General features: G+C 73.4%; 51 protein-coding genes (1 of these 51 running past the window's edge). 31 read left to right on the top strand and 20 right to left on the bottom strand.

The window, feature by feature from the left end:
* From qcrA to ctaE, 3 genes are all read right to left on the bottom strand, one after another.
* A protein-coding gene (qcrA, locus tag ACWD6N_RS12590) for a cytochrome bc1 complex Rieske iron-sulfur subunit (protein ID WP_354965068.1) crosses the window boundary here: on the bottom strand, positions 1 to 45 show its 5' end (the start). It extends 1,050 nt beyond the left edge of the window; 45 of the gene's 1,095 nt are visible here — the first part of the coding sequence; the start codon lies at positions 43 to 45; its stop codon lies off the left edge, out of view.
* A 64-nt stretch (positions 46 to 109) separates the two neighbouring features.
* The gene (qcrC, locus tag ACWD6N_RS12585) at positions 110 to 946 is read right to left on the bottom strand and encodes a cytochrome bc1 complex diheme cytochrome c subunit (protein ID WP_354965069.1); all 837 of its coding nucleotides are present in this window, start codon (positions 944 to 946) and stop codon (positions 110 to 112) included.
* Positions 947 to 1,016: 70 nt separating this feature from the next.
* Complete coding sequence (gene ctaE / locus ACWD6N_RS12580) at positions 1,017 to 1,616, bottom strand: aa3-type cytochrome oxidase subunit III (protein WP_354965070.1); 600 nt, start codon at positions 1,614 to 1,616, stop codon at positions 1,017 to 1,019.
* 108 nt (positions 1,617 to 1,724) lie between these two features.
* Between ctaE and ACWD6N_RS12575 the strand changes: the two genes are divergently transcribed.
* The 4 genes from ACWD6N_RS12575 to ACWD6N_RS12560 all read left to right on the top strand — a co-directional run bounded on the left by ACWD6N_RS12575 (position 1,725) and on the right by ACWD6N_RS12560 (position 4,688).
* Positions 1,725 to 2,699: a cytochrome c oxidase assembly protein gene (locus ACWD6N_RS12575; protein ID WP_354965071.1), complete on the top strand. Its 975-nt coding sequence runs from the start codon at positions 1,725 to 1,727 to the stop codon at positions 2,697 to 2,699.
* Positions 2,700 to 2,805: 106 nt separating this feature from the next.
* Entirely contained in the window at positions 2,806 to 3,201 is a 396-nt protein-coding gene (locus ACWD6N_RS12570; protein ID WP_210911527.1) for a response regulator, read from the top strand.
* An 88-nt stretch (positions 3,202 to 3,289) separates the two neighbouring features.
* The gene (trpD, locus tag ACWD6N_RS12565; RefSeq protein ID WP_354965072.1) at positions 3,290 to 4,336 is read left to right on the top strand and encodes an anthranilate phosphoribosyltransferase; all 1,047 of its coding nucleotides are present in this window, start codon (positions 3,290 to 3,292) and stop codon (positions 4,334 to 4,336) included.
* A 148-nt stretch (positions 4,337 to 4,484) separates the two neighbouring features.
* Positions 4,485 to 4,688, top strand: a complete 204-nt coding sequence (locus ACWD6N_RS12560; protein ID WP_354965073.1) for a hypothetical protein — start codon at positions 4,485 to 4,487, stop codon at positions 4,686 to 4,688.
* A gap of 231 nt (positions 4,689 to 4,919) precedes the next feature.
* Here ACWD6N_RS12560 and ACWD6N_RS12555 read toward each other — a convergent pair whose 3' ends face one another.
* Both ACWD6N_RS12555 and ctaC read right to left on the bottom strand, forming a co-directional pair.
* Positions 4,920 to 5,345: a cytochrome c oxidase subunit 4 gene (locus tag ACWD6N_RS12555; protein ID WP_354965074.1), complete on the bottom strand. Its 426-nt coding sequence runs from the start codon at positions 5,343 to 5,345 to the stop codon at positions 4,920 to 4,922.
* Positions 5,346 to 5,354: 9 nt separating this feature from the next.
* Positions 5,355 to 6,326, bottom strand: a complete 972-nt coding sequence (ctaC, locus tag ACWD6N_RS12550; RefSeq protein WP_354965075.1) for an aa3-type cytochrome oxidase subunit II — start codon at positions 6,324 to 6,326, stop codon at positions 5,355 to 5,357.
* 170 nt (positions 6,327 to 6,496) lie between these two features.
* Between ctaC and ACWD6N_RS12545 the strand changes: the two genes are divergently transcribed.
* Complete coding sequence (locus tag ACWD6N_RS12545) at positions 6,497 to 7,648, top strand: cysteine desulfurase family protein (RefSeq protein ID WP_354965076.1); 1,152 nt, start codon at positions 6,497 to 6,499, stop codon at positions 7,646 to 7,648.
* Complete coding sequence (locus ACWD6N_RS12540) at positions 7,645 to 7,878, top strand: sulfurtransferase TusA family protein (RefSeq protein WP_354965077.1); 234 nt, start codon at positions 7,645 to 7,647, stop codon at positions 7,876 to 7,878. The genes ACWD6N_RS12545 and ACWD6N_RS12540 overlap by 4 nt, the downstream gene beginning before the upstream one ends.
* A gap of 87 nt (positions 7,879 to 7,965) precedes the next feature.
* Here ACWD6N_RS12540 and ACWD6N_RS12535 read toward each other — a convergent pair whose 3' ends face one another.
* The 3 genes from ACWD6N_RS12535 to ACWD6N_RS12525 form a co-directional block, all read right to left on the bottom strand.
* The gene (locus ACWD6N_RS12535; RefSeq protein ID WP_354965078.1) at positions 7,966 to 8,943 is read right to left on the bottom strand and encodes a carbohydrate kinase family protein; all 978 of its coding nucleotides are present in this window, start codon (positions 8,941 to 8,943) and stop codon (positions 7,966 to 7,968) included.
* Between the two features lie 189 nt (positions 8,944 to 9,132).
* Positions 9,133 to 9,501 (bottom strand): iron-sulfur cluster insertion protein ErpA, encoded by a 369-nt coding sequence (gene erpA, locus ACWD6N_RS12530; protein WP_074313193.1) that lies wholly within the window; start codon positions 9,499 to 9,501, stop codon positions 9,133 to 9,135.
* A gap of 180 nt (positions 9,502 to 9,681) precedes the next feature.
* Complete coding sequence (locus ACWD6N_RS12525) at positions 9,682 to 10,821, bottom strand: glycerate kinase family protein (protein ID WP_354965079.1); 1,140 nt, start codon at positions 10,819 to 10,821, stop codon at positions 9,682 to 9,684.
* 68 nt (positions 10,822 to 10,889) lie between these two features.
* On the opposite strand from ACWD6N_RS12525, the gene nadA reads away from it, so the two are divergent.
* From nadA to ACWD6N_RS12495, 6 genes are all read left to right on the top strand, one after another.
* Entirely contained in the window at positions 10,890 to 12,089 is a 1,200-nt protein-coding gene (nadA, locus tag ACWD6N_RS12520; RefSeq protein ID WP_354965080.1) for a quinolinate synthase NadA, read from the top strand.
* Between the two features lie 212 nt (positions 12,090 to 12,301).
* Entirely contained in the window at positions 12,302 to 13,657 is a 1,356-nt protein-coding gene (gene murA / locus ACWD6N_RS12515; protein ID WP_354965081.1) for a UDP-N-acetylglucosamine 1-carboxyvinyltransferase, read from the top strand.
* A 128-nt stretch (positions 13,658 to 13,785) separates the two neighbouring features.
* The gene (locus ACWD6N_RS12510; protein WP_354965082.1) at positions 13,786 to 14,379 is read left to right on the top strand and encodes a DUF3043 domain-containing protein; all 594 of its coding nucleotides are present in this window, start codon (positions 13,786 to 13,788) and stop codon (positions 14,377 to 14,379) included.
* Positions 14,380 to 14,556: 177 nt separating this feature from the next.
* The gene (locus ACWD6N_RS12505) at positions 14,557 to 15,117 is read left to right on the top strand and encodes a helix-turn-helix domain-containing protein (protein WP_354965083.1); all 561 of its coding nucleotides are present in this window, start codon (positions 14,557 to 14,559) and stop codon (positions 15,115 to 15,117) included.
* A 382-nt stretch (positions 15,118 to 15,499) separates the two neighbouring features.
* Complete coding sequence (locus ACWD6N_RS12500; RefSeq protein ID WP_450004754.1) at positions 15,500 to 20,122, top strand: WG repeat-containing protein; 4,623 nt, start codon at positions 15,500 to 15,502, stop codon at positions 20,120 to 20,122.
* A 44-nt stretch (positions 20,123 to 20,166) separates the two neighbouring features.
* Complete coding sequence (locus ACWD6N_RS12495) at positions 20,167 to 21,165, top strand: aldo/keto reductase family protein (protein WP_354965085.1); 999 nt, start codon at positions 20,167 to 20,169, stop codon at positions 21,163 to 21,165.
* A 74-nt stretch (positions 21,166 to 21,239) separates the two neighbouring features.
* On the opposite strand, the gene ACWD6N_RS12490 is transcribed toward ACWD6N_RS12495, so the two are convergent.
* Together ACWD6N_RS12490 and ACWD6N_RS12485 are read right to left on the bottom strand one after the other, a co-directional pair.
* On the bottom strand, positions 21,240 to 22,037 hold the full coding sequence (locus tag ACWD6N_RS12490) for a site-2 protease family protein (RefSeq protein ID WP_354965086.1): 798 nt from the start codon (positions 22,035 to 22,037) through the stop codon (positions 21,240 to 21,242).
* The gene (locus ACWD6N_RS12485) at positions 22,037 to 22,237 is read right to left on the bottom strand and encodes a hypothetical protein (RefSeq protein ID WP_354965087.1); all 201 of its coding nucleotides are present in this window, start codon (positions 22,235 to 22,237) and stop codon (positions 22,037 to 22,039) included. The genes ACWD6N_RS12490 and ACWD6N_RS12485 overlap by 1 nt, the downstream gene beginning before the upstream one ends.
* A gap of 143 nt (positions 22,238 to 22,380) precedes the next feature.
* Here ACWD6N_RS12485 and ACWD6N_RS12480 point away from each other — a divergent pair, with 143 nt between their 5' ends.
* The 4 genes from ACWD6N_RS12480 (at position 22,381) to ACWD6N_RS12465 (ending at position 28,338) form a co-directional block, all read left to right on the top strand.
* Positions 22,381 to 24,225: a serine/threonine-protein kinase gene (locus ACWD6N_RS12480; RefSeq protein WP_354965088.1), complete on the top strand. Its 1,845-nt coding sequence runs from the start codon at positions 22,381 to 22,383 to the stop codon at positions 24,223 to 24,225.
* Between the two features lie 60 nt (positions 24,226 to 24,285).
* A complete protein-coding gene (locus tag ACWD6N_RS12475) occupies positions 24,286 to 26,211 on the top strand; it encodes a bifunctional adenosylcobinamide kinase/adenosylcobinamide-phosphate guanylyltransferase (RefSeq protein WP_450004753.1) in 1,926 nt (641 codons plus the stop codon).
* The gene (locus ACWD6N_RS12470; RefSeq protein WP_354965090.1) at positions 26,201 to 26,974 is read left to right on the top strand and encodes an adenosylcobinamide-GDP ribazoletransferase; all 774 of its coding nucleotides are present in this window, start codon (positions 26,201 to 26,203) and stop codon (positions 26,972 to 26,974) included. Before ACWD6N_RS12475 ends, ACWD6N_RS12470 begins: the two co-directional genes overlap by 11 nt.
* Before the next feature lie 65 nt (positions 26,975 to 27,039).
* A complete protein-coding gene (locus ACWD6N_RS12465; protein WP_354965091.1) occupies positions 27,040 to 28,338 on the top strand; it encodes a DUF2314 domain-containing protein in 1,299 nt (432 codons plus the stop codon).
* A gap of 14 nt (positions 28,339 to 28,352) precedes the next feature.
* On the opposite strand, the gene gcvT is transcribed toward ACWD6N_RS12465, so the two are convergent.
* Positions 28,353 to 29,483, bottom strand: coding sequence for a glycine cleavage system aminomethyltransferase GcvT (gene gcvT / locus ACWD6N_RS12460; RefSeq protein ID WP_354965092.1), 1,131 nt, complete (start codon positions 29,481 to 29,483; stop codon positions 28,353 to 28,355).
* A 161-nt stretch (positions 29,484 to 29,644) separates the two neighbouring features.
* Between gcvT and ACWD6N_RS12455 the strand changes: the two genes are divergently transcribed.
* A complete protein-coding gene (locus tag ACWD6N_RS12455; protein WP_450004752.1) occupies positions 29,645 to 31,219 on the top strand; it encodes a leucyl aminopeptidase in 1,575 nt (524 codons plus the stop codon).
* A 61-nt stretch (positions 31,220 to 31,280) separates the two neighbouring features.
* On the opposite strand, the gene ACWD6N_RS12450 is transcribed toward ACWD6N_RS12455, so the two are convergent.
* Positions 31,281 to 31,610, bottom strand: coding sequence for a hypothetical protein (locus tag ACWD6N_RS12450; protein ID WP_109819350.1), 330 nt, complete (start codon positions 31,608 to 31,610; stop codon positions 31,281 to 31,283).
* 179 nt (positions 31,611 to 31,789) lie between these two features.
* Between ACWD6N_RS12450 and lpdA the strand changes: the two genes are divergently transcribed.
* Positions 31,790 to 33,181, top strand: coding sequence for a dihydrolipoyl dehydrogenase (gene lpdA, locus ACWD6N_RS12445; protein ID WP_354965094.1), 1,392 nt, complete (start codon positions 31,790 to 31,792; stop codon positions 33,179 to 33,181).
* Between the two features lie 67 nt (positions 33,182 to 33,248).
* Positions 33,249 to 35,090, top strand: coding sequence for a 2-oxoglutarate dehydrogenase, E2 component, dihydrolipoamide succinyltransferase (gene sucB / locus ACWD6N_RS12440; protein WP_354965095.1), 1,842 nt, complete (start codon positions 33,249 to 33,251; stop codon positions 35,088 to 35,090).
* A gap of 106 nt (positions 35,091 to 35,196) precedes the next feature.
* Here sucB and ACWD6N_RS12435 read toward each other — a convergent pair whose 3' ends face one another.
* On the bottom strand, positions 35,197 to 36,132 hold the full coding sequence (locus ACWD6N_RS12435; protein ID WP_354965096.1) for an SDR family NAD(P)-dependent oxidoreductase: 936 nt from the start codon (positions 36,130 to 36,132) through the stop codon (positions 35,197 to 35,199).
* A gap of 134 nt (positions 36,133 to 36,266) precedes the next feature.
* On the opposite strand from ACWD6N_RS12435, the gene ACWD6N_RS12430 reads away from it, so the two are divergent.
* The 4 genes from ACWD6N_RS12430 (at position 36,267) to ACWD6N_RS12415 (ending at position 39,813) form a co-directional block, all read left to right on the top strand.
* On the top strand, positions 36,267 to 36,836 hold the full coding sequence (locus ACWD6N_RS12430; protein ID WP_354965097.1) for a TetR/AcrR family transcriptional regulator: 570 nt from the start codon (positions 36,267 to 36,269) through the stop codon (positions 36,834 to 36,836).
* 45 nt (positions 36,837 to 36,881) lie between these two features.
* Positions 36,882 to 38,219 carry a low temperature requirement protein A gene (locus ACWD6N_RS12425; protein WP_354965098.1) on the top strand — a complete coding sequence of 446 codons (1,338 nt, stop codon included), beginning with the start codon at positions 36,882 to 36,884 and terminating at the stop codon, positions 38,217 to 38,219.
* Positions 38,220 to 38,312: 93 nt separating this feature from the next.
* A complete protein-coding gene (locus ACWD6N_RS12420) occupies positions 38,313 to 38,816 on the top strand; it encodes a hemerythrin domain-containing protein (RefSeq protein WP_354965099.1) in 504 nt (167 codons plus the stop codon).
* Between the two features lie 73 nt (positions 38,817 to 38,889).
* On the top strand, positions 38,890 to 39,813 hold the full coding sequence (locus tag ACWD6N_RS12415) for an LLM class flavin-dependent oxidoreductase (RefSeq protein WP_354965100.1): 924 nt from the start codon (positions 38,890 to 38,892) through the stop codon (positions 39,811 to 39,813).
* A 27-nt stretch (positions 39,814 to 39,840) separates the two neighbouring features.
* On the opposite strand, the gene ACWD6N_RS12410 is transcribed toward ACWD6N_RS12415, so the two are convergent.
* Positions 39,841 to 40,221 carry a MerR family transcriptional regulator gene (locus tag ACWD6N_RS12410; RefSeq protein WP_354965101.1) on the bottom strand — a complete coding sequence of 127 codons (381 nt, stop codon included), beginning with the start codon at positions 40,219 to 40,221 and terminating at the stop codon, positions 39,841 to 39,843.
* Between the two features lie 55 nt (positions 40,222 to 40,276).
* On the opposite strand from ACWD6N_RS12410, the gene ACWD6N_RS12405 reads away from it, so the two are divergent.
* The gene (locus tag ACWD6N_RS12405; protein ID WP_354965102.1) at positions 40,277 to 41,275 is read left to right on the top strand and encodes an aldo/keto reductase; all 999 of its coding nucleotides are present in this window, start codon (positions 40,277 to 40,279) and stop codon (positions 41,273 to 41,275) included.
* 30 nt (positions 41,276 to 41,305) lie between these two features.
* On the opposite strand, the gene ACWD6N_RS12400 is transcribed toward ACWD6N_RS12405, so the two are convergent.
* Positions 41,306 to 42,148, bottom strand: coding sequence for an NmrA family NAD(P)-binding protein (locus ACWD6N_RS12400; RefSeq protein ID WP_354965103.1), 843 nt, complete (start codon positions 42,146 to 42,148; stop codon positions 41,306 to 41,308).
* A 320-nt stretch (positions 42,149 to 42,468) separates the two neighbouring features.
* On the opposite strand from ACWD6N_RS12400, the gene ACWD6N_RS12395 reads away from it, so the two are divergent.
* Positions 42,469 to 43,368, top strand: a complete 900-nt coding sequence (locus ACWD6N_RS12395; RefSeq protein WP_354965104.1) for a TIGR01777 family oxidoreductase — start codon at positions 42,469 to 42,471, stop codon at positions 43,366 to 43,368.
* 97 nt (positions 43,369 to 43,465) lie between these two features.
* Here the strand turns inward: ACWD6N_RS12395 and ACWD6N_RS12390 are convergent, their stop codons facing one another.
* Positions 43,466 to 44,683, bottom strand: a complete 1,218-nt coding sequence (locus ACWD6N_RS12390; protein WP_354965105.1) for an extracellular catalytic domain type 1 short-chain-length polyhydroxyalkanoate depolymerase — start codon at positions 44,681 to 44,683, stop codon at positions 43,466 to 43,468.
* A gap of 234 nt (positions 44,684 to 44,917) precedes the next feature.
* Here ACWD6N_RS12390 and ACWD6N_RS12385 point away from each other — a divergent pair, with 234 nt between their 5' ends.
* Both ACWD6N_RS12385 and lipB read left to right on the top strand, forming a co-directional pair.
* Positions 44,918 to 46,744, top strand: a complete 1,827-nt coding sequence (locus ACWD6N_RS12385) for a DUF2079 domain-containing protein (RefSeq protein ID WP_354965106.1) — start codon at positions 44,918 to 44,920, stop codon at positions 46,742 to 46,744.
* Between the two features lie 85 nt (positions 46,745 to 46,829).
* Positions 46,830 to 47,471 (top strand): lipoyl(octanoyl) transferase LipB, encoded by a 642-nt coding sequence (gene lipB, locus ACWD6N_RS12380; RefSeq protein ID WP_354965107.1) that lies wholly within the window; start codon positions 46,830 to 46,832, stop codon positions 47,469 to 47,471.
* Positions 47,472 to 47,510: 39 nt separating this feature from the next.
* On the opposite strand, the gene aspS is transcribed toward lipB, so the two are convergent.
* Entirely contained in the window at positions 47,511 to 48,797 is a 1,287-nt protein-coding gene (aspS, locus tag ACWD6N_RS12375; RefSeq protein WP_354965108.1) for an aspartate--tRNA(Asn) ligase, read from the bottom strand.
* Between the two features lie 423 nt (positions 48,798 to 49,220).
* Here aspS and lipA point away from each other — a divergent pair, with 423 nt between their 5' ends.
* A complete protein-coding gene (gene lipA / locus ACWD6N_RS12370) occupies positions 49,221 to 50,246 on the top strand; it encodes a lipoyl synthase (protein WP_354965109.1) in 1,026 nt (341 codons plus the stop codon).
* Positions 50,247 to 50,411: 165 nt separating this feature from the next.
* A complete protein-coding gene (locus ACWD6N_RS12365) occupies positions 50,412 to 51,989 on the top strand; it encodes a hypothetical protein (RefSeq protein WP_387323818.1) in 1,578 nt (525 codons plus the stop codon).
* A 27-nt stretch (positions 51,990 to 52,016) separates the two neighbouring features.
* On the opposite strand, the gene ACWD6N_RS12360 is transcribed toward ACWD6N_RS12365, so the two are convergent.
* Positions 52,017 to 54,911 (bottom strand): helix-turn-helix transcriptional regulator, encoded by a 2,895-nt coding sequence (locus ACWD6N_RS12360; protein ID WP_449939761.1) that lies wholly within the window; start codon positions 54,909 to 54,911, stop codon positions 52,017 to 52,019.
* Positions 54,912 to 55,021: 110 nt separating this feature from the next.
* On the bottom strand, positions 55,022 to 55,192 hold the full coding sequence (locus ACWD6N_RS12355) for a hypothetical protein (RefSeq protein ID WP_354965112.1): 171 nt from the start codon (positions 55,190 to 55,192) through the stop codon (positions 55,022 to 55,024).
* Between the two features lie 207 nt (positions 55,193 to 55,399).
* On the opposite strand from ACWD6N_RS12355, the gene ACWD6N_RS12350 reads away from it, so the two are divergent.
* A complete protein-coding gene (locus ACWD6N_RS12350; protein WP_089019642.1) occupies positions 55,400 to 56,086 on the top strand; it encodes a DUF4191 domain-containing protein in 687 nt (228 codons plus the stop codon).
* A 66-nt stretch (positions 56,087 to 56,152) separates the two neighbouring features.
* Here the strand turns inward: ACWD6N_RS12350 and ACWD6N_RS12345 are convergent, their stop codons facing one another.
* Positions 56,153 to 56,551 (bottom strand): RDD family protein, encoded by a 399-nt coding sequence (locus ACWD6N_RS12345; RefSeq protein WP_354965113.1) that lies wholly within the window; start codon positions 56,549 to 56,551, stop codon positions 56,153 to 56,155.
* A 257-nt stretch (positions 56,552 to 56,808) separates the two neighbouring features.
* Here ACWD6N_RS12345 and ACWD6N_RS12340 point away from each other — a divergent pair.
* Positions 56,809 to 57,089 (top strand): glutamine synthetase (locus tag ACWD6N_RS12340; protein ID WP_354965114.1); only part of this gene is annotated, 281 nt, incomplete at its 3' end.

The raw sequence follows: 57,089 nt of genomic DNA, 5'->3' as shown, positions 1-57,089 counted from the left end.
CGGCTCCCGGCCCTGCGGGGCCTGGTGCTCGGTGTGCGTGCTCATGCCGTCACCTCGCTACGGGTGGCGCCGAGCGGCACCACGGCACTGAATCGGATGATCCGCTCGGTCACGACTTACCCGCAATCCACAGGCTAGCGAAGACGAGCGCCACGATGCCAACCAGGAAGATCGCCAGGCCCTCGGTGGACGGCCCGTACCGGCCGAGGTTGAACCCGCCCGGGTCCTGGTCGTGCTTCAGGGTCTCCTGGATGTACGCGATGATGTCGGCCTTCTGCTCCGGCCGGAGCTGGTTGTCACCGAACACCGGCATGTTCTGCGGGCCGCTCAACATCGCCGCGTAGATCTGCCGGTCGGTCGCCGGGTGCAGACTCGGGGCGAACTTGCCCGAGGAGAGCGCGCCGCCACCGCCACCGAAGGCGTGGCACTGCGAGCAGTTGATCCGGAACAGCTCACCGCCGGCAGCGACGTTGCCGTCCTCGCGGAGGTCGTCGCCCTCCGGCACGATCGGGCCGCCGCCGAGCTCCTGGATGTACTGGGCCAGCTGGCGGGTCTGCTCGTCGGTGAAGAGCGTGGGCTTGCGGTGCGCCTGGGCCTCCTGGCGGGCAAGCGGCATGCGGCCGCTGCTGACCTGGAACTCGACCGAGGCCGCTCCGACGCCGATCAGGCTCGGCCCGCGGCCCTCGACGCCCTGGGCGTTGCGTCCGTGGCAGGTCACACAGCTCACGTCGAACAGCGCCTTGCCCTCAGCGGCGGCGCCGGTCAGCGGCGGGTTGTCCTGCGCCTGCGCACCGGGGGCGAAGACGGTGTATGCGCCGCCGGCGAGCATCAGCGCGGCGAACAGCCGGACCGCGGCGCCCAGCCGGCGGCGGCCCCTGCTGCGCGCGGCGGGCCGCTCGCGCAGCCGCGCGAGCAGACCGCGTCGGCGGTCGTTGTCAGAAGTCATGAGCGGTGTCCTTAACCGGTTGGACCTGTCTCAGGGGACGGAGCAGCAGCGCGGAATGTGACGCGCAAGATCACTGAAGCCAGTAGATCATGGCGTACAGCGCGATCCACACAACGTCGACGAAGTGCCAGTAGTACGACACGACGATCGCCGAGGTCGCCTGCGCCGGGGTGAACCGGCCCATGGTGGTACGGATCATGAAGATGATGAAGGCGATCAGGCCGCCGGTCACGTGCAGGCCGTGGAAACCGGTGGTCAGGTAGAACATCGAGCCGTAGCCGTCTTCGTTGATCTTGACGCCCTCGTGCACCAGCGTGCGGTACTCGTTCACCTGGCCGAGCACGAAGATCAGGCCCATCACGAAGGTGATGGTGAACCAGCGCCGTAGCGCGTGGACGTCACCCTTCTCCGCCGCGAAGACGCCGAGCTGGCACGTCACGGAGGAGAGCACCAGGATCACCGTGAACGTGGTCGCGTACGGGATGTTCAGGTGCTCGGTGTGCTTCTCCCACTGCTCCGGCGCAGCCGCGCGGATGGAGAAGTACATCGCGAACAGCGCCGCGAAGAACATGAGTTCGCTGGAGAGCCACACGATCGTCCCGACGCTGACCATGTTCGGTCGGGTCAGAGAGTGGATCCGGCTCTTGTCAATGGCTGGGGCCGCAGTCACGCCGTCATTATTGCCCCTGACCGGGGCCGGCGATCAGCGGGGTGGCAAACCTGCGCCTTCCGTGGCCCGCGCGTCCGGGTCCGGTTCGCCTGGCCTAGCCTGAAAAGCGTGCTACACGTCGATCCGATCTTCGCCGCCACCTCGGCGGTCCCGGCCGCGTTGCTCGCGGCCCCACCAGCGCTGGCCGCCGGGGGCGAGGCGACCCCGCCCCCGTTCACCGTCGGCGCGGTGCTGACCGAGACCCGGCTGGACAGCTGGCTGGCCGTCGGCCTGGTGCTCGCCGCGGGCCTCTACCTCTACGGGGTGCACCGGCTGCGCATCCGCGGCGACCGCTGGCCCATCTCCCGTACCGTGTTCTTCCTCGGCCCGGGCCTGGGCGGCATCGCGCTGGTCACGGTCAGCGGGCTGCACGCGTACGACACCGCGCTGCTGTCGGTGCACATGGTCCAGCACATGGTGCTGTCGATGGTGGCGCCGATCTTCCTGGCGCTCGGCGCACCCATGACGCTGGCCCTGCGCACCCTGCCGGTCCGGGCGCGCAAGCGCCTGCTGGCGCTCGTGCACAGCCGCGTCGCCCGGGTCTACAGCTTCCCGCTGGTGGCGTTCGCCATCTTCGTGGTCAACCCGTTCGCGCTGTACTTCAGTGACCTGTACCGCTTCACCCTGGAACACGCCTGGGCGCACGAGCTGGTGCACGCGCACTTCATCATGACCGGCTGTGTCTTCTTCTGGCCGCTGCTCGGCCTCGACCCGCTGCCGGGCCGCTGGCCGTACCCGGCGCGGGCGCTGCTGATGCTGCTCTCCGTGCCGTTCCACACCGTGCTCGGGCTCACCATCATGCAGAGCATCACGCTCTTCGGCGGCGACTGGTACCCGTCGCTCAACCTGAGCTGGTCCGACCCCTGGGACGACCAGGTCGTCGCCGGCGGCATCCTGTGGGCCGGCGGCGAGTTCGTCAGCGTGACCATGCTCGCGGTGCTGGTGGTGCAGTGGATCAAGCAGTCCGAGCGGGAGGCCCGCCGGGTCGACCGCGAGCTGGACCGCCAGGAGGCCCGCGAACGCGCCGCCGGCACCCCGGCCTGAGCTGCGCCGACGGTACGCCGGACCGCCGACGACGGGCGGGATGTCGACTACGTCACGTGGACCGGTACGATCGGCGGGCAGCTACGAGGTGGGAGCCAGTCCAGCCATGAGCGATCGTCAGTGCACCGTCCTGCTCTACAGCGACGACCCGCAGGTCCGTGACCGGATGCGGCTGGCCGTCGGCACCCGGCCCGCGCCAGGGCTGCAGATCGAGTTCGTCGACGCGTCGACCTACGCCGAGACCATCCGGCTGGTCGACGACTACGAGATCGACCTGCTGCTGCTCGACGGCGAGGCCAGCCCGGGCGGCGGCATCGGCATCGCCCGGCAGATCAAGGACGACCGGGACGACGCTCCCCCGACCTGCCTGGTGATCGCTCGCGCCGCCGACCGATGGCTCGCCGCGTACGCCGAGGTCGACGCGACGCTGGTGCACCCGCTCGACCCGGTGACCACCGGCAGCACGGTGGCCGAGCTGCTGCGGACGCACGCACCCGCCTGACGTCCCCACTTCCCGGCACCGCCTCGGCGCCGGATGAGTCGGCGCCGGTTCCAGCCCACCCGCACTTCGCACGCTCGGGAGGCCCGCCATGGGCGATCGGACCTGGCCGCACCTGCTCAACGCGCTGCTGCGCGGCGACGAGCTGCCCACCGCCGACACCGCCTGGGCGATGGACGAGATCATGACCGGCTCGGCGAGCGCGGCGCAGATCGCCGCCTTCGCCGTGGCGCTGCGAGCCAAGGGTGAGACCCCGGCCGAGCTGGCCGGCCTGGTGGAGGCCATGCTGGGTCGCTCGGTCCCGGTGGTGCTCCCGGAGAATCTGCGCCGCACCGCGCTCGACGTGGTCGGCACCGGCGGTGACCTCGCCCACACGGTCAACATCTCCACGATGACGGCGCTGGTGGTGGCCGGCGCTGGCGTGCGCGTCGTCAAGCACGGCAACCGGGCGGCCTCCTCCCTGTGCGGCACCGCCGACCTGCTGGAGTTCCTCGGCATCCCGCTGGACCTCGGCCCTGAGCAGGTCGTCCGCTGTGTCGAGGAGGCCGGCATCGGGTTCTGCTTCGCGGCCCGGTTCCACCCCGGGATGCGACACGCCGGTCCGGTCCGCCGTGAGGTGGGCGTGCCCACCTTCTTCAACTTCCTCGGCCCGCTGACCAACCCGGCCCGTCCCCGGGCCGGCGCGGTCGGCTGTTTCGACTCCCGGATGGCCCCGGTGATGGCCAGCGTGTTCGCCGCCCGCGGCGACTCGGCGATCGTGATGCGCGGCGAGGACGGGCTGGACGAGTTCACCACCGCCGCGCCGACCCGGGTCTGGGTGGCGCAGGACGGCACCGTACGCGAGGCCGTGCTGGACGCGACGGACCTGGGGGTACCCCGGGCCACCCTCGCGGACCTGCGCGGCGGTGACGCCGCCTACAACGCCGGCGTGGCCCGTCGCCTGCTGGCCGGCGAGACCGGCCCGGTCCGGGACGCGGTGCTGGTCAACGCGGCGGCGGCGCTGGCCACCCAGGGCCCGCTGGACGGCGACCTGACCGAGGCGCTGCGCGCCGGCCTGGACCGCGCCGCCGAGTCGATCGACTCCGGCGCGGCGGCCGGCACCCTCGACCGCTGGATCGAGACCGCCACCACCGCCTGACCGACGCCGGGCGCCCGTACCCGTGAGCGGCGGCGGTGCGCGGGAACTGTCGGACCCGCGTGGGAAACTACAGCCGAGTAGTTCTCCGCTTCCGTTGTGCGTCGGTATCGCTTCGGGGGCGGGCCGCCCGGAGTGAGAGGAGACGCTCGTGTCAGGCCGCGAGCTCTACTGCGACGTCTGCGAGGGCGTGACGCCGTTCGAGGTGCCGCCCTGCGTCGACGGCCACGGCACCGACTGTCCCGAGCTGATCTGCACCGGCTGCGGCGCCGCCGTGGTGATCGCCAACTTCGCCTTGCGCTCCACGCGGCTGGCCGACCGCCCACGCCGTCAACCCGCCCGCCACGCCGCCTGACCCGGCCACCCAGCCCGCCTGGCCTGTGACACCACCCCTCACCCGCCTGCGCCGCGCGGCCTGATCACCGGTCTGCGCGGCCCCCGTGGTCCCTGGCCTGCCTGCGCCGCGCGGCCTGATCACCCGGGCAGGTCGTGGCCGAACGGGTCCCGGCACGACGAAGGCCCGCTCCCCCACCGGGGAACGGGCCTTCGTGTTGCCATGGGCCGGCCGCGACGGCGACCGGGTGGGTCAGTGCTCGGCGGTGCGCCGGGTGCCGCTGTAGTACTCGAACAGCAGCCCGCAGGCGGCGAAGATGACCGCCAGCAGACCCAGGCCGATCAGCCAGTACTGCCAGAACACCAGGCCCATGCCGGCCGTCGCGGCGGCCAGCGCCAGCCCGAACGGCCAGTAGCTGCCGGGGCTGAAGAAGCCGACCTCACCGGCGCCGTCGGAGATCTCGGCGTCCGACCGGTCCTCGGGGCGCAGGTCGATACGGCGCGAGACGAACCAGAAGAAGCCGCCGCACATCGTGCAGAGCAGGAAGGAGAGCAGCAGGGCGATCGTGCCCACCCACTCGACGCGGCCGGACTCACCGGCCGTCCAGGCGCCGTAGAGGATCGTGGCACCCAACAGGAACGTGGCGATGATCAGGAAGATGCGCCATTCGGTCTTCATCCCGCTGCCTCAGCTTCCCGTACCGGCCGGAGCGCTGTCCGGGTTGAAGTTGCTCTTCGTCCGCCTGGTATCGAACGGCTGCGTGGTCTCCGCGTACGGCTTCTCACCGATGGCGGTCAGCGCGTCCTGGGTGGACTTGCCGCTCTGCTTGGCAGCCAGGAACTGGTCGTACTTCTCCGGCGAGACCACCCGCAGCTCGAAGTTCATGAACGCGTGGTAGCTGCCGCACAGCTCGGCGCAGCGGCCGACGTAGGCGCCCTCGGCCACCAGGCTGGAGACCTCGAACACGTTGCGGATCTTGCCCGGCATGACGTCCCGCTTGAACAGCAGCTCCGGCACCCAGAAGGAGTGGATGACGTCGCGGCTGGTCTCCTCGAACCGGATGGACCGGTTGGTCGGCAGCACCAACACCGGGATGACCTCGCTGGTGCCGAGCGTCGACGCGGTGGTGCGGGCGTCGGGGCCCTGCCCGTCGCGGTAGTTGAACTGCCAGTTCCACTTGAAGGCGACGACCTCGACGGTGACGTCGGGGTTCTTCGACAACTTGTCCACGCCGGTCTGCACGATCGCCGTGTAGTAGAAGAGCACGGAGACGATCAGGATCGGCGCGATGGTGTAGAGGAACTCCATCGGCAGGTTGTAGCGAGTCTGCACCGGCAGCGCGTTGCCACGCTTGCGGTAGCGCACGACGCACCAGAAGATCAGACCCCACACGAAGACGCCGACCGCGAGGGCGGCGATGCAGGAGGCGATCCACAGGTCGTACATCCGCCGGGACTCGGCCGAGATGCCGCCCTGCGGCCAGCCGAAGCCGCCGAACGTCTGACCGACGTCACAGCCTGTGAGCAGGACCAGCAGCGCCACGCCACCGAGACCGAGCCCGGCCAGCCGACCAGCACCGCGCCCCCGGCGTCCACCGACCCCTCGGGAAGCGCTGTGCCGTACGGCCGACGGCCGTACCTCCGAACTCCTTGCGACCACCTGGTCCTGCCTCCCTAGCGCGCCGCGGTGCGTCTTTCCTCAGCACCGGCGGCAAAGGCGTCACCGACGGTCGCAGATTACTCGACCATGACGGACTCGGCCGTGGTGGGGTCACTGTCCGCCCCCATCGGGGGGATCCTGGGCATTACGCCGCGATAGCGTTGGGATCCGTGAGCGCATCCCCGGTCTACCTGGACGCGGCGACCGCCGCGCCGATGCATCCGGTCGCCCGGCAGGCGCTGCTGGCCGCCCTCGACGACGGCTGGGCTGACCCGGGCAAGCTCTACACCCAGGCCCGCCGGGCACGGCAACTGCTCGACGCCGCCCGCGAGGCCACCGCGCAGACGCTCGGCGTCCGCGCCGACGAGCTGTCCTTCACCTCCAGCGGTACGACGGCCGCGCACGGCGCGGTGCTCGGTGGCCTGGCCGGGCGGCGCCGGGTCGGGGCGACGCTGGTGCATTCGGCGATCGAGCACTCCGCGGTGCTGCACGCCGCGGAGCGGCACGTCGCGGCGGGCGGCGTCGCCGACCCCGTTCCGGTCGACCGGCTGGGCCGGCTGGACCTGGACGCCTGGTCGGACGCGGTCCGGGCTCCCGGGGTCGCGCTGGCCGCGCTGATCACCGCCAGCCATGAGGTGGGCACCGTGCAACCGGTCGCGGAGGCGGCCGCCGCCTGCGCCGACCCCGGGGTGCCGCTGTACGTCGACGCCGCCCAGTCGGTCGGCCGGGTGCCCCTGCCGGCGGGCTGGTCGGTGCTCACCGCCAGCGCGCACAAGTGGGGTGGCCCGCCCGGGGTGGGCCTGCTGGCGGTCCGCAAGGGCACCCGCTGGGAGTCACCCTGGCCGGCCGACGAGCGGGAGGGCGGGCGTACCCCCGGCTCGGTGAACCTGCCCGCGCTGGTGGCGGCGGCGGCGAGCCTGCGCGCGGCGGCGGCCGACGCCGCGGCCGAGGAAACCCGGCTGGCGCCGCTGGTGGACCGGATCCGGACGCGGGTCCCGGCCGAGGTGCCGGACGTGGAGGTGGTCGGCGATCCGGTGCTCCGGCTCCCCCACCTGGTCACGTTCTCCTGCCTGTACCTGGACGGCGAGGCGCTGCTGCACGCGCTGGACCGGCGGGGCTTCGCGGTGTCGTCCGGCTCGTCCTGCACCTCGTCCACGCTGCGCCCGTCGCACGTGCTGGAGGCGATGGGGGTGCTCTCCCACGGCAACGTCCGCGTCAGCCTGCACCGGGAGACGACCGAGGCGGACGTCGAGCGGTTCCTCGCCGAGCTGCCCGGGATCGTCGCCGGGCTGCGCGCCGAGGCCGGGGTGGTGGGGCTGTGACGATGCCGGACGAGGTGCTCGACTGCCGTGGCCAGCGCTGCCCACTGCCGGTGATCGCGGCGGCCCGACGGATGCCCCAGGTGCCGGTCGGCACGGTGGTGCGGGTGCTCGCCGACGACCCGGCCGCGGCCGTGGACCTCCCCGCCTGGTGCAGGATGCGCGGCCAGGAGTTCGTCGCCGCCATCACCGGCCTGGAAGGCCCGGCCTACGACATCCGCCGCACCCACTGAGGGTCCCCTCGATCGTTGGCTGCTGAGCGGCACAACACGCCAGCCCGGCCGCTGCTCGGCAGCCAACGATCAGGGAACGGCGATTGGTTACGGCAGGAGGTGCGGGCGGATCTCGTCCGCGGCGGTGTCGCCGTAGGACTCGGCGAGGCGCTTGACGAACAGGTCGCGGCGGACGTCGTACTCCTGGGTGCCGACGGTCTCCAGGACCAGCGTGGCCAGCAGCGAGCCGACCTGGGCGGCCCGCTCCAGGCCGAGGCCCCAGGAGAGCGCGGTGAAGAACCCGGCCCGGAAGCCGTCGCCCACACCGGTCGGATCGACCGCCCGGATTTCCCGCGCGATCGGCACGTGGATCGGGTCCATGCCGCGCCCGGCGATCTCCACGCCGTGCTTGCCCAACGTGGTGACCCGCACCTTGACCAGCTCCAGCAGCTGGTCGTCGCTCAGCCCCGCCTTGCTCTGCAGCAGGGACTTCTCGTAGTCGTTGGTCATCAGGTACTCGGCGCCCTCGATCAGCGCCACCACGTCCTCACCCGGCATGCGGGCGAGCTGCTGCGAGGGGTCGGCGGCGAACGCGTACCCGCGGGTGCGGCACTCGGCGGAGTGGCGCAGCATGGCCTCCGGGTCGTTGGCGCTGACCAGCACCAGGTCCAGCCCGCCGAGCCGGTCGGCGACCGGGGCGAGCTCGATGTTGCGCGCCTCACTCATCGCGCCGGCGTAGAACGACGCGATCTGGCACATGTCGGTATCGGTGGTGCAGACGAAGCGGGCGGTGTGCGCCACCTCGCTGATGTGCACCGAGCCGCAGTCCACCCCGTGTCGCTCCAGCCACGAGCGGTAGTCGGCGAAGTCGGCGCCCACCGCGCCGAGCAGCACCGGGCGCAGCCCGAGCTGGCCCATGCCGAACGAAATGTTCGCCGCCACCCCGCCCCGGCGGAGCACCAGGTCGTCCACCAGGAAGGAGAGGGAAACCTTGTGCAGCTGATCGGCGATGAGCTGGTCGGCGAAGCGACCGGGGAAGCTCATCAGGTGATCAGTGGCGATCGAGCCGGTCACGGCGATCTTCATGTCAACCCTCGGGGTCGGGAGCAGGGCGCGGTCAGACTACCGGCCCGGCCACCCGGCGGTGTCCGGTCGGTCGCTCAACGGCAACCGGCCGGCGCGGGGACCACTCCCACCCGCACACGACGACGGGGCCGCCCCGTAGGACGGCCCCGTCGTGATGGTGTGCGTGTGGTGCTTTGTGGTGCGTACGACTCAGTTGAACGAGTCGCCGCAGGCGCAGGAGTTGCCCGCGTTGGGGTTGTCGATGGTGAAGCCCTGCGCGTCGATCCGGTCGGCGAAGTCGATCGTCGCGCCGGAAAGGTACGGGGCGCTCATCCGGTCGACGACGACCTCGACACCACCGAAATCGGTGACGACGTCACCGTCGAGCGAACGCTCGTCGAAGAAGAGCTGGTACCGCAGGCCGGAGCAGCCACCCGGCTGCACCGCGACACGGAGCCGCAGGTCGTCGCGGCCCTCCTGCTCGATCAGAGCCTTGACCTTCTGCGCCGCGACGTCGGTGAGGACGACGGAAGTAGGGGCCTTGGCCTCGGTCGACTCGGTCTGCGCTGGCGTGGTCACGTGGAAGTCTCCCTGCGCGGTATGGGTCCGGACGCACTGGCCAACGCCGCGCGCCGTCCAGTGATTCCCGGTGTGGTCCTTTTCCGATCGTACGCCGCCTCGGCCGGGCTCACCCGCGTGGCGTGACCCCCGCCGCAGGTCGGCCCGGTCGTGGCCGGGCACGCCGACCGGCCGGAGCGCTCAGCGGCTCCACTGCCGGGCCAGTCGGGCGCCCAGCTCGCGCAGCCCGTCCGCCGGCCGGCTCAGCGCGGCGGCGAGCCCGCCGCCCTCCTCCCCGCCGAAGTGCTCGACCAGGCTGTACGCGTCGGTCACCCCCGCCGCGGCGGCCTCCCGCCGGCCGGTGCTGACCTGGCCGGCCACCACCACGCACGGCACCCCCCGGTCCCGGGCGGCACCGGCCACCCCCGCGACGACCTTGCCGCGCAGCGACTGGTGGTCGAAGGACCCCTCACCAGTGATCACCAGGTCGGCGGTATCCAGCTCGGCGTCCAGCCCGCTGGCCCGGGTCACCAGGCCGATGCCCGACTCGCAGCCGCCACCCAGGGCGAGGATTGCCGCGCCGATGCCGCCGGCGGCCCCGCCACCGGGCAGCGTGCCGAGCCCCGCCGGGCAGCCGGGCAGGTCCCGCTCCAACACCGCCGCGAAGTGCTCCAGTGCGGCGTCGAGCAACAGCACGTCGGCCCGGTCGGCGCCCTTCTGCGGGCCGAACACGTTGCTCGCGCCGTGCAGGCCGAGCAGCGGGTTGTCCACGTCGGTGGCGGCGACCAGCCGAACCCCGCGCAGCCGGGGCGCGCCGTCCAGCGTGACGGCCCCGGCCAGCGCCGCCCCGCCGTACGGAAGCGCGGCGCCGGCGGCGTCGAGCGGGGTCACGCCCAGCGCGGCCAGCATCCCGGCGCCGGCGTCATTGGTGCCGGAGCCACCCAGCCCGATCACCACCGTTCGGGCCCCGCTCTCCACCGCGGCGGCGACCAGCAGGCCCAGCCCGTAGGAGGTGGTGGTCTTCGGGTCACGTTCGGCGGTGGCGAGCAGGTGCAGCCCGCACGCCTGGGCGCTCTCCAGGTAGGCGGTCGCGCCGTCGGCGGTGAGCAGGATCTCACCGGCCGCCGGCCGACCCAGCGGATCGACCGTCCGCACCGCCACCCGCCGGCCGCCGAGGGCCTCGGCGAGCACCTCCACGAAGCCCGGCCCACCGTCAGCCAGTGGCCGGATCAGCAGGTCGTCACCCTCGGCGACGGTGCGCCAACCGGCGGCCACCGCGGCGGCCACCTCCGGTGCGGGCAGGGTGCCGGCGAACTTGTCCGGACAGAGCAGCACACGCATGCCGAGCAGTGTGGCAGCCCACACCGACGGAAGCCGCGCCGCGCCCGCGCTGTGGGACCATGGGTCACGTGACTTCGACCTGGGTTGAACCCTCCAACACGGCGACGGCTCTGCTGCTGCTCGGCCGGGGCAGCGACCCCGACACCGAGCGCGGCGTCGAGTGTCCGGGCGACCTTCCGGCGCCCAGCGATCCGGATCTGGTGGCCCGCGCCGCGGCGGCGAAGGCGAAGCTGGGCAGCAAGGTCTTCGTGCTGGGGCACCACTACCAGCGCGACGAGGTGATCCAGTTCGCGGACGTGACCGGCGACTCGTTCAAGCTCGCCCGGGAGGCCGCGGCCCGCCCGGACGCGGAGTACATCCTCTTCTGCGGCGTGCACTTCATGGCCGAGAGCGCCGACATCCTCACCACCGACGCCCAGCGGGTGATCCTGCCCGACCTGGCGGCCGGGTGCTCAATGGCGGACATGGCCGTGCTGGGCCAGGTCGAGGCCGCCTGGGACACGCTGACCGAGCTGGGCATCGCCGGCGAGACCGTGCCGGTGACGTACATGAACTCCTCGGCCGACATCAAGGGCTTCGTCGGCCGCAACGGTGGCGTGGTCTGCACCTCCTCCAACGCCAAGCGCGCCCTGGACTGGGCGTTCGAGCAGGGGTCGAAGGTGCTCTTCCTGCCCGACCAGCACCTGGGCCGCAACACGGCGGTGCTGGAGATGGGCCTGTCCCTGGACGACTGCGTGCTCTACGACCCGCACAAGCCGGGCGGCGGGCTCACCCCCGAGCAGCTGCGCGACGCCAAGATGATTCTCTGGCGGGGGCACTGCTCGGTGCACGGCCGGTTCACCCTGGAGAGCGTCAACGACGTGCGGGAGCGGGTGCCCGGGGTCAACGTGCTGGTCCACCCGGAGTGCCGACACGACGTGGTCACGGCCGCCGACCATGTCGGCTCCACCGAGTACATCATCAAGACCATCGAGGCGGCCCCGGCCGGGTCGGCGTGGGCGCTCGGCACCGAGCTGAACCTGGTCCGCCGGCTGGCGCTGGCGCATCCGGACAAGCAGATCATGTTCCTGGACAAGGCGGTCTGCTACTGCTCGACGATGAACCGGATCGACCTGCCGCACCTGGTGTGGGCACTGGAGGAGCTGGTCGCCGGCCGGGTGGTCAACCAGATCACGGTGGACGCCGACACCGCGTACCACGCCCGGGTGGCGCTGGATCAGATGCTCGCCCTGCCCGGCGCGGACACCCCGCCGCCGGCCACGGTCTGATCACGATCCGTAGCGCCCTTGGTACGCAAAAGTGCCGGACCACCGATTAATGCCACACACGCCGATGTGACCGAGTCCCTTTTTGTCACCGAGGGCTATGCTGCCGGAGCGACGACGCAAGCGGGCCGTTTCGATATGGCCGCATCCGGGGTAGCGAAAGAGCTGGAGCTCCCCACCATCAACACGGCAGCACCGACGCGCTGGAGGTTGCGTTGACCGACGACGTCCTGGTCGTGCACGGAGGCACTCCGCTCGAAGGGCGGATCCGCGTGCGCGGCGCGAAGAACCTGGTTTCGAAGGCGATGGTCGCCGCGCTGCTCGGCGACAGCCCTAGCCGGCTGTTCGACGTGCCGAAGATCCGCGACGTCGAGGTGGTCCGGGGTCTGCTCGGTCTGCACGGCGTCAAGGTCACCGACGGCACCGAGGACGGCGAGCTCGTCTTCGACCCGGCCAACGTGGAGAGCGCCAGCACCGACCAGATCAACGTGCACGCCGGCTCCAGCCGGATCCCGATCCTCTTCTGCGGCCCGCTGCTGCACCGGCTCGGGCACGCGTTCATCCCGGACCTGGGCGGCTGTCACATCGGCCCGCGCCCGATCGACTTCCACCTTCAGGCGCTGCGGGAGTTCGGCGCCACGGTCGACAAGCGGCCCGAGGGTCTGCACCTGTCCGCGCCGAACGGTCTGCACGGCACCAAGTTCGCCCTGCCGTACCCGAGCGTCGGCGCCACCGAGCAGGTGCTGCTGACCGGTGTGATGGCCGAGGGCGTCACCGAGCTGCGCAACGCCGCGGTGGAGCCGGAGATCATCGACCTCATCTGCATCCTGCAGAAGATGGGCGCGATCATCAAGGTGCACACCGACCGGGTGATCGAGATCCAGGGCGTACCGAAGCTGCACGGCTACACCCACCGGCCGATCCCGGACCGGATCGAGGCGGCGAGCTGGGCCGCGGCTGCGCTGGCCACCCACGGTCACGTCGAGGTGCTCGGCGCGCAGCAGGCCGACATGATGACCTTCCTGAACATCTTCCGCTCGGTCGGCGGCGAGTACGAGGTCACCGACGCCCGTCCGCCGAAGCTGGGCGACCCGGGCCAGGAGGGCGGCATCCGGTTCTGGCACCCGGGCGGTGAGCTGAACGCCGTGGCGCTGGAGACCGACGTGCACCCCGGCTTCATGACCGACTGGCAGCAGCCGCTGGTCGTGGCGCTGACCCAGGCCCGCGGGCTGTCGATCGTCCACGAGACGGTCTACGAGCAGCGGCTGGGCTACACCGAGGCGCTCAACTCGATGGGCGCCAACATCCAGGTCTACCGGGACTGCCTCGGCGGCACCCCGTGCCGCTTCGGCCGGCGCAACTTCAAGCACTCCGCGGTGATCGCCGGGCCGAGCAAGCTGCACGCCGCCGACCTGGTCATCCCGGACCTGCGGGCCGGTTTCAGCCACCTGATCGCGGCGCTCGCGGCCGAGGGCACCTCCCGGGTGTACGGCGTCGACCTGATCAACCGCGGCTACGAGGACTTCGAGGCGAAGCTCGCCGACCTGGGCGCGCACGCCGAGCGTCCGTAACCTCCACCACTTGGTGTTCGCTGCGACAACTCCAGTTCGGCGCGTCTGACGCCGCGCTGCGACCTGGAGCCGTCGGCCCGGTGCACCGCGATGCGCACCGGGCGCGAGCCGTTGGCTACCCTTGCCGCGTGCCGTCGCTCTTTCGCCGCAAGTCCACCGACCTCGTCGACGAGGCCGTCTCCTCGGTGACTCCCGAGGAGACCGCCGATCGGCCCCGGGGTTACACCCCGGCCAAGGGTCGGGAGACGCCCAAGCGGCCGACCGCCGGCCGCCGCCCGGCTGGCCCCACCCGCCCCCTCACCAAGGAGGAGGAGCGGGAGCGCCGCCGCCAGCTACGCGCCGAGGCCGCCTCGGAGTTCCGCCGCGAGGGTGGCCCCCGCGACCGCGGCCCGGAGCGGCTGCTGGCACGCAACGTGGTCGACTCCCGGCGTACCGTCGGCACCTGGTTCTTCGGTGGCGCCCTGATCGTGCTGATCGGGTCGAACGCGGCGATGCCGCCGGTGGTCCGGCTGATCTCCAACGTGCTCTGGGGCGCGCTGGCACTGGGTGTGGTCGTCGACTCGGTGTTGATCTGCCGCAAGATCGGCAAGCTGGTCCGGCAGCGCTTCCCGAAGACAGGCCAGCGGATGGGCTCGCTCTACCTGTACGCGGTCATGCGGTCGATCACCTTCCGGCGGATGCGCGCCCCGGCTCCCCAGGTCAAGCTCGGCGACAAGGTCTGACCCGACTCGCGGCACGCCGAGCAGGCGCGGCACCCCGGTAGTGCCGACCGCACCGAGGGCGGTAAGTCGCTAAAGCATCCGGGCATCCGACGTTCGTTGTACCGTACGAATGGTTCACCCTGCTGAACGCAGCACCGGTGTTCGTCGTACCGAACGTTGATCCAATGGAGCGAACGCATGCCTCCGGAACCGGCCGCCCCGCTCGCCACCATCGCCGCCGCCCTGCGCCGCGAGCGGGACCGGGTCGGCATCTCGCTGACAGAGCTCGCCCGGCGGGCGGGCGTCGCCAAGTCCACCCTCTCCCAACTGGAGTCGGGGACCGGCAACCCGAGCGTGGAGACGCTGTGGGCGCTCGGCGTGGCGCTCGGTGTGCCGTTCAGCCGGCTGGTGGAGCCCGCCGACGACGGCGTACGGGTGATCCGCGCCGGTGACGGCCCCCAGGTCCGCTCCGAGCAGGCCGACTTCACCGGGACGCTGCTCAGCGCCGGGGCGGCGCACCTGCGTCGGGACATCTACCTGATCGAGTTGGAGCCGGGCGCGGTCCGGGCCGCGGACGGGCACACCCCTCGCAGCGTCGAGCACGTGGTGGTCGCCGCCGGCCGACTGCGGGTGGGCCCCGAGTCCGGCCCGGTCGACCTCGGCCCCGGCGACTACGCGACGTTCCCCGGTGACGCTCCGCACCGTTACGAGGCCCTGGTCGCCGGCACCTTCGCCGTGCTCGTCATGGAACACCCCTGACCGGTGCGGGATCCCGTCCGAGCCGAGCCGGCGGCAGGTGAGGTATCGTCGGAACCCAGATTCGGTTATCAACCCAAATGTCCGAAACCATAGGATAACGTTTGCGTCCGTGGGCGGCGCCACAGTGGCGGTGAGCGAGCCCACGCCGTTACCCTCCATCCGCAGCCACGCCCTGCCGAAACGGGCGACTTGACCGGCACGCGAGGCCCAGCGCGACAATCTGCAACGAGGTGACAAACGCCGTGAGCGAGCGGACGCGAGCCGGCCACCGGGGCGTGGCAGGCGGCGACCGGACGCCCGGCGGGCACCGGGGCGCGAACGCGGACCGCCCACCTCTCACGTTGATCGGCCACCTGGCCGGGTGTGGCGACGGGCTCGGCGGATGAACGGCCGGTACACCGACCGGTGGCGGGACCCGAACGAGCCGTCCTGGGTGGTCGAACCGACCACCGAGTGGCATCCCCAGTTCCCCGGCCAGCGCTATGCCGGCGACATTGGAATGTCGCACCAGCCGCCCCCGCCGCCGCGCGGCCGGGCGTCCGTCGTCGGCCGCACCGAGGTACCGCCGCTCGCGCCAACCCGTCCGGACGGCACCTACCTCGGCCGGTCCTGGGCTGACGAGGAACCCGCCGAGGCGGACCCCTACGGCCGGTCCTGGTCCGATGAGGAGCCGGCCGGCACGCCGGCCCACGGCACGTCGCGGGGCGACGAACACCCGGTCGAGACGTCCGCCCACGGCCGGCCGACCGGGGCCGACAACCGCCACTACGATCATGAGCCGTACCGCCGGCCGCTGCCCGAGCCGCCCCGGCGCGACGAGCGCCGCTCCCCCGAGTCGGACCGGCGGACCGCCTGGTCCGACCGGCGCCCGAGCGACGAGCGGGCACCAGCCCGCGAGGCAGCCTGGCACCGGGACCAGCCCGCCGAGCGGTACGACAGCCGCCGACCGCGACACGACCCGGCCGATCGGGAGCGGGGGTACCCGAGCACGCCACCGGTGTCCCCCGCACCCCGGCCCGAGCCCGGCTGGGTGCAGGAGCCGGACGAGGCGCCGCGCCGGCGCGGCGCGCAGGAGCGCCCGGCCGCCGGATACGACCGGCACCCCGGCGACGGGTACGCCGCCCGGCCCACCCGGGGCCACGAGGACCGCCCGGCCGAGGGCTGGGCCGCCGGCGGGGCCGGCCAGTGGGCACCCGTGGAGGGCCGCTCCCGGTACCCCGATCGGGCCGCCGACGACACCCGCCGCCCCGACCGTGTGGCCGACACGCGGCGTCCGGAGCGCGTCTCCGACGACACCCGTCGCCCGGAGCGGGTGACCGACGCCCGCCGCCCGGAGCGGGTCGCCGACGATGCGCGGCCGGCGGCGCGGGCCCGTGCGGACGCTGGCGTCGATACGCCCAGCGAACGGCGGTACCGCCCGGACGAGGCGGTCGGCGCACCGCAGACACCGGACGGCGGACGACGGCACCGGCCCGAACCGGAGATGCCGGGACAGCCGCGCCGGGACGACGAGCGGCGCCGGCCAGCCGACCCGCACCGACAGCAGCCCCGCGAGGCGGCGGCCCGCGCCGAGGCGTACCCGGACCGGCGCCCCCGCGAGGACGCCCGGCCGGAGGCGTACCGCGACGAGACGTACCGCGAGGCACGGCCGCAGCCCGGCCACCGCCCGGACGGCAGCCTGCCCTGGCCACCGCCGGGTCCAGTGCGTCCGGACCGCACGCGGGAACCGGGCCACCAGGGCGCTGGGCAACGCACCGCCGAGCCAGGTGTCCCGTCGCGGCCGGCCACCCGGCCCGAAAGGCCGCCGGCCGCGCAACCCCGATACGACGAGCGCCCGGTACGTCCCGCCGCGACGGCTCCACGGGCGCCGGCCACCTCCGGCCGGGCCACCCCGGTCCCGCCGGCACCCGTCTCCCCCGCCGCACCGGGCTGGGACCGGCCGATCTCGGCGGCCCCGGCCTCCCCCGCGCCGGCGGGCCACGAGCGCCGACCGGCCGACCACGTCCCACCCGGCCGCCCGGATCGAGACCGGCCGGTGTCGGCGGCCCCGGTCTCCCCAGCGGCGGACGTACCCGTCTCGGGTCCGCCGGCCGCCCGACTCCGGCTGGAGTTCCTGCCCGCACCGGTGGACCCGCCGCTGTCCGACGAGCACCCGGACCCGGCGATGTCCCCCGAGCCCCGGACGCCGGCCGAGCCGGAGCAGTCCGCCCCGGCGGCGGACGCGCGCCCGCCGGTCGCACCGCCGCCGGCCTGGCAGGCCTCGGATTCCCCGTCCGCGCGGCCGGTCGCGTCCCCCACGGCTCAGACCCCCACGGCTCGAACACCCACGGCGGATGCCGAGCCGGCGCTTCCGGTGGCACCCGGCATGCCGCGCCGCTACGTACCCCCGGCGCCGTCGGAGCCGCCGGCGGCGCCCGCTCCGGATCCGGTCGAGGCTCCGGTCACCGGAGGGCCGGCCGCCTGGTTCAGCCCCGCTCAGGAGGTGGAGTCCGACCAGCCGGAGACGGACCGCCGGCCAGCCGAGGCGACCGACGACCTCTCGGCAACCGATGGCCCGGCCGGCTCCGCCGCGGCCACGAGAGCGGCGCCCGACCCGTCAACGCCCGCCGCCGACCCGGCCGTCGATGATCGGGCGCCCGACCCGCACCCGGACTCCGCGGTCGAGCCGACCGCCGGGACGCCGGCCCCCGCGCCCCAGGCCCGGCCGGTGTCCGCACCGCCCGCGCCACCGATCTCCGCACCACCGGCCGAACCGGTCTCCGGCGCCCCCGACCCCTGGGCCAACGACGTGGTCACCGATCGTGACCCCGCAGGCGGGTCGACACCGATTGACGCCCTCGGGTCGGTGTCGGCGCCACCGGCCTACCCGGTGTCGGCGCCACCGGCCTACCCGGTGTCCGGACCGCCGGGGCGCCCGGTATCCGGTGCCCCTCGCAGCTGGGCGGATGATCTGCTCGACGAGGCACAGCCCACAGCCGAGCCGACACCGGCGGAGGGCAACCTGCCGGTCTCCGGCCCGCCGAGCACCGCCGGAACACCGCTTCAGCGCACCGACCCGGCGGCCGCCGAGACCCACCCCGACGTCTCCGGATCCCTGGGCGCTCCGTCCTACGACGGGTCTGACGGCTGGGCGGCCGAGCGCCTCGCCGAGCCGGAGCCGCTGGACCGGCCGGCATCCGCACCGCCGGCATCGATCGACGCCCACCAGCCGATCCAGGAGTCTCTGGACCGGCCGGTCTCCGCGCCGCCCGCACGGGACAGTGGTCCCGCCGAGCGCGCCCCGGTGGACGAGGTGCGCTCGACGCCGGACGAGCCGGCCGATCGGAGCGTCCCCACACCGGTGGCCGATTCGCAGACCGACGACCCGTCCGCCGTCGGAGAGCACCCGGCCCGGCCCGCGCCGTCCGACCACGATCCGGACGAGCCCGTCTCCACCGAGCCCGCACGGCCGGACTCGACCGCGCCCGTCTCGGCCCCGCCCGTCTCAGGCCCGCCAGTCTCGGCCCCGCCCGTAGCGCCCATGTCCGCGGCACCCGTGTCCGCACCGCCGGTCTCCGCACCGCCCGTGTCCGCACCGCCCATCTCCGCACCGCCCGTGTCCGCGCCGCCGGCCACGGCCGTTCCCGGCCCGCGGAGCGGGTCAGCCGGGGAGAGCGTGCCGGTGTCCGGGCCACCTGGCACGACACCGCCGGTGACCCGCCGGCCGCTGGCCGAGCAGGGCGCCCCGGAGCAGGTCCTTGCGGCGTACCGGTGGCGGCTCGACCCGGTCACCCTGCGCGAGGACCTGACGGAGCCGGACGACATGCGGGCGATCCGGCGGCGGCTGACCGAGAAGCTGGGCTCGGCCATCGACAACCGGGCCCGGGCCCGGCTGCTCAGCCTGCGGGCGGTGACCTCCCGGATCCTCGGCGAACTGGACGACGCTCTGGCCGACGGCCGCCTCGCCCTCACCTACGCCGAGGCCACCGGCGAGCTGCGACGGACGGCGCTGGCCCAGGCCCGGCTGGCCCATGTGCTGCGCTGGCGTGGCGACTTCACCGAGGCCGACCAGCTCTTCGCCAAGGCCAACTCGATCGAACTGCCCGACCGGCTGCGGGCCGCCCTGCATGAGCACGCCGGGCGCGCCTGCTACGACCAGGGCCGACTCATGGAGGCCTGCCACCACTTCGAACAGGCCCTCGACCTGCGCGGCGCCGGCGACGCCGAACTGCTGGACCGGATCCGGGTGGCCCTCGACGCGGTCGCCACCCGGGCCACGGCGGACGGCTTCGGGCCGTACCCCCGGAGCCGGGACGAGGTGCTCGACCGCGACCGACCCCCAACGCCCGGCCAGGACGGACCGCTGTGGGGGTACACCGACCCGGACGGTGACCTGGTCATCCCCGCCCGCTACGCCGAGGCGCAGCCGTTCCACGACGGGTTGGCCTGGGTCCGCCGACCGACCACCGGCCGGTGGTCGCTGATCAACCTGCTCGGTACGACGGTGATCCCGCCGTCCTACCGCGCGGCCCGCCCGTTCAGCGACGGCCTGGCCTGGGTGGTCGCGGACGGCGGCTGGACGGCGATCGACGCGACCGGCGAGGTGCAGGTCCCGCCCAACTTCGCCGAGGTACGCCCGTTCCGTCGGGGGGTGGCCGCGGTCCGGCGCGAGGGTTGGGGGGCGGTCGACCGGACCGGCCGGATCGTGGTGCCCACCCGCTACCACGGCTTCGCCACCGAGCTGGCCGACGGCCAGCAGGTCGACGGGTTCACCGACGAGGGCCTCGCCGTGGTCGACGTGGGCGGCCGACGTGGCGTGGTGGACCGCGGCGGCACGCTGCTGGTGCCGCCGGCGCACCCGATTCTGGTCATCCACCCGGTGGCGTTCCTGGTCGGCAACGGCACCGGGCGCTGGGGCGCCCTGGACCGGCGCGGCGAGCCACTCATCGACGCTGTGCACCGTGACCGTGCCGCCGTGCTGGCGGAGATCGACCGGCTGCTCACCGACGCCAACCCGGTGCTCTGACCGGCGGTTCGGCGACCCTGAAGCGGCGGGGCTAGGGTCGGGTCATGGAATTCCGACACCTGGGCCGTTCCGGCCTGATGGTCAGCGAGATCTCGTACGGCAACTGGATCACCCACGGTTCGCAGGTCGAGGAGGACGCCGCGTTCGCCTGTGTCCGGGCCGCTCTCGACGCGGGGATCACCACCTTCGACACCGCCGACGTGTACGCCGGCACCCGGGCCGAGGACGTGCTCGGCCGGGCGCTGCAGAACGAGCGCCGCGAGGGCCTGGAGATCTTCACCAAGGTCTACTGGCCCACCGGTCCCGGTCGCAACGACCGCGGCCTGTCCCGCAAGCACATCATGGAGTCGATCAACGGCTCGCTGCGCCGGCTGCGCACCGACTACGTGGACCTCTACCAGGCCCACCGGTACGACCACAGCACGCCGCTGGAGGAGACGATGGAGGCGTTCGCCGACGTCGTGCACTCCGGCAAGGCGCACTACATCGGCGTCTCCGAGTGGTCGGCGGCGCAGCTGCGTGCCGCTCACCCGCTCGCCCGGGAGCTGCATGTCCCGCTGGTCTCCAACCAGCCGCAGTATTCGATGCTCTGGCGGGTCATCGAGACCGAGGTCGTCCCGGCCAGCGAGGAGCTGGGCATCGGCCAGATCGTCTGGTCGCCGATGGCGCAGGGCGTGCTCTCCGGCAAGTACCTCCCGGGGCAGCCGCCGCCGGCCGGTTCCCGCGCCACCGACGAGAAGTCCGGTGCGGGCTTCATCTCCCGGTTCATGACCGACGAGGTGCTGACCCGGGTTCAGCAGCTCAAGCCCCTCGCTGAGCAGGCCGGGCTGAGCATGGCCCAACTCGCCGTGGCCTGGGTGCTGCAGAACCCGAACGTGTCGTCGGCGATCATCGGCGCGTCCCGCCCCGAGCAGGTGCACGACAACGTCAAGGCGGCCGGCGTGAAGCTCGACGCCGAGCTGCTCAAGGCGATCGACGAGATCGTCGAGCCGGTGACCGAGCGCGACCCGGCGAAGACCGAGTCCCCCGCACAGCGGCCCTGACGCCAGCCCCGGTCCGGTCAGCGCGGGTTCGCGCCGACCGGACCGGGTCAGCCCGGACGCTCAGCCGGGGCCGGTCAGCCCTGCCAGAAGCGGATCAGGTCGAGGCCGGTGGCGTAGAGCCACGAGGGCAGGCCCAGCAGGTCCCCGATCGCGAAGACGACGTCGAAGAACCAGCCGCCGATACGCGGATTCCACAGCAACGCGAAGAGCAGCAGGAAGCCGTACGGGGCGAACAGGTCGTACATCCGGCGCCACTGCGGGTTGAGCCACGGCTGGATCATGTTGCCGCCGTCCAGGCCGGGAACCGGTAGCAGGTTCAGCACGCTCGCGGTGAGCTGGAGGAAGGCCAGCAGCGCCACCCCGGCCCAGAACTCGACCGGGCCGCCCGCCTGGATGCCGATCCGCAACGCCGCCACCAGCACCAGCGTGAACAGCACGTTGGTCGCCGGCCCGGCGAGGCTGACCAGGGTGTGCCGCAAACGGCCCGGAATGGCGTGCCGGTCCACCCACACCGCGCCGCCGGGCAGGCCGATGCCGCCGAGCAGCACCACCACCACCGGCAGCACGATCGACAGCAGCGGGTGGGTGTACTTCAGGGGGTTGAGCGTCAGGTAGCCCCGATGGGCGATGTCCCGGTCGCCGGCCCGGAAGGCCACCACCGCGTGCGCGTACTCGTGCAGGCAGAGCGAGACCAGCCACCCGGAGACCACGAAGAGGAACACGTCGAACCGGACGCTGCCGTACCCGTTCCAGGCCAGCGCCCCGCTGACCGCGAAGAGGGCGACCAGGCCGAGGAAGACCGGGCTGGGCCGGAACGCCGCCCTGGGCACACCGAGCACCAGCCGCTCCCCGCCCGGCCGGTCGTAGCCCATCACTCGGCCGTGGGCAGCAGGCTCATCCGGTACTCCAAGCGGTCGTCCTCCACGAGCGCGACCGAGGTGACGCCGGCCGCCGCGAGCTCCCGCCAGGTCTGACCGATCCAGGATTCGGCGTCGGCCTGGCTGCCGAACGACTCCGCCGGTCCCTCGACCGTCTGGCCGTCCGTGCCCTCGTACCGCCAGCTCCACGCCATGCCGCGTCTCCCCTCGCCGCTGAAGTCCCCGTGGGACGAACCCTCGCCAGCGTAGTCGGCCCGACCCGGAACGGCCGCTCGCTCGCCCCGGCCGCGACCCATGGGCTGATCAACGCATCGGCGGCGGCCGGTACGGTGGCCCGGTGCTGACACGGGGAGTGCTGCTCGATGACCGGTACCGGCTGGGCGAGCGGGTGGCGACGGGCGGGATGGGCGCGGTCTGGCGCGGCACCGACGTGCTGCTGGAACGCGAGGTGGCCGTGAAGGTTCTGCTGCCGTCGCTGGTCGCCGACCCAGAGTTCACCGCCCGGTTCCGCGCCGAGGCGCAGATGCTGGCAGCGCTGCGGCACCCCGGCGTGGTCGCGGTGCACGACGTCGGGCAGGCCACGCTCGCCGACGGCAGCCGGGTCGACTACCTGGTGATGGAGTACGTCGAGGGTGAGCCGTTGTCCGCCCGGGTGCGCCAGGCGGGTCGGCTGGACCCGGCCACCACCATGTCGGTGCTGGCGCAGGCCGCGGACGCGCTGCACACCGCCCACCTGGCCGGCATCGTGCACCGGGACGTGAAGCCGGGAAACCTGCTGGTCAAGGCGGACGGCAGGGTGGTGCTGGTCGACTTCGGCATCGCCCGGTCGCGCAGCATGGCCGGGCTCACCGCCGCGAACATGGTGCTCGGCACCGCCTCGTACATGTCCCCCGAGCAGGCCACCGGGCAGCCGGTCTCCCCCGCCACCGACGTGTACGCGCTGGGCGCGGTGGCGTACTTCTGCCTTGCCGGGCAGCCGCCGTTCGACGGTGACAACCCGCTCGCGGTGGCGTTGCGGCACGCTCAGGACGAGCCTGCGCCGCTGCCGTCGGACACCCCACCCGCGGTGGTGGCGGTCGTCGCGCGGGCGTTGGCCAAGCGGCCGGCGGACCGGTTCGCCAGCGCCGCCGAGTTGGCCCGCGCCGCCGCTGACGCCCGCGACGCGACCCTGGCCAGCATCCCGCCGGCCGCCCGCCCACCCTGGGCGCTGGCCGCCCCCGGCCCGTCCGGCCCGGGTCCGACCCCGCCGTCCGTCGCGGCGCCCGTCCCGAGCCCCACCCCGCCGTCCGTCACGCCGCCCGTCCCGAGCCCCACCCCGCCGGCACCCGCGCGGCCCGTCCCGAGCCCCACCCCGCCGGCCCACGCGACCACCGCGCCGACGCCACCGGCTCCGCCCACGGATCTGCGCCCCCCGGCGGTCTTCGGAACCGAACCGGCGGGGACCCGGGAGGACCCGTTCCGGACCGGGTCGGGCCGGCGGCGCGGGCCACTGCTGGTCGGGGTCGGTGCGGTCGTCCTCGTCGCGCTGGTCGCCGGGACCGTGGCGGCGCTGCGGCCCGACCCGGAGCCGCGTGGAACGGACCTTCCGGCCGCACTGGCCGGCGAATCGGCGTCGGCCGCGAACGTCCCGCTGCCGAGCGGGGACGCGGCCACCCCGGGCCCCCGGCCCAGCGGCACGCCGGGTGCCAGCCGCACCGCGACCACCGCGTCGACCGGCGTCGCCGATCAGCCCAGCGCGCCGGCCAGCGGCGCCCCGGCCCCACGCACCACGGCACCGGGAAGCCCGCCGACCGGGGCCGTCACCGGCAAGCCGCCGTCCAGCGGCAGCACGGCGGGCCGGCCCAACCCGTACACCGCGACCCAGGTGTGCGGCAGCGGCTACCAGGTGATCGACTCGGCGACGCTGACCGGCGGCGACGGGCGCCGGCGGGGCCGCGTCTACCTGCTGTACCACTCGGGCACCGGCAACAACTGCGTGGTTACCCTGAAGGACACCGCGGTCGGCACCAAATCGGCGGCGTCGGCGTACCTGGAGGTGCAGGAGCGTGCCCGCGGCACCGACAGCGGGTCGTTCGACTACTACGCCGGGCCGGTGCGGGCCAGCGCAGCCGGCACGTGCGTGAGGTGGGGTGGCGCCACCGGCGGGGTCAGCTACGGCAGCGGATTCGAGCACTGCGACTGACCGGACCGCGACCACCGGGCCGGCAGGCAACGGCACCCCGGGCGGCCTTAAGGTACGGGCATGTCCGTTGACGGGTGGAACACGGTCCTGGTTCTCGGCGGTATCCGGTCCGGCAAGTCCGAGTTCGCTGAGTCCCTGGTCGCCGACGCGCCGGTGGTCCGCTACATCGCCACCGCAGGGGAGGGCGACCCGGAGGACACCGAGTGGGCGACCCGCCTGGCGGCGCACCGCGCCCGGCGGTCGGGCAGCTGGAGCACCGAGGAGACCGCGGCCGACCCGCGGCGGCTGGCCGACGTGCTCGCGTCCGCCCAGCCGAACGAGACGCTGCTCGTGGACGACCTGGGCGGCTGGGTGACGGTGCTGCTCGACCCGGAGCACCAGCCCGCCGACGACGTGGCGACCATCGCTGAGCTGGCCGAGGCGATCCGCGCCTGCTCGGCGCGGGTGGTGCTGGTCAGCCCCGAGGTCGGGTTGTCCCTGGTGCCGACCACGCCGCTGGGCCGGGCGTTCACCGACGCGCTCGGCGCGGCCAACCGGGCCGTCGCCGACGCCTGCGACGCGGTGGTGCTGGTGGTCGCCGGCCAGCCGGCCTGGCTGAAGCCGACCGTGCCGCCCAGGACCGCCGCCGTGCCGCCCGCGACCGCCGCCGTGCCGCCGGCACCCGCCACCGGGACCGCGCCGGTCGGGCCCGGGCCGGTCGGAGCGGATTCGGCCGACGTCGAGACCGCCCCCGAGGTGCAGCTGCCGGACGTGCTGACCCACGCGCCGCCGGCGGCCCCGAACCAGGAGCCGGGCAACCCCTGGGCCGCGCCGACCATGGCGCTGCCCATGGTGGCCACCGGGCTGGTCATCCAGCCGGGAATGGAGCTGCCGATGCCCGACGAGTACACCGGCCCCCAGGCGGTGGACCGACTGGCCACGTTGGACGTACCCGGTGCCGGGCTGGGCGTGCTGGACCGCGTCGTCGGCTTCGCCGCCGCCACCCAGGGCACCTCGACCCCGGTCGCCTGGAATTCCGTGCGGGTGCTGCTGCTGCACGGTGACCACGCCGGTGGCGCGTCGGCCGGCACGGTCGCCGGCGAGTCGGCGCGCCGGGCCGGGCAGGCCCGCGCCGGCCAGGGCGCGTTGGCCCGGCTGGCCGCCGAGAGTGGGGCCAGCCTCCAGGTGGTGGACACTCCGGCCGCCGCGCCGATGGAGGACGAGCCGGCGCTCACGCCCGAGCAGGTGGACTCGGCGCTGCGCTACGGCTGGCGGTTGGCCGAGCAGGCCGCCGACGCCGGCGTACAGCTGCTGGTGCTGGCCGCGTGCGGCGCCGGCACCGAGGCCGCCGCCGCGGCGGTGCTGGCGGCCACCGCGGGCGCGGAGCCGCCGGCCGTGCTCGGCCGGGTGATCACAAACTCCGGCGAGATCGACGACGCGGCCTGGATGATCCGCTGCGCGGCGGTACGCGACGCGCTGCACCGCACCCGCCGCTCGCCTCGGGGTGCCAAGGACGTGCTGGCCGAGCTGGGCGGCGGCGACGTGGCGGTGGCCACCGGCGTGCTGCTCGGCGCCACCGCCCGCCGGATTCCGGTGCTGTTGGACGGGCCGGTCGGGCTGGCCGCCGGCATGGTCAGCCGCGACCTGGCCGGGCAGGCGCGGCACTGGTGCCTGCTCGCCGACCACGGCGGTCACCCGGCGGTGCGGCTGGCCGCCGACGTGCTCGGCCTCACCCCGCTGCTCGACCTGCGGCTGGACCTCGGCGAGGGGGCCAACGCGCTGGTCGCGCTCCCGCTGCTGCGCTCGGTGCTGTCCCTGGCCGCCGCGCTGCCGGTCCACCCGTCGCTGGCCGGCGAAGGGGAGCCGGACCAGGGCACCGAGGAGCCGGAGGACGCCGAACCGGAGGACGCCGAACCGGACTACGCCGAGCCGGAGCCAGCCGGGCCGGGTCCGGCCACCACCACTGGGGCGGACGAGCAGGCGGCGTCGGGCTGGCGTGCCGGCTGAGTCGCGGCTCGCCGCGGGGGCCCGGCTGGCGGTCACCACGTTCAGCACGTTGCCGGTCCGGGCCGGCCGGATCGACCGCCCGGTGGCCGGCACCGCGATGGCGCTCGCCCCGGCGGTCGGCGCCCTGCTCGGCGCGCTGCTGGCCGGCGTGCTGCTGCTGGCCGGCGCGTTCGCTCCCCCGCTGGTGACCGCCGGCGTGACGGTGGGTGCCGCCGCCCTGCTCACCCGGGGGCTGCACCTGGACGGGCTGGCCGACACCGTGGACGCGCTCGGCTCGTACCGGCGGGGCGCCGCCGCTCTGGAGATCATGAAGAAGCCGGACGTCGGCCCGTTCGGGGTGGTCGCCCTGGTGGTCGTCCTGCTGGTGCAGGCGGCGGCGCTCGCCGAACTTGCCGGTCGGTCCTGGCCCGCGTGCCTCGCGGCGGTGGTCGCGGCGACCGCCGCCGGGCGGCTGGGTGTGACGGTGGCCTGCCGGCGGGGCGTGCCGGCGGCCCGCGCGGACGGGCTGGGCGCGTTGGTGGCCGGCACGGTGGGCCCGGTGGCACTGGCCGCCGGCGCGGTCGCCGTCGTGCTGCTGGCGGTGCCCGCGGTGCCGGGCCGCCCGTGGCAGGGGCCGCTGGCCGTCGCCGCCGCGTTCGCCGTCGCGGTGCCGCTGCTGGCCCACGTGGTACGCCGGCTCGGCGGGATCACCGGCGACGTGCTCGGCGCGACCGTCGAGGTGGTCACCACGCTGGTCTACCTGGGTCTGGTGCTGTCCGGCTGAAGCCGGCGAGGCGAGCCGGGTAGCGTTCGGCTCGACAGCACCGGACGGCCACCGGGGGAACGAGAATGCTCATCACGGACGACTTCCTGCCCGTACCGGTCCCGGAGTCGCTTAGCGCGACCTACCTGGTGCCGATGGCGGGGCTGCCGAAGGTCAGCGCGAAGACCGCGGTGGCGGCGCTGACCGGCCGGCTGGCCGAGCCGGTGCACGGGCTGGCCCGGCAGATGCTGGACAGCCCACTGATGAGCGTGGACACCCGGCCGATCGCCGAGTTCCCCGAGCTGCCACCGGATCTGCTCACCGCGTTCGGCGCCACCGAGGAGCAGTTGGCCCGGCTGGCGGCGTCGACCCACCTGGTGGTGGTGCAGGCCGAGTACCGGCCCGGCTGGCCGCCGGCGCACGAGTGGGCGGCCCGGGCGGTGGCGGCGGCGGTGGCGGAGTCCGTCGACAGCGACGTGGTGGACGTCTTCGGCCTGCAGTTCCTCGACCCGGCGACCGCGCTGCGCTCACTCCCGGACGAGCAGGGCCGGATCCGGCTGGTGGACTGGGTGCTGGTGCCGTACTCCTCCGACGTGGAGGGGTTGTGGTTCACCACCAAGGGGCTGCGCCGCTTCGGGCTGCTGGAGTTGCAGACCCAGGGGGTGCCCGACCACCTCACCCGGGCCTGGGGTGCGGTGATGACCGGGGCGGCACGACGGCTGCTGCGGGACTGGACCGACGGGCTCTCCGGCGAGGAGGTGCCGGCGTTCGTACAGTTGCCGGTGCTGGCCACGGTCACCGGACACGACATCGCGGTGGCGTACGGCAACCCGGAGCAGCACGGTGCGACGGCCCCGGTGCTGCTGCGCCTGGAGCTGGACCCGGCGACCGACCCGGAGGCCGACTCGTTCCTCAGCCTGCGCCCGCCGGCCGGGCATCCCGGTCCGGACGGGCGCTACTACGCCGCCGCCTGCGCGACGCTGTTCTCCGGGATCCAGCCGGACGTGCGCTACGCCCGCTCCGGTGACGCGATGAGCCGGGCGGTCGCCACCGCCCGGGCCGCGCTGGACGACGCCCGGACCCGGTTCGTCGCCGGCCAACTGCCGCCCGAGGCGCAGCTGGTGGTCAAGTACGGCCTGCCCGGCGACGACGGCCCGGAGTACGTCTGGGCCGGCGTCACCTCGTGGGAGGCCCCGGAGCGGATCGTCGGGGTGAGCGCCAGCGACGCCGCCACCGACTCCTCGGTGCGGATCGGCGCCCCGGTCGTGGTGGAGTCGACCGACGTGGTCGACTGGGCGGTGCTCGACGCCACCGGCGTGATCGAGGGCGGCTGGACCCAGGCAGTCCTGGACTCCGGCGAACCCCCCACCCCCAAAATCCCCTGACTCCGGTTGGGGGGTTACTTGACTGAGGGGTTGACGAAGGGGGGGCGGGTTATCTGCATGGGGGCTCGGCGGCCGCGGATCTCGACCTCGACGAGGTCGCCATCGGCGAGCTTGGCGTCGGTGTCCAGCAGGGCCAGCGCGATGCCCTGCTTGCGGGTCGGCGAGAAGGTGCCGCTGGTGACCGTGCCGACCTGCACGTCACCGACGTGCAGGGTCATCCCGGGCCGCGGAATGGCCCGGTCGACGGCCACCAGGCCGCGCAGCGTACGCCGGGGGCCGTCGGCCTTCTCGGTGCGCAGCGCGTCGCGGCCCCAGAAGGCCGGCTTGTCCCAGCCCACCGCCCAGCCGGACCGTGCCTGCACCGGGGTGATGTCCAGCGACAGGTCCTGCCCGTGCAGCGGGTAGCCCATCTCGGTGCGCAGCGTGTCCCGGGCGGCCAGGCCGCAGGCGCGCAGCCCGAAGCTCTCGCCGGCGGCGAAGAGCGCGTCCCAGACCGTGACCGCGTGCTCCGACGGCACGACCAGCTCGTAGCCCAGCTCGCCGGTGTAGCCGGTGCGGCAGACCGTCAGCTCGACCCCGGCCAGGCTGGCGGCGGAGAAGCTCATGTAGCCGTGGTCGGTGGGCAGGCCGAGGGCGCCCAGCAGCTCGGCCGAGCGCGGGCCCTGCACGGCCAGCACGGCGTACGCTTCGTGCTCGTCGGTGACGGTGACCTGCTCCGGCGCGGCGGTCCGCAACCGGCGGACCACCTCGGCGGTGTTCGCCGCGTTCGGGATGAGGAAGACGTGGTCGTCGGCGTACAGGTAGGCGATGATGTCGTCCACCACGCCGCCGGTGGCGTCGTCGCAGCAGAGCGTGTACTGCGCCCGGCCCGGCCCGATCCGGCCCAGGTCGTTGCTGAGGCAGGCGTTGACGAAATCGGCGGCGCCGGGGCCGCTCACCCGGGCCTTGCCCAGGTGCGACACGTCGAAGACCCCCACCGCGCTCCGCACCGCGGTGTGCTCCTTGAGCACCCCGCCGCCGGCGTACTCCAGCGGCATCTCCCAGCCCCCGAAGGGGGCGAACTTGGCGCCGGCGGCGGTGTGCCGCTCGTGCAGCGGGGAACGGCGCAGCCGGGTCGCGGCGGCGTCGGAGGTCACTTCGGTCATGGGTGGCAACTTACCGGGGGCAGCGCCGCTGGTTAGCATCGGCGGGACCCGTCGGCATCATCGGCGGGACAGCCCTGACGTCCGGCGGGTACGTTCCGCCGGAGACCTTCATCGCCGGTACGCGACGACGCGGCCGGCCCGGCCCGCCCGGAGTAACTTCAGTGACATCGCCCCGCACCACAACCCTGAGCCTGGTCGACACCGACCCGGCGGAGCTCGCCGTCGACGCGATCGTGATCGGCGTGCACAGCCAGACCGGAGAGCAGGGCGCCACCAGCGGCCTCGCCGGCACCCTGCTGCTCGCCAGCGGCGCGGAGAGCATTGCCGCCGCGTTCGACGGCAAGCTGACCGAGACGCTGGCGCTGCTCGGCGCGACCGGTGGCCCGGGCGAGGTGATCAAGCTGGCCACGCTGGGCACCGTCACCGCGCCGCTGGTCACCGCGGTCGGGCTCGGCCCGGAGCCGTCGGGCGCCGCCCCGGCCCCGGAGACGCTGCGCCGGGCGGCCGGCGCCGCGATCCGGGCCCTGGCGGGCGCGCAGAAGGTGGCGCTGGCCATGCCGCTGCCGGACGACCCCGACGCGCCGGCCGCACTGCGCGCGGTCGCGGAGGGCGCGCTGCTCGGCGGGTACCGGTTCGCGGGCTACAAGACCCGGCCGCAGCCGACCCGGCGGGAGCCGGTGGCCGAGGTGCTGGTTTCGGTGCCGGATGCCGGCGACGCGGGCGCTCTGGCGGAGATCAGCCGGGCGCAGGTGGTGGCCGGCGCGGTCCGGCTGAGCCGGGACTGGGTGAACACGGCGCCGAACGAGCTGCGGCCGCCGGTGTTCGCCGACGCGGTGGCCGACGCCGCCCGGGCGGCGGGCCTCGGCGTCGAGGTCCTGGACGAGGCGGCGCTGGCCGCCGGTGGGTATGGCGGCATCATCGCGGTCGGGCAGGGCTCGGAGGCCCCGCCGCGCCTGGTGAAGCTCACCTACACCCCGGAGGGCGGCGGCAGCGGTAAGCGGGTCGCGCTGGTCGGCAAGGGAATCACCTTCGACACCGGCGGCATCTCGATCAAGCCGGCACAGGGCATGTGGGAGATGAAGTCCGACATGGCGGGTGCCGCCGCGGTGGGTGCGGCCATGCTGGCGATCGCCGCGCTCAAGCCGGCGGTGGCGGTCAGCGCCTACCTGCCGATGGCGGAGAACATGCCGTCGGGCACCAGCTACCGGCCGGGTGACGTCATCAGCATGTACAGCGGCAAGAAGGTGGAGGTGCTCAACACCGACGCCGAGGGCCGGATGATCCTGGCCGACGCGATCGCCCGCGCCTGCGCGGACGGCACCGACTACCTGTTCGAGACCTCCACCCTGACCGGCGGCCAGGTGATCGCGCTGGGCAAGCGGATGGCCGGCGTCATGGGCAGTCCGGAGCTGTGCGAGCGGGTCCGGACGGTCGGCGACGCGGTCGGCGAGCCGGCCTGGCCGATGCCGCTGCCGGACGACGTGCGCAAGGGCATGGACTCCGACGTGGCGGACATCTCGCAGGTCAACGCCGGGATGGACCGGGCCGGGCACATGTTGCAGGGCGGTGTGTTCCTGCGCGAGTTCGTGACCGACGACGTGGCCTGGGCGCACATCGACATCGCCGGGCCGGGCTACCACTCCGGCGAGCCGACCGGCTACCTGACCAAGGGCGGCACCGGTGTGCCGGTCCGCACCCTGGTGCAGCTGGTCGAGGACGTCGCCGTCAACGGCTGACCGATGCAAGGAGGGGCCCCTTATTAACGCCTGGCGTTAATAAGGGGCCCCTCCTTGCATCTCAGTACCGCTCGGGGCGCCGCTTGCGGCGCTCGTTGAAGTCGCGCATGCGCTGCGGGTAGCCCATCAGCCGGACGTCGTACACCGGGATGCCCATCCGGTACGCGAAGCGCCGCGCGCCGTCCGGGCCGTCGATGCGCCGGCGGGTCCACTCCCCGTCGTCGGCGATCAGGATGACCGTGGTCTCCGTCACCGTCGTCCGCGGTTCGATGTACGCCTCGACGCCGCGACGGCTCCGGATGAAGTTCTCGAGATGATCCAGATCACCGCGATCCGCCGCGCGGTCGTGGCTGGGCACACGCGCCTGTTTGCGGCGCCGGAACAACCCCACCGGACCTCTCCCCCACGCTCCGTCATCGACAACGGTGCCAAGGGTACGTGTCACCGACGTGTCGTTGGGCACCTCAGTACGCACCCTGTGCCCAGTGGTGACAAGATGACCGAGGTGGGGTGTGTCTGTAGTTGCCCCGCCGTGACCCCCGATGCAGTGACGCGACCTGGGAGTTGGACGTGAGCGAGCCGAACGACGCAACCTTCGACATTGTCATCCTCGGAGGTGGCAGCGGCGGCTACGCGGCGGCGCTGCGCGCCGCCCAACTGGACCTGTCCGTCGCGCTGATCGAGAAGGGCAAGCTGGGCGGCACCTGCCTGCACAACGGCTGCATCCCGACGAAGGCCCTGCTGCACGCCGCGGAGATCGCCGACCAGACCCGCGAGTCGGAGCAGTTCGGTGTGAAGGCCGAGCTGGTCGGGATCGACATGGCCGCGGTCAACTCGTACAAGGACGGCGTGGTCTCCCGCCTGTACAAGGGCCTGCAGGGCCTGGTGGGTGGCTCGAAGAACATCACCCTCGTGGCCGGCGCCGGCAAGCTGGTCGGCAAGAACGTGGTCGAGGTGGACGGCAAGCGCTACACCGGCCGCAACCTCGTGCTGGCCTCCGGCTCGTACGCCAAGAGCCTGCCGGGCCTGGAGGTCGACGGCGAGCGGATCATCACCAGCGACCACGCGCTGTCCATGGACCGGGTTCCGTCGTCGGTGATCGTGCTGGGTGGCGGCGTGATCGGCGTCGAGTTCGCCAGCGTGTGGAAGTCCTTCGGGGGGGACGTGACGATCGTCGAGGCGCTCCCCCGGCTGGTGGCCGCCGAGGACGAGGAGTCGTCGAAGGCGCTGGAGCGGGCGTTCCGCAAGCGGAAGATCAACTTCAAGGTCGGCAAGCCGTTCGAGAAGGTCGAGAAGACCGAGAAGGGCGTCAAGCTGACCATCCAGGGCGGCGAGACCGTCGAGGCCGAGCTGCTGCTCGTCGCCGTGGGTCGCGGCCCGAACACCGCCAACCTCGGGTACGAGGAGCAGGGCGTGAAGATGGATCGCGGCTACGTGCTGACCGACGAGCGGCTGCGCACCAGCGTGCCGAACGTCTACGCGGTCGGCGACATCGTGCCCGGCCTCCAGCTCGCGCACCGCGGCTTCCAGCAAGGCATCTTCGTCGCCGAGGAGATCGCCGGCCAGAACCCGGCCGTGATCGACGAGGCCGGCATCCCGCGGGTCACCTACTCCGACCCGGAGCTGGCGTCGGTGGGTCTGACCGAGGCGAAGGCCAAGGAGCAGTACGGCGCCGACAAGGTCAAGACGTACAACTACAACCTGGGTGGCAACGGCAAGAGCCAGATCCTCAAGACCACCGGCTTCGTGAAGCTGGTCCGGGTCGCCGACGGCCCGGTGGTCGGCGTGCACATGGTCGGTGCCCGGATGGGTGAGCTGGTCGGTGAGGCGCAGCTCATCTACAACTGGGAGGCCTACCCGGCCGAGGTCGCCCAGCTCGTGCACGCCCACCCGACCCAGAGCGAGGCCCTGGGCGAGGCGCACATGGCCCTCGCCGGCAAGTCGCTGCACGCGCACGCCTGATCACCACAACCCGCGGCGTCCGGCGACGGGCGAAGATCCCACCAGGGGAATGAAGGAGTCTCAGAACATGCCGGTATCGGTCACCATGCCCCGGCTCGGCGAGAGCGTCACCGAGGGCACCGTCACTCGCTGGCTCAAGCAGGAGGGCGACACCGTCGAGGTCGACGAGCCACTGCTTGAGGTCTCGACCGACAAGGTCGACACCGAGATCCCGTCGCCCGCGGCGGGCGTGCTGAGCCGGATCGTGGTCGGCGAGGACGAGACCGCGGAGGTCGGCAGCGAGCTGGCCGTCATCGCGGGTGAGGGCGAGTCGGCCGGTGGCGGCGAGGCCGCCCCGCAGGAGCAGCAGCAGGCTCCGGCCGAGTCGGCCACCGAGCCGACGGCCGCCGCTGAGGGCACCGCCGACCAGGTGGCCCAGGACGAGGCGCCGGCCCCGGCCGCCGCCGGTGCGGGCGAGGGCACCGCGGTGAAGATGCCGGCCCTGGGCGAGAGCGTCACCGAGGGTACGGTCACCCGCTGGCTCAAGCAGGTCGGCGAGACCATCGAGGTCGACGAGCCGCTGCTGGAGGTCTCCACCGACAAGGTGGACACCGAGATCCCGTCGCCGGTCGCCGGCACGGTGCTGGAGATCAAGGTCGCCGAGGACGAGACCGCCGCGGTCGGCGCCGACCTGGCGATCATCGGCGTTGCCGGTGCCGCCCCGGCGCAGGCGAAGCCCGAGCCGAAGCCCGAGCCGAAGCCCGAACCGAAGGCGGAGGCCAAGCCGGCGCCCAAGGCCGAGCCGAAGCCGGAGCCGAAGGTCGAGGAGCCCACCCCGGGCGTGTCGTACAACGAGCCGTCCGCGGAGGCCGAGACCTCGGCGCAGCCGGTGAAGGCCGAGCAGGCCGCACAGCCGGCCGCGCCGACCCCGACGCCGCAGCGCCCGTCCGCCCCCGCCCCGGGTGGCGGCGAGGAGGCCGCCGGGTACGTCACGCCGCTGGTGCGCAAGCTGGCCAGCGAGCACGGCGTCGAGCTGTCCTCGCTCAACGGCACCGGCGTGGGTGGCCGGATCCGCAAGCAGGACGTGCTGGAGGCCGCCGAGAAGGCCAAAGCGGCGAAGGCCGCCCCGGCTCCGACGGCGCAGCCGGCCGCCGCCCCGTCGGCGGCCCCGGCGAAGCCGGCCGCGAAGCCGCAGCCGAGCGGCAAGCGGGGGACCACCGAGAAGCTCACCCGGATCCGCAAGGCCATCGCCACGCGGATGCAGGAGTCGCTGCACGAGATGGCGCAGCTCACCACGGTGATCGAGGTGGACGTCACCAGGATCGCGAAGCTGCGGACGCAGGCGAAGGACTCCTTCCAGCAGCGACACGGTGTGAAGCTGTCCTTCCTGCCGTTCTTCGCCCTCGCGGCCGTCGAGGCTCTGCAGACGTACCCGATCGTCAACGCCCGGATGGACCTGGACGGCGGGACGATCACGTACCCGGACGCGGAGCACCTGGGCATCGCCGTGGACACCGAGCGCGGTCTGCTGGTGCCGGTCATCCACAACGCCGGCGACCTCAACCTGGGCGGCATCGCCAAGCGGGTCGCGGACCTCGCCGAGCGGACCCGGACCAACAAGATCAGCCCGGATGAGATCGCCGGGGCGACCTTCACGCTGACCAACACGGGCAGCCGGGGCGCGCTCTTCGACACCCCGATCGTGCCGTCGCCGCAGTCGGCGATGCTCGGCACGGGTGCCGTGGTCAAGCGGCCGGTCGTGGTCAACGACCCGGAGCTCGGCGAGGTCGTCGCGGTCCGGTCGATGGTCTACCTGGCCCTGTCCTACGACCACCGGCTGATCGACGGCGCCGACGCCGCCCGCTTCCTGGCCGCGGTCAAGGAGCGGCTGGAGGCCGGCAACTTCGAGTCGGAGCTGGGCCTGGCCTGATCACCGAGCCAGTCGGAAAGGGCGCCCCGGTCATCGACCGGGGCGCCCTTTTCGTCGTTCGAGGGCGGAGCGCCGGTCGGGGCGGACCCCGGCCGACGCTGCGCGCTCAGCCCTTGAGCAGCGCGGTCGAGACCTGCCAGAGCCGTTCAGCGGCCTCCGGGTCCAGCGCGTACGGGGCGACGCCGCGCCGCTCTCCGGGCACCACCGGGCCAGCCTCCTGGCAGTCCTCGAAGTACCGCCCGCCGGCCCCGTCGATCAGCGGTGAGGCGGCGACCAGCACCGAGGTGGCGGCGCCCTGCTCGACGGTCTTCCAGGCCGCCGCGTTGCCCGAGCGAATCCGGTTCAGTTCGTCCTCGCTGACGTAGCGCTGGAGGTTGGTCTGGATCGCGCCGGGCATCAGCGAGTTGGCGACGATGCCGTCGTCGGCCCAGAGCCGGGTCGCCTCCACGGCGAAGAGCACGTTCGCCGTCTTCGACTGTCCGTACGCCTGCCACGGCTCGTACGGCCGGCGCTCGTACTGGATGTCCTCGAAGACCACCGGCGAGCGCAGGTGGGCGGCGGAGCTGACCGACGCGATGCGGGCGCCGTCGGCGGCGGACAGCGCGGGGCGCAGCCCGGTGGCGAGCGCGAAGTGCCCCAGGTGGTTGGTGGCGAACTGCATCTCCCAGCCCCGCGGGGTCCGCATCTCGGGCGCGGCCATGATGCCGGCGTTGTTCACCAGCATGTGCAGCGGGCCGTCCCAGTTGGCCACGAAGTCGGCGACCGAGCCCTGGTCGGCGAGGTCGAGCGGGGCGACCAGGATCTGGTCGTTGCCGGTGCTGGCGGTGATGTCGTCGGCGGCGCGCTGCCCGGCGTCGGTGTTGCGTACGGCCAGGGTGACCTGCGCGCCGGCGCTGGCCAGGGCGCGGGCGGTCTCGGTGCCGATGCCGGACGACCCGCCGGTGACGATCGCCCGCCGGCCGCCGAGGTCCACGCCCTGGATCACGTCCATGGCGGTGGAGTCATGGGTGAACGCGGTGGTGATCGGGGTGCTCGTCGTCATGATCCATCCTTGTTCGGGTAGGGCGGGCCGACCCGGCCCGCCGCTACGATGGAAGCGGAGGATCCTCCGCTACGTCCGAGACTAACCGGAGCTTCCTCCGGATACCACTGGCCCGTACCAGCGAGGGAGGACGTGTGCCGGAGACCAGCCCCCGCCCGCTGCGGGCGGATGCCCTGCGCAACCGCGAGCGACTGCTGGACGCCGCGATCCAGGCGTTTTCCCGCCCCGGGCCGGAGGTAACGCTCGACGGCATCGCCCGGGAGGCCGGGGTGGGCATCGGCACCCTCTATCGCCACTTCCCCACCCGCGAGGCGCTGATCGAGGCGGCGTACCGCAACGAACTGGGCAAACTCTGCGACGCCGCGCCGGACCTGCTCGACCACCTACCGCCGGACCGGGCGCTACGGGGTTGGATGTCCCGGTTCATCGACTACCTCGCCACCAAGCGCGGAATGGCCGACGCCCTGCGCCTGGTGATCGCCGCCGGCGCCAACCCGTACGCGCAGAGCCGGGACCGGCTGCTGGAGGCGCTCGACCGACTGCTGAGCGCGGGCGCCGCGGCCGGCACCGTACGGGCCGATGTCGACACCCCAGACGTGCTGGCCAGCCTCAGCGGGATCTCGCTGGCGGCCGCCGAACGCGCCCAGGCCGAGCGGCTGCTCGACCTGTTGATGGACGGTCTGCGGCACCACCGGCCGGGCTGACCCGTTCCGGCCTCGGGCCGGGCTGGACGCTGCCAGAGTGGGATCGTGGGCGGCTACCGACGGCGTGGGCGACTGGGGCCCGCCGTCCCGATCGCCCCCGGCGCCCGGGTGGACAAGTTCGAGGTCTTCTTCGATCTGGTCTTCGTCTTCTCGTTCTTCATCATCACCCGGGCGACCGCCGCGAACATCTCCGGCCGGCAGCTCCTGCACGCCGGTCTGGTGCTCGCCGTGCTCTGGTGGATCTGGGTGGTGCACAGCCTGGTCGCCACCCGGGTCCGGCTCGGCGAGGGCTACGTGCCGGTGCTCATGGTGATCGCGATGGCCGCCCTGTTCGCGTTCGCGCTGGCGCTGCCGCAGGCGTTCAGCGACCCGAAACGCGGGGCCGCCGGCCCGATGCTGGTGGCCATCAGCTACGTCGTGGTCCGGGGCATCCACATGATCTTGTATCAACATGTGGTGCGGGACAGCCCGCAGGAGCGCCGACAGCTACGCCGGTTCGCCCCGGAGCTGGCGGCGAGCATCGTCCTGTTGCTGGCCGCCGCGCTGGTGCCGCCACTGATCGCCGATCCCGCTCAGGCCGCGATGGTCCGCGACGCCCTGTGGATCACCGTGGTGCTGGTCCAGTACGCCACCGGCTTCATCGTCGGCACCTGGGGCTGGGGGGTCACCAGCGCCGAGCACTGGACGGAACGCTACGACCTCATCCTGATCATCGCGCTGGGCGAGTCGGTGATCTCCGTGGGCGTCGGCGGCAACCTGCTCGTCGGCAAGCCGGTCACCTGGCCGGCGGTGGCCGCCGCCTCGCTCGGGATCTTCTTCACCGCCGCCCTGTGGTGGGCGCACTTCGACTTCATCGGCCCGGCCGCCCGGATCGCCCTGCACGCGGCCGAGGGCGGCCCCCGGGTGGCGATGGCCCGCGACGCGTACGCCTACCTCTACCTGCCGATGATCGCTGCGGTGATCCTCTTCTCCATCGGCAGCGAGGAGATCCTGCACCAGATCACCGACCCGGCCGGCGGACCAGCGCAACGAATCGACGGGCCCGCCGTGCCGTTGCTCTTCGGCGGGGTGATCTGCTATTTCGCCGCCAATCTGCTGTTCCAGCTGCGCACCCTGCACACCATCACCTGGACCCGGATCGGCGTGCTGGTGGTGCTGACGGCGGCCCTGCCGGTCGGGCAGCACCTTCCGGCGCTGGGCGCGCTCACCCTCCTCACCGCGATCTGCGTCGCGCTGGTGGCCGTCGAGGTGCTGGTGATGTCGGAGTCGCGGCACGCGCTGCGGGCCGCCGTCTTTGAGGAAAAGACCGTCCACGAGGCCCACGAGGCCGACTTCCGGGCCAGCTGGCACCTCAAGGAGCCCGACGAGCCGACCACGCCGTGACCCCGCCCGGGATAGGCTACGGCTCAGCGTCGCGGTGCACCCGGCACGAAGGCCGCCGTGGGCATGGAGACGCGGGGACAGCATGGGACGAACGTGCACCCGACCACTTCATCGGCCGACCGGCTCGCCGCCGTCGGCAATCAGATGATCGAAATCCACCTCTGGCTCGGCGCGGAGCTGGCCCGCCTCCGGGCGAGCCTCGACGCCGACGGCCCCGGCGAGGCCTGCCCCTCGCGGGACCTGCGGGCCCACTGCCTGACCTTCTGCGCTGCGCTCGGCCGGCACCACACCGGTGAGGACGCCGGCGCGTTCCGGCTGCTGGCCGACGAGGTCCCCGAGCTGCGCCCGGTCCTGGCCAACCTGATCACCGACCACGAGGTGGTCGCGGGGATCCTGGGCCGGGTCGAGGAGCTGCTGGGCGATCCCGCGCCCGTCCCGGTGGCCCACCTGCGTGCCGAGCTGGACGGGCTTGCCGCGTTGCTGGAGTCGCACTTCCGGTACGAGGAGAAGAGGCTGGTCACCGCGCTGAACGCGCTCACCGGCCGGCCGGGGACGGTCGAGGAACTCCTCGGCCTGACCGCGCCGCCCGTCGGCTGACGCCTTTCTCCCCTCGGCAGAACCGGCCCTTCCGCACTGGCCACGAGGCCCCGCTGGACGGCAGGCTGGGGCCATGGTCACCTTCTCGATCCAGGCGAGCCCGTCCGACGCCGCCAGCTGGTGCGAGCTGGCCCGCCGGGCCGAGTCGGCCGGCTACGACGCGCTGCTGGTCGGCGACCACCCGGGCGTGGTCGCCGCGCCGTTCGTCGCGCTGGCCGCCGCCGCGTCGGTCACCTCGACGCTCGGGCTCGGCTCGTACGTCACCAACGCCGGCGTCCGGGAGCCGGCGCTGCTCGCCACCGACGTGGCGACCCTCGACCTGGTCTCCGGCGGGCGGGCCCGGCTCGGCATCGGCGCCGGCCACACCCCGGTCGAGTGGCGGGCGGTGGGGCGGAAGCGCCCGGACGTCGCCGGCCGGGTACGCCGCTGCATCGCGGTGGCCGAGGCGGTCCGGGCCCTACTGGCCGGCGAGGAGGTCACGGTCGACTCCGCCGACCTGGCGGTGCACGCCGCGCGACTGGACCGGCCCCGACCGGTGCAGCCGCGGATCCCGTTGACGGTGGGCACGGCCAACACCGACCTGCTGCGCTGGGCCGGGGCACACGCCGACGTGGTCGGGCTCAGCGGCTTCGGTCGTACTCTCGCCGACGGCCACGGCCACGACGTGCGCTGGCGCGCCGCGGAGATCGACGCGCAACTGGCCGCGATCGCTACCGGCGCGGCCGGGCGGGACGCCCCGCCCGCGCTGGAGGCGCTGGTGCAGCGGGTCGTGGTGGGCGACGGTGCGGCGGCCGCCGCCGCGCAGACCGCCGGGGAGACCGGCCTGACCGTCGACGAGCTTCTCGCCACCCCGTTCGTGCTGATCGGCACCGCCGACGAGATCGTCGCGGCGGTGGCCGCGCACCGGCGGCGCTGGGGCGTGACCCGCTACGTGGTCCGGGCCGACGCGCTCGATCCGCTGGCCCCGCTGCTGCCCCGGCTGGCCGCCATCACCTGAGCGCCCACGCGCACCGGCCGGGGTGGCCTACCCGCCCTCCGACCCCGAGCCGGGCAGTTGCTCGTAGAAGCGAATCTTCTCCCGGAGGTGGTCGTACTGGCGCTGGAGCAGGCGCATCTGCTCCTCGACCTGCGTGGCGTGCCGTTGCAGCAGCTCCCGCCGGTCGTCGGCGGTGTGCTCGCCCTCCCGGGCCAGCTGCGCGTAGCGGCACATCTGGGCGATCGGCATCCCGGTGTCGCGCAGGCAACGGAACAACACCAGCCAGCCGAGGTCGTCGTCGGTGAAGACGCGCTGGCCGCCCGACGTCCGACTCACGTCGGCGAGCAGGCCGATCTTCTCGTAGTACCGCAGGGTGTCCAGGCTGAAGCCGCTGCGCCGGGCGGCCTCCGAGGGGGCGTAACCGGTCATGCCCGAGATGGTAGTGGTTGACCTGGAGCGCACTCCAGGTTGGAGGCTGGGGCGCATGACGACGACACGGAAGCTCGGACGCAGCGGCATCGAGGTGAGCGCGATCGGGATGGGGTGCTGGGCGATCGGCGGCCCGCTCTGGGGCGACGGTGGGCAGCCGTTCGGCTGGGGCGAGGTGGACGACGACGAGTCGATCCGCACCATCCACCGCGCGCTCGACCTCGGGGTGACCCTGTTCGACACGGCCAGCAACTACGGCGCCGGGCACAGCGAGCGGATCCTCGGCCGGGCCCTGGCCGGTCGCCGGGACGGCGCGGTGATCGCCACGAAGTTCGGCAACGTCAGCGAGGAGGCCACCCGCCGGGCGCTCGGCACCGACGCCAGCCCGGCCTTCGCGGTGCGCAGCCTGGAGGATTCGCTGCGCCGGCTCGGCACCGACCACGTCGACCTCTACCAGCTGCACATCAACGAGCTGCCGGTGCCCGCCGCGCTCGACCTGATCGACACCCTGGAGGACCTGGTCGCCCAGGGCAAGATCCGGGCGTACGGCTGGAGCACCGACGACCCGGCCTCGGCGGAGGCGTTCGCGGCGGCGGGCGTGCACTGCGCCGCCATCCAGCACGACGAGTCGGTGCTGCGGGACAACGCGGCCGTCCTGGCGGTCTGCGACAGCCACGACCTGGCCAGCCTCAACCGCGGCCCGCTGGCGATGGGCCTGCTCACCGGATCGACGCGGGCGGTCGGCGCGGACGACGTACGTGGCCGGGCGCCCGAGTGGCTGCAGTGGTTCACCGACGGACGGCCGACGCCGCGCTGGGCGGCCCGGGTCGACCAGGTCCGCGCGGCGCTCACCGCCGACGGGCGCACCCTGGCCCAGGGAGCGCTCGGCTGGCTGCTGGCCCGCAGCCCGCGTACGGTGCCCATCCCCGGTCTGCGCACGGTGGCGCAGGCCGAGGAGAACCTGGCCACCCTGGCGCTCGGCCCGCTGAGCGTCGAGGCGTACACCGAGGTGGAGCGGCTGCTGGCAGACCTGCGTCCGGCCCACGCGGCCTGACCATCGGGTCGGTCCCCGCCCCGGGCGCCGTCAGCGGAAGTCGTCCGCGTGCTCGGCGGCCCACTGCCGGAACGTGCGCCCGGGGCGTCCGGTCACCTGCTCGACGTCCGGGGCGACCCAGCCGTTGCCGTCGGGATACCGCCCCATCTCCAGGAACCACTCGATCACCTCGGCGGGGTAGTGGTCCTTCCAGTGCTCGCGGGCCTGCGCCGGGGTCAGCTCGTCGAGCCGCACCGGACGGCCGATCGCGTCACTGATCATCCGAACCGCGTCCCGGCGGCGGACCGGCTCCGGCCCGGTCGGCTGGTACACCCGCCCGGAGTGGCCGTCCTCGGTGAGTGCCACCAGGATGACCGCGGCGATGTCCGCCTCGTGGACCAGCGCGCTGTTCCAGTCCCCGAACGGCGCCCGCACCACCCCCTCGGCCCGGATGCCGGCTGCCCAGTCCCGGGTGTTCGCCATGAACTCGCCGGGGAAGACGTGCGTCCACTCCAGGCCCGAGTTCTCGATGGCCCGGTGCAGGGGACGGTGGGGCGCCTCGATCGGGTCGTCGTCCGCCCGGCTCGGATCGTTGTGGCCGAGGTGGGTGACCCGGCGGACGCCGGCCTGCCGGGCCAGCTCCAGGATCTCCGCACCGGTGGTCAGCGGCCCGTACCCGTCCATCGCGACCAGGTGCATGCGCGTCACGCCGCGCAGCGCCGGGGCCAGCGTGTGCGGCCGCGCGAAGTCACCCGCCACCACCTCCACGCCGGGGGGCAGTGCGGCGGTCGCCGGGTTGCGGGTCAGCGCGCGTACGTCGTGGCCGGCGGCCACCAGTTGCCGGACCAGGCTGCCTCCGACGGTCCCGGTCGCTCCGGTCACCAGGATCGGCATGGTTCCTCCTCACGGTCGCCCGACGGCGGGCATGGTGCGACGACCCCCTATCGGGGGCGCATTCGGATGACTCATGGTCGACCGAGTACGCGCCCGAGAGCAATCATGAACACCGCATTCACGTTCGCTCTGACCTGCGGAGACGTGTCCGGCGCAGAATGTGCGCCGCAGCTTTTTTCGACGCCTGAAACGCCCGCTGACCTGAGTTTTCCCTACCGGCGGCGGGAACCGCGCAGATTTCTTCGCCGGGGGCGCTCCGCAGCCGGTGACGTCGGCCGCCCCACGCATCCGCCGGCGGCATTCTGGGCGAAGATGTGGGCATGCGGATCCTTCTGGCCGGCGCGTCCGGCTTCCTCGGCACCCGGCTGGTTGCCCGACTCGCGGCCGACGGGCACCAGGTCACCCGGCTGGTCCGTCGGCCGCCGCGCGATCCGCAGGAGCGACGGTGGGACCCCGCCGCCGGGCAGCTCGACCCGGCCGCGGTCGCCGGGTCGGACGCCGTGGTCAACCTGGCCGGCGCGGGCGTCGGGGACAAGCGTTGGAACGACGACTACCGGCGGTTGATCCGCACCAGCAGGGTGGACAGCACCACCACGCTGGCGACCACCCTCGCCGACCTGCCCGCCGCCGATCGGCCCCGGGTGTTGCTCAACTCCTCGGCCGTGGGTTGGTACGGCAACACCGGCGACCGCGTGGTCGAGGAGGACGCGCCGGCCGGCGACGGCTTCCTGGCCGACGTCTGCCGGGTCTGGGAGGCCGCGACCCGGCCGGCGGAGGATGCCGGGGTACGCGTGGTACGGCTGCGCGTCGGCCTGCCGCTGCACCGCGACGGCGGGATGCTGAAACCGCAGCTGCTGCCGATGCGGCTGGGTGTCTCCGGCCCACTGGGCGGCGGCCGGCAGTGGTGGCCCTGGATCTCGATGGCCGACTGGCTGCGGGCGGCCCTCTTCCTGCTCGACTCCGATGACATCGCCGGACCGGTCAACATGGTCGGCCCGGCCCCCGCGACCAACGCGGAGTTCACCCGGGAGCTCGCCCGGCAGCTGCACCGCCCAGCGATCATGCCCATCCCGGCGCTGGCGCTGAAGGTGGTGCTCGGCGGCTTCGCCCACGAGGCCCTCACCAGCACCCGCGTCCTGCCGGCCGTGCTGACCCGTGCCGGCTTCACCTACCACCACCCCGACCTGCCCAGCGCCCTGCGCGCCGCGCTCACCGAGTAACCCCCACCGCGCGTCGATCATGAAGTTATTGCCAGCCGCCTCGGCGTGTCGTGGCAATAACTTCATGATCGACGGGGTCAGCGGGTGGGGGGCGGGGTCAACAGCCGATCACCCAGTAGTTGGGGGCGGTCTGCTTGAGGGCGCTGGTGTAGAAGGTGTTGTAGAGGCCCATCCGCTGGTTGGAGCCGTTCGCGTAGGCGTAGCCGCCGGACTGGTACGCCCGACCGGCGCTGACGTGCGCGTAGTTGCTGGCGGTCACGCAGGTCGGCGGCGTGGTCGGGGTGGGGGTCGGCGTCGGCGTCGGGGTGGCCGTCGGGGTCGGGGTCGGGGTGGTGCCGCCACCGCCGAGCCCGAAGAAGACCGCGTCGCGGTACGTCGAGCAGATGGTGTCCAGGAAGTACGCGGCGGTGCTGCCGCACTGCTCGGCGCCGGAGCCCGGGTCGACCGGAGTGCCGTGGCCCATCCCGGAGACCCGGTAGAGCCGCACGTCGTCGTTGCCGTACACCTCCAGGCTGGTGCCGCCGGGCAGCGACGACGTGCTGCTCGGGGTCTGCGAAACCCCCCGCACGTTCGTCCACTGGTCACGGGACTCCGCGCCGTTGAGCGGCGCGACCGTCGTGTCCGAGGTGCCGTGCCAGATGGCCACCCGGGGCCGCCGGCCGCTGTAGCCGGGGTACGCGCCGCGGACGAGGTCGCCCCAGGCGGCCGGGGTCTTGTCCGCGCCCGGGTTCATGCAGCTGAACGCGTTGACCATGCTGGTGGCGCAGCGGTACGGGATGCCGGCGATGATTGACCCGGCGGCGAAGACGTCCGGGTAGGTGGCGAGCATGACCGAGCTCATCGCCGCGCCCGCGGAAAGGCCGCTGACGAAGACCCGGGCCCCGTCCACCCCGAAGTTCGCCTTGGCGTGGTCGACCATCTGCTTGATCGACAGCGCCTCGCCCTGACCTCGGGCGGTGTCCCCCGGCTCGAACCAGTTGAAGCAGCTGTTGGCGTTGTTGCCCGACGGTTGCTGGGGAACGATCAGGGCGAACTTCCACTGGTCGGCGTACTTCTGCCAGCCGGAGTTGGAGAAGTAGCCGGAGGCGTTCTGGGTGCAGCCGTGCAGCAGCACCACGGCCGGGGAGTTGGCCGGCAGGTTGTCCGGACGGTAGGCGTACATGGCGAGGTTGCCGGGGTTGGACCCGAAGCCGGTGACCTGGGTCAGGCTGGCCGCCTGGGCGGGCGTGGCGAGGGCGACCGCACCGGCGACGGCGAGGACGAGCCCGGCGACCGCACCGATCAGCCGGGTGAGGGTGGACGAGGAGCGGCGCACAGCGGCCTCCTGACGGGCGGACTGTGAACTGGGTCACGGTCGAATTGCCGGAACGTTACGTCGGCGTGTCGCCGCTATGACATGGGCCACAGTCACACATTCACGGGGGCCACTGTGTACGCCGGACGATCCAGCCGCTAGGAAGGGCCCCCTCCTCTACCTCAGGCGATAACAAGGGTCCCCTCCTTGCATGTATGACCGGCCCGTCCAGGTCCGGTTGGTAACGTCCGCTGCGTGCCGTCCTCCCCGTCGCTGGCCACCGGGCCCGCACCCGCGTCACCACCTCGCGCCGCCCGCGACCGCCGGGCCGACCTGATCGTCGTGCTGGTGGCGCTCGCGCTCGCCGTCTGGGTGACCAGTGGGCTGTGGCGGGACCCGAACGTGCGCACCATCACCGTCAACTCCAGCGACCAGGCGCTCTTCGAGTGGCTGCTCGCCTTCGGCGGGCACGCGGTGACGCACGGGGAGAACCCGTTCTTCACGTACCTGATCAACGTCCCGGACGGGGTCAACCTCGCGGTCAACACCTCGATCACGGTGTACGCCGTCGTCTTCGCCCCGCTCACGTACCTGATCGGGCCGCCGGCGACCTTCCTGGTGATCCTCACCCTCAACCTGCTCGCCACCGCGCTGGCCTGGTACTGGCTGCTCTCCCGGCACCTGGTCCGCAGCCGGCTGGCCGCCGGGGTCGGCGCCCTGTTCATCGCCTACTCCCCCGGCATGGTCTCGCACGCCAACGCCCACCTGAACTGGAGCGCCGGCTGGCTGGTGCCACTGCTGGTCTGGCGGCTGTTCGCGCTGCGCCGCCCGGGGCGCTGGCTCCGGGACGGGGTGATCCTCGGCGTCCTGGTCGCGGTGGCCTTCTCGATCGCCGCCGAGGGGCTGTTCTTCGCAGCGCTCGCGCTCGGCGTGTTCGTCGCCGTCTGGGCGCTGCACCCGGCCCACCGCGCCGAAGCCCGAGCCGTGCTGCCCACCTTCCTGCGCGGGCTCGGGGTAACCGCGGTGGTGGCGGGCGTGCTGCTGTCGTACCCGCTGTGGCTGCACTTCGCCGGGCCGCAGCGGTTCCACGGCACCGGCTTCGACCCGCTGATCCACTCCGAGGACATCGCCGCGTTCGCCGCGTTCCCGCGCCGCTCGCTGGCCGGTGAGGCCGGGCTGGGCACCGCGCTGGCGCCGAACCCGACCGAGGAGAACTCGTTCTTCGGCATCCCCCTGCTGGTGCTCACCGTGGTCTGCTTCGTCGCGCTCTGGCGACGCGCCGATTCCGCCCGCCGGGCCACCCTCTGGGCGCTGGGCGCCACCGCGGTGCTCTTCACCGTGCTCTCCTTCGGGCCGGTGGCGAAGGTCGATGGCCGGCGCACCGACCTGCCGATGCCGTTCGACCTGTTCGGGCAACTGCCGGTGGTGAACGCCGCACTGCCCGCCCGGCTGGCCCTGGTGGTCGCGCCGGTGATCGGGGTGCTGTTGGCGTACGCCATCGACCAACTGCGGCACGATCCGCCCCGGCACCGCTACGCGGAGCTGGCCTGGTCGATCGGCTTCGCCGCGGCTTTGCTGCCGCTGCTGCCCACCCCGCTGCTGACCCACGAGCGGGAGCCCGTCCCGCAGTTCATCACGACCGGCACCTGGCGGGAGTACGTCTCGCCCGGCGGAGTGCTCACGCCGGTGCCACTGACCGTGGACATCTACCCCGACGGGCAGCGCTGGCAGGCGTACGCGCTGTCCCATCGGCAGGGTGAGTTCGCCATTCCGGGCGGCTTCTTCCTCGGCCCCGGTGGCCCGGACGGTCGCGGCCGGATCGGACCGGTGCCCCGCACCCTGAGCGCCCTGATGGACCAGGCCGGGCGGACCGGGCTGGTGCCGATCATCACCGACGGCACCCTGCGGGATGTCCGCGCCGACCTGCAGCACTGGCGGATCGAGACGGTCGTCCTTCCCGACCGGGTACACGGCGCGAAGTTCGACGTCGACGAGGAGGCGGTCCGGCGCACCGCCAACGCCCTGTTCGGCGAACCGCAACGGGTCGACGACGTCTGGGTCTGGCGCATCCGACCGGCCTGACCGCCGTCGCCCTCCTCCGCCGCCGCCGTCCTGGTGAGGCGGCTCACCAGCGATCATCGCCGGTCACGGGACTAGGCTGAGGGGCGTGACGACGACGACCTCCGGCCTGACGGCCGTCCGCGCCGGCCTGCTCGAGTACCAGGCCGCCTGGGACGAGCAGCGCCGCCTGCACGAGGCGGTGGTGGCCGGCGAGCGCGGCGACACCGTGCTGCTGCTGGAGCACCCGAGCGTCTACACCGCGGGCAAGCGCACCGAGCCGTGGGACCGGCCGGTGGACGGCACCCCGGTCGTCGACGTGGATCGCGGCGGCAAGATCACCTGGCACGGGCCGGGGCAGCTCGTCGGCTACCCGATTCTCCGGCTGCCCGACCCGGTGGACGTGGTCGCCTACGTACGCCGCACCGAGGAACTGCTGATCGACGTGTGCGCCGAGTTCGGGCTGACCGCCGGTCGGGTCGAGGGGCGCAGCGGGGTCTGGGTGCCCGAGGACGACCGGGGGCCGGCCCGCAAGGTGGCCGCCATCGGCATCCGGGTCGCCCGGGGCGTCACCCTGCACGGCTTCTCGATCAACTGCGACTGCGACCTGACGTACTTCGACCGGATCGTGCCGTGCGGCATCCCTGACGCCGGCGTCACCTCGCTCACCGCCGAGCTGGGCCGCCCGATCACCGTCGCCGACGTGCTCCCGGTCGTCGAGCGCCGGCTGTCCACCCTGGTCGAGGTCTGAGCAGCGGGCCCCCGGCGGTGGCGCCGGGGGCCGCTGCGCTCACGGCGTCAGGCGGTGCAGGTCGCGTGGGAACGCGGTGACCTCCCGGATGTTCGCCGCGCGGACCAGGCGGGCCACGAAGCGCTCCAGGCCGATGGCGAACCCGCCGTGTGGTGGCATGCCGTGCCGGAACGCGTCCAGGTAGCCGGCGTACGGCTCGACCGGCTCCCCCCGCGCCGCCAGCGCCGCCAGGTAGTCGGCGTGCCGGTGTAGCCGCTGCCCGCCGGTGACCAGCTCCAGGCCCCGGAAGAGCAGGTCGAAGCCGTTCGAGTACGCCGGCCGCGCGGGGTCGGGGTGGGTGTAGAACGGCCGCTTCGCCATCGGGTAGCCGGTGACGAAGAGGAAGTCCGACCCGTGCTCGCGGCGGGCCCACTCCCCCAACGCCCGCTCGTGGGCGGGCGCGAGGTCCGGCTCGTCGGCGGGCGCGCCGGCGATCGCCAGCGCCTCGGTGAAGTGCACCGCCGGGATCTGCGCCGGCACGGCCGGCACCTCGACGCCGAGCGTGGCCAGTGCGCCTGCGGCCCGCTCGCACACCGTGCCCAGCATCCCGGCCAGGGTGTCCCGCAGCACGACCATCACGTCACGGTGGTCGGCGACGAAGCCCAGCTCCACGTCGAGCGACGTGTACTGCGCCAGGTGCCGGACGGTGTCGTGCGGTTCCGCCCGGAAGACCGGCCCCACCTCGTAGACCCGTTCGAAGACGCCGACCATCAGCTGCTTGTAGAACTGCGGCGACTGGGCCAGGTACGCGGGCCGGCCGAACCAGTCCAGCGCGAACACGTTCGCCCCGCTCTCCGTGGAGGAGCTGACCACCTTCGGCGTGTGGACCTCCACGAAGTCCCGGCCGTCGAGCGCGGCACGGAACCCGGCCACCGACGCCGCCGAGATCCGCAGTGCCGCGGATCGGGTGGGGTGGCGCAGCGCGGTCGGCGCGTTGTCGAGCTGGGTGGGCAGGCTCGCGGTGAGCGCCGGCCGGTACAGGTCGAACGGCGGCGGCACTGCGGGCGGGCCGAGCGGACGTACCGTCGGGTCGGTCAGCTCGACCCCGGCGGGCGCGGTGTCGTTCGCGGTGGCCGTCGCGGTGACCTCGACGATCGTCTCCTCGGTGAGTTTCTCCAGCTCGGCGCGGACGGCCGGGTCGGTGACGACGACCTGCGCCAGGCCGGTGGCGTCGCGCACGATCAGGAAGGCCACCGACTTGAGCATTCGGCGGCGGTGCACCCAGCCGGCGATCCGCACGGTCGCGCCGACCTGGGCGGGCAGTTGGTGGGACAGGGTTCGTTGCATGGCGGGCTGCTCCTCGGTCGATCGCCACGCCGTCGCCGCCCTGGGGTGGCGAAAGCGTCGCATCAGCCCCAGGGAGGTGTGGGCGAGCGGGAACCTCGCGGTGCCACCACACCTTCGCCCCCGCCGGAGCGGGGGCCTCGTTCGTCGCCTGATGACCGGGGCCAGCCGGGCGGGCTCTACTGGGCACGGGGTGACCCGCAACCGTTCTTCCCGCAGCTCGGGAGGGTCTTCGCGCACCGGCGCCAGACCGCCTCTCAGCACCGGCGGCTCTCTGCACTGGCGGGTCGGGCGCTACTCGGCTCCGTCATCGCTGTTGGCGGTGACGGTAACACCCGATCCCTGCGGCTGTGACGCCGATTTCGAGCCGTCGGTGTCCGGCGTCACAACATCCACGGCGTGACGCCGGTCGCCCGACGCACATAGATGGCGGCCGTCGGGCGTAGGCTCGTTTTCGTGACGATCGAGCACTCCGCGCCGACGACCGGCCAGGCAGCGCGCACCGCAACGGCCGCCCCCGAGGGGCGGCGTCTGCTGCGGATCGAGGCGCGCAACGCCGAGACCCCGATCGAGCGCAAACCGCCATGGATCAAGGTCAAGGCCAAGATGGGGCCGGAGTACACCCAGCTGCGCGGGCTCGTCTCACGCGAGGGGCTGCACACCGTCTGCCAGGAGGCCGGCTGCCCCAACATCTACGAGTGTTGGGAAGACCGCGAGGCCACCTTCCTGATCGGTGGCGACCAGTGCACCCGGCGCTGCGACTTCTGCCAGATCGACACCGGCAAGCCAGCCGAGTTCGACGCCGACGAGCCCCGCCGGGTCGCCGAGTCGGTGGTGTCCATGGGGCTGCGCTACGCCACCATCACCGGCGTCGCCCGCGACGACCTGCCCGACGGCGGCGCCTGGCTGTACGCCGAGACCGTCCGGCAGATCCACGCCCTTCAGCCGGGCTGCGGCGTCGAGCTGCTGATCCCGGACTTCAACGCCGTCCCCGAGCAGCTGGCCGAGGTCTTCGGCTCCCGCCCGGAGGTGCTGGCGCACAACGTGGAGACGGTGCCGCGCATCTTCAAGCGGATCCGCCCCGCGTTCCGCTACGACCGCTCGCTGGACGTGATCCGGCAGGCCCGCGCCGACGGCCTGGTCACCAAGAGCAACCTGATCCTGGGTATGGGCGAGGAGCGGGCCGAGGTCTCGCAGGCGCTGCGCGACCTGCACGAGGCCGGCTGCGAGCTGATCACCATCACGCAGTACCTGCGCCCCTCGCCCCGGCACCACCCGGTGACCCGCTGGGTCAAGCCGGAGGAGTTCGTGGAGCTGCGCGAGGAGGCCGAGGAGATCGGCTTCGCCGGGGTAATGAGCGGGCCGCTGGTGCGCTCGTCGTACCGCGCCGGCCGGCTCTACCGGCAGGCTCTCGACGCCCGCGCCGCCGCCCCGGTCGGCACCGCCGGCTGACCCGCACCCGACGCCCGGGGCCGCCGCCGCCGGGCTGAGCTGCGGCGACCCGCCAGCCCACGCCGTGCCGGAGAGCGCCGGCACTCGAATGCCCTGATCGGCTGACGGCTACCGCCGAACACTGGCGGTTGCGCGCCAATTGCCACATTCGCCCGTTATGTACAGGTGTTGGTGTCTGTGCAACGGGTGTCGCAGCCCGTCCGGCGTTCGTGGCTGCCTGAAATCCTGACCGTGCCCGCCGTCGTCGCGGGTGTCGGATATCGCCTCGCTCTGCTGGGCCACGCCGCGCCGCCGACGAACAGCGACGAGGCCACCATGGGGTTGGCCGCGCTGCACATCGCCCGGGGTGAGGGCTTCCCGGTCTGGTTCTACGGCCAGCAGTACATGGGCACGCTGGAGGCGTACCTGGCCGCACCCGTGTTCGCCCTGACCGGCGGGCCATCGCTGCTCGCCCTGCGGCTGCCCACGCTGGCGCTGTACGCGGTGTTCCTGCTGCTGGCCTGGCGACTGACACTGCGGCTGACCGGGGACCGCTGGTTCGGGCTGCTGGTGGTGGCGATGCTCGCCCTCGGCTCCGATCGGGTGGTCAAGAACCAGTTGATCGCCGGCGGCGGCTACCCCGAGATGAACGCGGCCGGGGTGGCGCTCGCCCTGCTCGCCCTGGATCTGGCCACCGGACGGCCGGGTCGGCGGCTGCGGCGCTGGGCGGCGTGGGGGTTCCTGGCCGGCCTGATGCTCTGGGTCGACCCGCTGGTGCTGGCGTACGTCCTCGCCACCGGCGGGGTGCTTGTCGTGTTCTGCCGCCGGGAACTGCGTGGAGCGGCCGGCGTGCTGCTCGGGGCCGCCACCGTGCTGGGCGCGGCCCCGCTGCTGGCGCACAGCCTGCTGACCGGGCGGATCCCCCTGCGCGCGATGATCGCCGCCAGCAGCGCGGACGCCACCACGGGCTGGGTGGAGCGGCTGCACGGCGGGCTGCTGCTCGGCCCACCGCTGGGCATGGGCTTCTGCGCGCCGGGGCGGTGCGCCACCTGGCAGCTGTGGTGGGCGCTCGCCCTGCCGGTGCTGCTGGCGGTCGCCGCCGGTACCGCCTGGCGGGTGCTGCGTCGGCCGCCCACCGCTGGTCCGTCGCCCCGGGCCGCGGCGGCCATGCGGCTGGCTCTGGTGCTGGCCGCGGTGGCCACGCTCGGCGCGTACACCGTGAGCAGCGCAGCCGGGCTCACCCCGGTGGAGAGTTCCCGCTACCTGTCCTGCCTGCTCATCTCCCTGCCGGCGCTGCTCTGGCCGGTGTGGACCGTGGCCCGGAGCGGGGGGCGGTGGACGGCCGCCCGGCCGGTCGCGCTGGTCGTTCTCGCCGCCACGGTAGGCACCGCCGCCCACGCCACCTGGCGGTCGGTGCAGACCGCCCCGGCGACCCGGGCCGCCGAGGCCCGGCACGCCGAGCTGGTGACCACCCTGCGCCATCTCGGCGTACGGCAGGTGCGGGCCGGCTACTGGACCTGCAACCGGCTCACCTTCGCCAGCGCGGAGGAGGTGGTCTGCGCAGTCGTCGACGACAGGCTGCGCCCCGGCCTCGACCGCTACCCCGCGTACCGGCGGGAGGTGGAGGGCGCGACGGCGCCGGCCTGGGTCGCGCCGACCGGGTCGCCGATGGCGGCCCGGCTCGACGACCGGCTGCGCGCCGCCCCGGACAGCCTGGACCTGGTCACGCTCGACGGCTGGCGGGTCTACCTGCCGCGCACCTGAGGGGTGAGCCGACCGCCGGCTCGCTCGTCAGCGGGGTGCGGCGGGCTCGGCGAGTAGACCGAGGCGGTGGGCCACAGCGGCGGCCTCCCCCCGGTTGGTCACGCCCAGCTTGGCGATGATCCGGGACACGTGGACGCTGGCCGTCTTCGGCGAGATGAACAGCCGCTCGGCGATCCGGCTGTTGCTGTGCCCCTCGGCGACCAGCCGCAGCACCTCCCGTTCCCGCGAGGTCAGCAGGTCGACGCCGGGCCCCGCCTGGCCCGCCCCGCGCAGGCCGACCCGGCGGGCCAGGGTGGCGGCCGCCTCGGTCAGCGGCGACGCGCCCAGCCGCCGGGCGATCTCGGTGGCCTCGGTGACCGCCGCCGCCACCTCGTCCCGCTCTCCGGCTGCGGCGGCCGCCTCGGCCAGCGCCAGCAACGCCCGGCCCAGCGGGTACGGCTGCCCGTCGGCCCGCCACGCGTCCACCGCCGTACGCCAGGCCTGCAGCGCCCGCCCGGCGGTCGCGAGCAGGGCGGTGACCTGGGCGGCGTGCGCCCGCGCGGCCGGGTGCCGAGCGGGCAGGTCGGCGGCGAGCGCCGCGACGGCGGCCGCCAACTCCCGGTCCTCGACCCGGGCGGCGGTACGCGCGACGGCGCTGAGCACCGGCCAGCCCTCGCGGGGCAGCTGCGCCAGGCTCTGGTCGGCCAGCGCGACGCGGGCCGCCCGGACCGCCTCGACCTTGTCGTCGGCGGCCAACGCCGACTCGATCCCCAGCTCGTGCAGGGGCAGCCGGTGGCTCGGCCACAGGTAGGGCCGGCCGAGGAAGGCCAGCGCCCGGTCGACCAGTTCGTAGGCGCCCGGATGGGCGCGGGCCAGCCGCAGCCCGGCGCCCAGTTGGAGCCAGTGCACCCCGGTGACGCCGGACAGATCGATCCGGGCGGCCTCCGCGCACACCGCCTCCGCTTCGTCCCACCGGCCCAGCGCGATCAACGCCTCGGCCCGGTTGCTCAGCAGGTACGCCCCGGTGGAACGGCTGATCCCCACCCGCCGCGCCTCGGCCACGCCGGCCTCGGCCGCCTGCGCGGACTCGGCGTAGCGGCCCAGCTCGCAGAGCACGTCCGATCGGTACACCATGGCGATCACCAGGGCCGGCGCGTCCCCGGCGGCGCGGGCGACCGACTCGGCCTCGTGCAGCTCCGCAAGCCCCTGCTCCAGGTCCCGGTCGCCGTGGCAGAGCAGGGCGATCCGCGTGGGCAGCAGGGCCACGTACTCGCCGAGGGCCTCGGCGTCCCTGACGGCCTCGGCGGCCACCCGGGCCGCCTGCTGCGGGTCGATCTTGATCAGGTGGGCGGCGATGTCGGCGAGCAGCTGGACCCGCTCCACGCCGGCCGGGCCGCCCGCCGCCAGCCGGTAGGCCTCACCCAGCTCGCTGCTGCCGTCGCTCTTGCCGAGCAGGGCCAGCAGTCGGCCCCGCTGGTCCAGCAGGCGGGCGGCGCGCAGGGGCGCGGCTTCGGCGTCCACCTCGTCCAGGCCGGCCCGGGTCAGGGTGATCGCGCGGCTGAAGTCGCCCGCCGTGACCGCGGCGTTCAACGTCTGCTCCAGCAGTGCCAGGTGGTCCATGCCGAGCCGGTCGGCGGCGTCGGGCACCAGTTCCCACAGCTCCAGCACCCGTTCCAGCAGCCGGCGCTGCTCGGCGTAGGCGTACCGGTCGGCGGCGGCGCAGGCGGCGGCCCGTGCGGTGACCAGGGCCCGGGGGTGGTCGTTCGCGGCGTACCAGTGATGGGCGATCTCGGCCGGGGCCCGACCCTCGGCGACCAGGTGCGGCTGGGCCTCGATCGCGGCGGCGAACCGGGCGTGCAGCCGGGCGTGCTCACCGGGCAGCAGTTCGTCGTGCACGGCCTCGCGGACCAGCGCATGCCGGAACTCGTAGTCGCCGTCACGAGCCACCACCAGCTGGGCGGCGACAGCTGCGCGCAGCGCGTCCTCCAGCTCGGCCTCGGGCAGCCCGGCGACCTCGGCGAGCAGGTGGTGGGCGAAGCGGGTGCCGCCGGCCGCGGCGATCCGCAGCACCCGCTGGGCGGGCTCGGGAAGTCGGTCCACCCGGGCCAGCAGCAGGTCGCGCAGCGTCTCGGGTAGCGCGGCGCAGCCGATCGGGTCGCCCGCGACGGTCAGCTCCTCGATGAAGAACGGATTGCCCTGCGTGCGCTCGTGGACGTCGTCGATGGCGCGGGGAGGCGGGTCGGCGCCGAGGAGGTCGGCGAGGATCGCGGCGGTGCCGTCGCGGTCCAGCCGGCCCAGCTCGACCCGCTCGACGCCGCGGGCCCGGTCCAGCTCGGCCAGGAACGGGCGCAGCGGATGCCCGCGCTGCAGCTCGTCGGTGCGGTAGGTGCTGACCAGCAGCAGTCGGCCCGGCCGGGCGGCCCGGACCAGAAAACCGATCAGGTCCCGGGTGGAACGGTCCGCCCAGTGCAGGTCCTCGATCACCAGCACCAGCGGCCGGACGTCGGCGAGTCGTTGGAACAGCTCAGCGACCAGGTCGAACAGGTAGCCGCGCGGCGCGTCGGTGAGCGGCGCGGCGGCCGGCGCGGCCAGCGCGGCGGACACCCGGCCCAGCTCCGGCAGGAGCCGGGCGAACTCCGCCTCGTATCCGGCGAAGACCTCGGCGCCGTCGGCGCGCAGCACCGCGCGCAGCGCGGCGGCGAACGGTGCGAACGGCAGGCCGGCCTCGCCCAGCTCCAGGCACTGGCCGACGAGCACCCGCGCGCCGGCGTCGGTGGCCGAGCCCGCGAACTCCTCCAGCAGCCGGGTCTTGCCGACGCCCGCCTCGCCACCGACCAGGACGGTGCTGGGTTCCCCGGCCCGGGCCCGAGCCAGCGCGGCCCGCAGCGCGGCGATCTCGCGCTGGCGGCCGACGAGGACGGAGCTGGCGGCACGTACGGTCACGGGGTTGAGCATGCCATGACGGGCCCCGCCGCCGGCCACGCCGACCGGCTGGTGACCGAGCGGCGGGGACGGCGGCGGGGTGGCCGCGGCGGCGGGTAAGGCGGTGGCGCTCACCGGCGGTCGTCGCCGGTACGCCGGATCTGCTGGCGCCGGCCCAGCCAGTTGCGCCTGCCGGGGCGGGACATCGACCGGGCGAGTCGTTCCGTCGCCGCCTCGGCGCGCAGCTCGGCGGCGTGGCTGTGGTGCAGGGCGAGCAGGAAATCTGCGTCGTTGCCGAACATCTCGGGCTCCTTCGTGGCGTCGTCATCTTGCTGTTGATGACTCTTCGCGCGAAGGCCCCACCCGGGCATGGGCACACTGCCGGATCTTCTCCGGGGCCAGCCTCCTTACGCGCCCGCCGCGGAGGCGTACGGCGACGTAAGGTACTCAGCCGACCGGCACCCGGACGCGGATCAACGGGGCGGGCGGCGCCCACTAGACTCTGCGGCATGGCAAAGCCCCAGGAGAAGGTCTCGTTCGGCCAGCGGCTGAAGCAGATCGGGATGGTGTTCCAGTTCACCGCCAAGCAGGACCGGTGGTTCGCGCCGCTGGTCGCCGCCGCGGTGCTCCTCCCGCTCGCCCTCACCGTGGTCGCGGTCATCCTCTGGAGCTGGATCTGGCTGCCGCTGGGCATCCTGTTCGCCCTGCTCGCGGTGCTGATCGTGCTGAATCTGCGGTCCAACAAGGCGATGATGAACGCCGCCGAGGGGCAGCCCGGCGCGGCGGCGCAGATCATGGAGAACATGCGCGGCGACTGGCGGGTGACCCCGGCCGTCAGCTCCACCACCCAGATGGACATGGTCCACCTGGTGATCGGCCGGCCCGGCGTGATCCTGCTGGCCGAGGGCAACCCGCAGCGGGTGCGCGGCCTGCTCGGGCAGGAGAAGCGGCGGCTGGCCAAGGTGATCGGCTCCGCCCCGCTGCACGACTACGTGATCGGGCAGGAGGAGGGCGAGCTGCCGATCCGCAAGCTGCGGACGACGCTGCTGCGGCTGCCCCGGGCGCTCAGCGGCAAGGACGTCAACTCGCTGGACAAGCGGCTCAAGGCGCTGACGGCCCGGCCGCAGATGCCCAAGGGCGCGATCCCGAAGAACATGCGACCGCCGGGCGGCTCCTTCCGCCAGTCGCGGCGCTGACCCCTGGCGTACGCCCCGAAGAGCCGGACCCCTGCGGGCCCGGCTCTTTCGCGTTGGGGTGGGCGGTCAGCGGCGGGGGGCGTCGACGATGACCGCGTCGGTGAGCCGGTCGTGCAGGCCGCGACGGTGCTCGTCCATGATCAGCGCGGGGACGACGAGGGCCAGCAGCAGACCCCGGGCCAGCCCACGGAGCAGCCCGATCCGGCCGCCGTCGTGCCAGTTCACGCAGCGGACCTTCGTGATGTACATGCCTGGCGTCTGGGCGAACAGGCCGAGGAAGAAGGCGTACAGCAGGATCAGCACCAGCACGGGGGCCCAGCCGTCGTGCACCGGGTCGGCGAAGATGTTGGCCACCAGCAGGCACAGCACCCAGTCGATGATCAGCGCCCCGAACCGTCGACCAAGGCTCGGCGGGGTGAAGGTGGGGTCGGTGGCCGGCGCTGCCGGGGCCTGCGGGTTGGTCACAGCGGTCAAGGGTATCCGTGTCGGGATCGGGGCTTCCGGGTGCCACCGCGCGCGCCAAATCGGGCCAATGACATCAAACGTCATTACAATGGTCTCGCCGGTACACCGTTCGCGGCCGACCGGGAGCGATATAGGAGCGTCGCTGACGCTCCGCGAGGGACGTAACACGGCAGAAACACCGGGGACACGGCCGGGCAACCGCCTGGCCATAGCGTCGCAAGGAGCCTAGCCACCCCGTGGACGTGCCAGGAGGACGTGTGTTCGCCAATTCCGAGGAACTGCTGCGGTACCTCAAGAACGAGGACGTGAAGTTCGTCGACGTTCGTTTCTGTGACCTGCCCGGTGTGATGCAGCACTTCAACCTGCCGGTGGAGTCCGTCAACGACGACCTGTTCACCGACGGCCTCGCGTTCGACGGCTCATCGATCCGCGGTTTCCAGGCGATCCACGAGTCGGACATGCTCCTGCTCCCGGACGTCGCCACCGCGTTCATCGACCCGTTCCGGGCGCAGAAAACCCTCGCGTTGAACTTCTTCAT

This window comes from Micromonospora sp. NPDC005163 (assembly GCF_053599835.1).
The sequence above is the reverse complement of the archived record's forward strand: the minus strand, read 5'-3'. Positions and strand labels throughout refer to the sequence as shown.

Excerpts from the sequence above, each read along its gene's own strand:
- ACWD6N_RS12505 (WP_354965083.1), top strand. The coding sequence starts at position 14,557 with ATGCCTCCGGAACCGGCCGCCCCGCTCGCCACCATCGCCGCCGCCCTG.
- lipA (WP_354965109.1), top strand. The coding sequence starts at position 49,221 with ATGGCGGCCGTCGGGCGTAGGCTCGTTTTCGTGACGATCGAGCACTCC.
- ACWD6N_RS12400 (WP_354965103.1), bottom strand. The coding sequence starts at position 42,148 with ATGCCGATCCTGGTGACCGGAGCGACCGGGACCGTCGGAGGCAGCCTG.
- ACWD6N_RS12525 (WP_354965079.1), bottom strand. The coding sequence starts at position 10,821 with ATGCGTGTGCTGCTCTGTCCGGACAAGTTCGCCGGCACCCTGCCCGCA.
- ACWD6N_RS12475 (WP_450004753.1), top strand. The coding sequence starts at position 24,286 with ATGTCCGTTGACGGGTGGAACACGGTCCTGGTTCTCGGCGGTATCCGG.
- ACWD6N_RS12405 (WP_354965102.1), top strand. The coding sequence starts at position 40,277 with ATGACGACGACACGGAAGCTCGGACGCAGCGGCATCGAGGTGAGCGCG.
- ACWD6N_RS12410 (WP_354965101.1), bottom strand. The coding sequence starts at position 40,221 with ATGACCGGTTACGCCCCCTCGGAGGCCGCCCGGCGCAGCGGCTTCAGC.
- sucB (WP_354965095.1), top strand. The coding sequence starts at position 33,249 with ATGCCGGTATCGGTCACCATGCCCCGGCTCGGCGAGAGCGTCACCGAG.
- ACWD6N_RS12500 (WP_450004754.1), top strand. The coding sequence starts at position 15,500 with ATGAACGGCCGGTACACCGACCGGTGGCGGGACCCGAACGAGCCGTCC.
- ACWD6N_RS12485 (WP_354965087.1), bottom strand. The coding sequence starts at position 22,237 with ATGGCGTGGAGCTGGCGGTACGAGGGCACGGACGGCCAGACGGTCGAG.
- ACWD6N_RS12490 (WP_354965086.1), bottom strand. The coding sequence starts at position 22,037 with ATGGGCTACGACCGGCCGGGCGGGGAGCGGCTGGTGCTCGGTGTGCCC.
- ACWD6N_RS12350 (WP_089019642.1), top strand. The coding sequence starts at position 55,400 with ATGGCAAAGCCCCAGGAGAAGGTCTCGTTCGGCCAGCGGCTGAAGCAG.
- ACWD6N_RS12465 (WP_354965091.1), top strand. The coding sequence starts at position 27,040 with ATGCTCATCACGGACGACTTCCTGCCCGTACCGGTCCCGGAGTCGCTT.
- aspS (WP_354965108.1), bottom strand. The coding sequence starts at position 48,797 with ATGCAACGAACCCTGTCCCACCAACTGCCCGCCCAGGTCGGCGCGACC.
- ACWD6N_RS12355 (WP_354965112.1), bottom strand. The coding sequence starts at position 55,192 with ATGTTCGGCAACGACGCAGATTTCCTGCTCGCCCTGCACCACAGCCAC.
- ACWD6N_RS12570 (WP_210911527.1), top strand. The coding sequence starts at position 2,806 with ATGAGCGATCGTCAGTGCACCGTCCTGCTCTACAGCGACGACCCGCAG.
- trpD (WP_354965072.1), top strand. The coding sequence starts at position 3,290 with ATGGGCGATCGGACCTGGCCGCACCTGCTCAACGCGCTGCTGCGCGGC.
- qcrC (WP_354965069.1), bottom strand. The coding sequence starts at position 946 with ATGACTTCTGACAACGACCGCCGACGCGGTCTGCTCGCGCGGCTGCGC.
- ACWD6N_RS12435 (WP_354965096.1), bottom strand. The coding sequence starts at position 36,132 with ATGACGACGAGCACCCCGATCACCACCGCGTTCACCCATGACTCCACC.
- ACWD6N_RS12395 (WP_354965104.1), top strand. The coding sequence starts at position 42,469 with ATGCGGATCCTTCTGGCCGGCGCGTCCGGCTTCCTCGGCACCCGGCTG.
- ACWD6N_RS12495 (WP_354965085.1), top strand. The coding sequence starts at position 20,167 with ATGGAATTCCGACACCTGGGCCGTTCCGGCCTGATGGTCAGCGAGATC.
- gcvT (WP_354965092.1), bottom strand. The coding sequence starts at position 29,483 with ATGACCGAAGTGACCTCCGACGCCGCCGCGACCCGGCTGCGCCGTTCC.
- ACWD6N_RS12555 (WP_354965074.1), bottom strand. The coding sequence starts at position 5,345 with ATGAAGACCGAATGGCGCATCTTCCTGATCATCGCCACGTTCCTGTTG.
- ACWD6N_RS12535 (WP_354965078.1), bottom strand. The coding sequence starts at position 8,943 with ATGAAGATCGCCGTGACCGGCTCGATCGCCACTGATCACCTGATGAGC.
- ACWD6N_RS12415 (WP_354965100.1), top strand. The coding sequence starts at position 38,890 with ATGGTCACCTTCTCGATCCAGGCGAGCCCGTCCGACGCCGCCAGCTGG.